The organism is Streptomyces sp. NPDC053367 (assembly GCF_044545925.1).
Classification (GTDB): domain Bacteria; phylum Actinomycetota; class Actinomycetes; order Streptomycetales; family Streptomycetaceae; genus Streptomyces.
Genome location: NZ_JBITYN010000005.1, coordinates 222886 through 267802, shown reverse-complemented (window position 1 = coordinate 267802; position 44917 = coordinate 222886). Strand labels below are relative to the sequence as shown.

At 72.6% G+C, this 44917-nt stretch carries 34 protein-coding genes and 1 tRNA gene (1 of these 35 cut by a window edge); 26 read left to right on the top strand and 9 right to left on the bottom strand.

Annotated elements, in window-relative coordinates:
* Positions 1 to 187 precede the first annotated feature (187 nt).
* The 5 genes from ACIGXJ_RS16585 to moeZ all read left to right on the top strand — a co-directional run bounded on the left by ACIGXJ_RS16585 (position 188) and on the right by moeZ (position 6722).
* Positions 188 to 1936 (top strand): DUF3492 domain-containing protein, encoded by a 1749-nt coding sequence (locus tag ACIGXJ_RS16585; RefSeq protein WP_399645320.1) that lies wholly within the window; start codon positions 188 to 190, stop codon positions 1934 to 1936.
* Between the two features lie 299 nt (positions 1937 to 2235).
* Entirely contained in the window at positions 2236 to 3441 is a 1206-nt protein-coding gene (locus tag ACIGXJ_RS16580; RefSeq protein WP_399645978.1) for a hypothetical protein, read from the top strand.
* Positions 3442 to 3783: 342 nt separating this feature from the next.
* Complete coding sequence (locus ACIGXJ_RS16575; protein ID WP_399645318.1) at positions 3784 to 4743, top strand: NAD-dependent epimerase/dehydratase family protein; 960 nt, start codon at positions 3784 to 3786, stop codon at positions 4741 to 4743.
* Positions 4731 to 5480 (top strand): spherulation-specific family 4 protein, encoded by a 750-nt coding sequence (locus tag ACIGXJ_RS16570; RefSeq protein WP_399645315.1) that lies wholly within the window; start codon positions 4731 to 4733, stop codon positions 5478 to 5480. Before ACIGXJ_RS16575 ends, ACIGXJ_RS16570 begins: the two co-directional genes overlap by 13 nt.
* A gap of 63 nt (positions 5481 to 5543) precedes the next feature.
* Complete coding sequence (moeZ, locus tag ACIGXJ_RS16565; RefSeq protein ID WP_399645313.1) at positions 5544 to 6722, top strand: adenylyltransferase/sulfurtransferase MoeZ; 1179 nt, start codon at positions 5544 to 5546, stop codon at positions 6720 to 6722.
* Positions 6723 to 6829: 107 nt separating this feature from the next.
* Here moeZ and ACIGXJ_RS16560 read toward each other — a convergent pair whose 3' ends face one another.
* From ACIGXJ_RS16560 to ACIGXJ_RS16550, 3 genes are all read right to left on the bottom strand, one after another.
* The gene (locus tag ACIGXJ_RS16560) at positions 6830 to 8371 is read right to left on the bottom strand and encodes an alpha/beta hydrolase (protein ID WP_399645311.1); all 1542 of its coding nucleotides are present in this window, start codon (positions 8369 to 8371) and stop codon (positions 6830 to 6832) included.
* 162 nt (positions 8372 to 8533) lie between these two features.
* The gene (locus ACIGXJ_RS16555) at positions 8534 to 10084 is read right to left on the bottom strand and encodes an alpha/beta hydrolase (protein WP_399645309.1); all 1551 of its coding nucleotides are present in this window, start codon (positions 10082 to 10084) and stop codon (positions 8534 to 8536) included.
* A 184-nt stretch (positions 10085 to 10268) separates the two neighbouring features.
* Positions 10269 to 13079: a YbhN family protein gene (locus ACIGXJ_RS16550; RefSeq protein WP_399645307.1), complete on the bottom strand. Its 2811-nt coding sequence runs from the start codon at positions 13077 to 13079 to the stop codon at positions 10269 to 10271.
* Between the two features lie 185 nt (positions 13080 to 13264).
* On the opposite strand from ACIGXJ_RS16550, the gene ACIGXJ_RS16545 reads away from it, so the two are divergent.
* The 5 genes from ACIGXJ_RS16545 to nudC all read left to right on the top strand — a co-directional run bounded on the left by ACIGXJ_RS16545 (position 13265) and on the right by nudC (position 23836).
* Positions 13265 to 13651: an MGMT family protein gene (locus ACIGXJ_RS16545; protein ID WP_399645305.1), complete on the top strand. Its 387-nt coding sequence runs from the start codon at positions 13265 to 13267 to the stop codon at positions 13649 to 13651.
* Positions 13652 to 13908: 257 nt separating this feature from the next.
* Positions 13909 to 17409, top strand: coding sequence for a UvrD-helicase domain-containing protein (locus ACIGXJ_RS16540; RefSeq protein ID WP_399645303.1), 3501 nt, complete (start codon positions 13909 to 13911; stop codon positions 17407 to 17409).
* Between the two features lie 267 nt (positions 17410 to 17676).
* Complete coding sequence (locus ACIGXJ_RS16535) at positions 17677 to 21246, top strand: UvrD-helicase domain-containing protein (protein ID WP_399645301.1); 3570 nt, start codon at positions 17677 to 17679, stop codon at positions 21244 to 21246.
* Positions 21247 to 21324: 78 nt separating this feature from the next.
* A complete protein-coding gene (locus ACIGXJ_RS16530) occupies positions 21325 to 22728 on the top strand; it encodes a dipeptidase (protein WP_399645299.1) in 1404 nt (467 codons plus the stop codon).
* Between the two features lie 166 nt (positions 22729 to 22894).
* A complete protein-coding gene (nudC, locus tag ACIGXJ_RS16525) occupies positions 22895 to 23836 on the top strand; it encodes an NAD(+) diphosphatase (protein ID WP_399645297.1) in 942 nt (313 codons plus the stop codon).
* 83 nt (positions 23837 to 23919) lie between these two features.
* On the opposite strand, the gene ACIGXJ_RS16520 is transcribed toward nudC, so the two are convergent.
* Positions 23920 to 24162, bottom strand: a complete 243-nt coding sequence (locus tag ACIGXJ_RS16520; RefSeq protein ID WP_399645295.1) for a mycoredoxin — start codon at positions 24160 to 24162, stop codon at positions 23920 to 23922.
* Positions 24163 to 24343: 181 nt separating this feature from the next.
* On the opposite strand from ACIGXJ_RS16520, the gene ACIGXJ_RS16515 reads away from it, so the two are divergent.
* The 5 genes from ACIGXJ_RS16515 (at position 24344) to ACIGXJ_RS16495 (ending at position 28240) form a co-directional block, all read left to right on the top strand.
* Positions 24344 to 26539 (top strand): ATP-dependent DNA helicase UvrD2, encoded by a 2196-nt coding sequence (locus ACIGXJ_RS16515; protein ID WP_399645293.1) that lies wholly within the window; start codon positions 24344 to 24346, stop codon positions 26537 to 26539.
* A gap of 165 nt (positions 26540 to 26704) precedes the next feature.
* Complete coding sequence (locus ACIGXJ_RS16510; RefSeq protein WP_399645291.1) at positions 26705 to 27031, top strand: hypothetical protein; 327 nt, start codon at positions 26705 to 26707, stop codon at positions 27029 to 27031.
* A gap of 174 nt (positions 27032 to 27205) precedes the next feature.
* Positions 27206 to 27574 carry a WhiB family transcriptional regulator gene (locus ACIGXJ_RS16505; protein ID WP_030784068.1) on the top strand — a complete coding sequence of 123 codons (369 nt, stop codon included), beginning with the start codon at positions 27206 to 27208 and terminating at the stop codon, positions 27572 to 27574.
* Positions 27571 to 27894 (top strand): hypothetical protein, encoded by a 324-nt coding sequence (locus tag ACIGXJ_RS16500; RefSeq protein ID WP_399645289.1) that lies wholly within the window; start codon positions 27571 to 27573, stop codon positions 27892 to 27894. Before ACIGXJ_RS16505 ends, ACIGXJ_RS16500 begins: the two co-directional genes overlap by 4 nt.
* Positions 27895 to 28030: 136 nt before the next feature.
* Positions 28031 to 28240, top strand: coding sequence for a hypothetical protein (locus ACIGXJ_RS16495; protein ID WP_399645287.1), 210 nt, complete (start codon positions 28031 to 28033; stop codon positions 28238 to 28240).
* A gap of 22 nt (positions 28241 to 28262) precedes the next feature.
* Here the strand turns inward: ACIGXJ_RS16495 and ACIGXJ_RS16490 are convergent, their stop codons facing one another.
* Positions 28263 to 29672: an ABC1 kinase family protein gene (locus ACIGXJ_RS16490; RefSeq protein ID WP_399645285.1), complete on the bottom strand. Its 1410-nt coding sequence runs from the start codon at positions 29670 to 29672 to the stop codon at positions 28263 to 28265.
* Positions 29665 to 30891: a TOMM precursor leader peptide-binding protein gene (locus ACIGXJ_RS16485; RefSeq protein WP_399645283.1), complete on the bottom strand. Its 1227-nt coding sequence runs from the start codon at positions 30889 to 30891 to the stop codon at positions 29665 to 29667. Before ACIGXJ_RS16485 ends, ACIGXJ_RS16490 begins: the two co-directional genes overlap by 8 nt.
* A 257-nt stretch (positions 30892 to 31148) precedes the next feature.
* Between ACIGXJ_RS16485 and ACIGXJ_RS16480 the strand changes: the two genes are divergently transcribed.
* From ACIGXJ_RS16480 to ACIGXJ_RS16465, 4 genes are all read left to right on the top strand, one after another.
* Positions 31149 to 31745, top strand: a complete 597-nt coding sequence (locus ACIGXJ_RS16480) for a M48 family metallopeptidase (RefSeq protein WP_399645281.1) — start codon at positions 31149 to 31151, stop codon at positions 31743 to 31745.
* Between the two features lie 181 nt (positions 31746 to 31926).
* On the top strand, positions 31927 to 33645 hold the full coding sequence (locus ACIGXJ_RS16475) for a TerD family protein (protein WP_399645279.1): 1719 nt from the start codon (positions 31927 to 31929) through the stop codon (positions 33643 to 33645).
* Positions 33646 to 33658: 13 nt separating this feature from the next.
* The gene (locus ACIGXJ_RS16470; protein ID WP_399645277.1) at positions 33659 to 34339 is read left to right on the top strand and encodes an AIM24 family protein; all 681 of its coding nucleotides are present in this window, start codon (positions 33659 to 33661) and stop codon (positions 34337 to 34339) included.
* A gap of 16 nt (positions 34340 to 34355) precedes the next feature.
* Positions 34356 to 35111, top strand: coding sequence for an AIM24 family protein (locus ACIGXJ_RS16465; protein WP_399645275.1), 756 nt, complete (start codon positions 34356 to 34358; stop codon positions 35109 to 35111).
* 55 nt (positions 35112 to 35166) lie between these two features.
* Here the strand turns inward: ACIGXJ_RS16465 and ACIGXJ_RS16460 are convergent, their stop codons facing one another.
* A complete protein-coding gene (locus ACIGXJ_RS16460; protein ID WP_399645273.1) occupies positions 35167 to 35688 on the bottom strand; it encodes an NUDIX hydrolase in 522 nt (173 codons plus the stop codon).
* The gene (locus ACIGXJ_RS16455) at positions 35685 to 37136 is read right to left on the bottom strand and encodes a zinc-dependent metalloprotease (protein ID WP_399645271.1); all 1452 of its coding nucleotides are present in this window, start codon (positions 37134 to 37136) and stop codon (positions 35685 to 35687) included. Before ACIGXJ_RS16455 ends, ACIGXJ_RS16460 begins: the two co-directional genes overlap by 4 nt.
* 193 nt (positions 37137 to 37329) lie before the next feature.
* On the opposite strand from ACIGXJ_RS16455, the gene ACIGXJ_RS16450 reads away from it, so the two are divergent.
* The 4 genes from ACIGXJ_RS16450 (at position 37330) to ACIGXJ_RS16435 (ending at position 40672) form a co-directional block, all read left to right on the top strand.
* Positions 37330 to 38442, top strand: coding sequence for an SDR family oxidoreductase (locus ACIGXJ_RS16450; RefSeq protein WP_399645269.1), 1113 nt, complete (start codon positions 37330 to 37332; stop codon positions 38440 to 38442).
* Positions 38443 to 38727: 285 nt separating this feature from the next.
* Positions 38728 to 39189: a molybdenum cofactor biosynthesis protein MoaE gene (locus ACIGXJ_RS16445; protein WP_399645267.1), complete on the top strand. Its 462-nt coding sequence runs from the start codon at positions 38728 to 38730 to the stop codon at positions 39187 to 39189.
* A gap of 175 nt (positions 39190 to 39364) precedes the next feature.
* Positions 39365 to 39529 carry a hypothetical protein gene (locus tag ACIGXJ_RS16440; RefSeq protein WP_399645265.1) on the top strand — a complete coding sequence of 55 codons (165 nt, stop codon included), beginning with the start codon at positions 39365 to 39367 and terminating at the stop codon, positions 39527 to 39529.
* A 48-nt stretch (positions 39530 to 39577) separates the two neighbouring features.
* Positions 39578 to 40672 (top strand): PDZ domain-containing protein, encoded by a 1095-nt coding sequence (locus tag ACIGXJ_RS16435; RefSeq protein ID WP_399645263.1) that lies wholly within the window; start codon positions 39578 to 39580, stop codon positions 40670 to 40672.
* 78 nt (positions 40673 to 40750) lie between these two features.
* Here ACIGXJ_RS16435 and ACIGXJ_RS16430 read toward each other — a convergent pair whose 3' ends face one another.
* Positions 40751 to 41296, bottom strand: coding sequence for a PPA1309 family protein (locus tag ACIGXJ_RS16430; RefSeq protein WP_399645261.1), 546 nt, complete (start codon positions 41294 to 41296; stop codon positions 40751 to 40753).
* A gap of 164 nt (positions 41297 to 41460) precedes the next feature.
* Between ACIGXJ_RS16430 and ACIGXJ_RS16425 the strand changes: the two genes are divergently transcribed.
* The 3 genes from ACIGXJ_RS16425 to ACIGXJ_RS16415 all read left to right on the top strand — a co-directional run.
* The gene (locus ACIGXJ_RS16425) at positions 41461 to 44406 is read left to right on the top strand and encodes a UPF0182 family protein (RefSeq protein WP_399645976.1); all 2946 of its coding nucleotides are present in this window, start codon (positions 41461 to 41463) and stop codon (positions 44404 to 44406) included.
* 46 nt (positions 44407 to 44452) lie between these two features.
* A tRNA-Met gene (locus ACIGXJ_RS16420) sits at positions 44453 to 44526 on the top strand.
* Positions 44527 to 44754: 228 nt separating this feature from the next.
* Positions 44755 to 44917, top strand: the beginning of a protein-coding gene (locus tag ACIGXJ_RS16415) for a tetratricopeptide repeat protein (protein WP_399645259.1). 1736 nt of this gene lie beyond the right edge of the window; 163 of the gene's 1899 nt are visible here — the first part of the coding sequence; the start codon lies at positions 44755 to 44757; its stop codon lies off the right edge, out of view.

The window sequence follows — 44917 nt, the reverse complement described above, 5'->3', positions numbered from 1 at the left end:
GTGCCCCCCCCCCCCCGCCCCCCCCCCCCCCCCCCCCCCCCCCCCCCCCCCCCCCCCCCGCGGGGCGGGGGGCCGCCCCCCCCCCCCCCCCCCCCCCCCCCCCCACCGCCTTGTCCGCTTACGTTCGTCCCGCTGCGAGCCGCCGGTTCAACGGCGGCTCCTGATACGGGAGAACGGGGGTGCACGCATGCGCATCGGACTGCTTACGGAGGGTGGCTATCCGTATGTGAGCGGTGACGCCAGGCTGTGGTGCGACCGTCTCGTGCGCGGACTCGGGCAGCACGAGTTCCACGTGTACGCGCTCAGCCGCGACCGGCGTCAGGAGAGCGAGGGCCGCACCCCGCTCCCGCCGCAGGTCAGCCGGGTGCGCACGGCGGCGCTGTGGGCCGCCGAGGAGGACGGCGTGAGCCTCGGCCGCCGGGCCCGTCGGCGCTTCACCGAGTGCTACGGCGAGCTGGCCGCCGCCCTGTGCGAGGCGGTCTCCGCGAGTGCCTCGCCCGTCTCCGCGGGTACCTCGCCCTCTTCTTCGGCCCTTGAGGCGGACCGTTTCGCCAGTGCGCTGTACGGGCTCGCCGAACTCGCCCGCGACGAGGGCGGCCTGGTGGCGGCACTGCGTTCCGAGACCGCCGTGCGCGCCCTGGAACGCGCCTGTCGTGCGCCCGGCGCCCCGCGTGCCGCCCACGAGGCCCGCGTCCCCGACCTGCTCGCCGTCGCAGCGCACCTGGAACGCGCCCTGCGTCCCCTGTCGTTGGACTGGTACGAGGACGACGGGCTCGGCGCGGTCGACCTGTGCCACGCCGCGTCCGGCGGCACCGCGGCCCTGCCCGGGCTGCTCGCCCACCACCTCTGCGGGGTGCCCCTGCTCGTCACCGAGTACGGCGTCCGGCTGCGCAGCCACTACCTCGCCTCCGGCACGGACGAGGCGCCCGTCGTACGGGCCCTGCTCGCCGCCTTCCACGGCCGGCTCGCCACCGAGACCTACCGGCGGGCCGCGTGCATCACCCACGGCAACACCCACGCCCGCCGCTGGCAGGAACGGTGCGGCGCCGACCGGGCCAAGCTGCGCACCGTCTATCCCGGCATGGACGCCGACCGGTTCGCCGAGGTCGGCGAGGCCCCCGAGAGCGCGGACCCCCACACCCTGGTCTGGGTCGGCCGCGTCGACCCCACCAAGGACCTCGTCTCCCTGCTGCACGCGTTCGCGGAGATCCGCAAGGAGGAGCCGAAGGCGCGGCTGCGGGTGATCGACACGGGCGCGGGGGGTGCTGGGGGCGGTGGGGGTGCCGAGGGTGCCGCCTACCTGGAGCACTGCCGGGTACTCGCCGCCCAGCTCTTTCCCGACGAGGCCGAGGGGCTGCACTCCGTCGGCGACAACCCCGTCTCGTTCGAGGAACTCGGCGGCCCGGAGGCCCCCGACCTCGCCGAGGCGTACGCGTCCGGCGCGGTGGTCGTTCTGTCCAGCGTCGTCGAGGGCTTCCCGCTCGGTCTCGTCCAGGCGATGTTCTGCGGCCGGGCGACCGTGTCGACCGACGTCGGCGCGGTGGTGGAGGTCATCGGCGGCACGGGCCTCGTGGTGCCGCCGCGCAATCCACGGGCGCTCGCCGAGGCGTGCGTGGCGTTGCTGCGCGACGCCGAGCGCCGTGCGCGCCTCGGTGCCGCCGCGCGTGCCCGCGCACTGGAGCTGTTCACCGTCGAGCAGAACATCACGGCGTTTCACGGCATCTACCTGGAGATCGTCGCCCAGTGCCCCGTCCGTCGCGTCGTCCTGGACGACACCGGTGAGCCGCTGCCCTTCGGCGTTCCCGCCGAGGCCCACGTCCCCGGCCGCTGGCCGGCCCCCGCCGCGGGACCGGTGCCCGGCTGGGCCGCGGGCCCCCCGGTACGAGCGACCGCGCCGACGGCCGTACAGGGTGCGGTGACGGAGGGGGTGCGATGAGCGGGACGGAGAGTCGGCCGGGCGCGCCGCTGCCGGGCGGGGCGGGGAGTCGGCCGGGTACGCCGCTGCCTGATGGGGCGGGGAGTCGGCCGGGTACGCCGCTGCCGGGCGGGGCGGGGAGTCGGCCGGATACGCCGCTGTCTGACGGGACGGGGAGTCGGCTGAGTACGCCGCCGCCGGGCACGGAGGGTCGGTTGGGGACGCCGAGCGGTGCGGGGGCGTGGGACGAGCGGTCGGAGAAGTGGCTGGAGGAGGGGCGGGCCGGCGCAGGGGCCGGGGCGGCCGCTCGGGCCGGCGAGATGGCCGTAGGGGGCGGCGCTCCTTCCGCGGGTGCCGGCGGGCGGGGCACCGAGGCTGCTTCCGGCGGAGCCGGTCCTCGGACCACCCCTCGGCGGGGGGCCGCCGACCCGGTGAAGGCCCTGATGCACCACCACCGGGACCTGTGCGAGCGGGCCGTGGACCCGCTGGAGATCGCGGCCGGACTGGAGGCGCACGGCGTCACCGACCGGACCGCCGCGCGCTTCCGGCACCGGGACGTGTTCTCGCTGGCCGAGGAGATGTTCGCGAGGGTGCCGCGCGACACGGACTCGCAGGTACGCCCCGCCGAGGGGCCCGTGTCCCGGGGGCAGTCGCCCGCGGCGCGGGGTGAGGCGGGCTGGGCCCTGTGGGCCCTGCTGCCCGGGGTGTTCTGTGCGGCGGCGGTGGCCGGGCTGCGACTGACCGACGGGCAGCCCCGTCTGCTGGTGGCCGCCGCCGGTGTGCTCGCCGTGGCGCTGGGGCTGCGCCTGGCCCTCGCGCGCGGCCCGCTGAGCCGGCACGGCGCCCCGTCGGCCGCCCGCCACTCGACCGGCGTCTGGACCGGCTGGCTCGTCGGATACGCCGCCCTCGGCGACGGACTGCTCCGGGCCGCGGCCACCGGAGGCCCCGACACCCTGCCGACCGGCGCCCCCGACGGCCCCTGGCCGCTGGCCACGGCACCCCTTCTCGCCCTGGCCCTGGCCTGCGCCCCGGCGGCCTGGACCGCTCGCCTCCTCACCGGCGGGGCCCGGCGCAGGCTCACCTCCAGCCGGGGCCTGGAGGACTTCGCCTCCGCCGTACGGCCGCTGCTGCTCGGCTCGTTCGCCCTGCACCTGGGGGCGCTGGCCGCGCTGCTCGCGCTGTGCGCCGCGGCGCTGGACGAGCCCGCCGCGTACGCCCAGACCCTCGCCCTCGGCGCGCTCCTGCTGCTCGCCCGGCTGCTGACCGCACACGGCTTCACCCACGCGCCCGCGGTCGTCCTCACGGCGTGCGCGGCGGGCGAGGTCACCGTCCTGGCGGGCGTCTTTGCCGGCCGCCTTCCCGGCTGCGGCTTCCTGTCCGTCGCCGCCGAGGAACTCCTCGACGCCTGGGGCGCCGGAAGCGTACCCGCCCTGATCTGCGCGACCGGCGCCCTCACCCTGCTGATCCACGCCGGCCGCACCTTGACCCGCGCCTCGGCCCACGCGCACCCGACGCCGTCGCCGTGACCGGACGTGACGCCTGTACCGCCCCCAGCGGCGGACAGCGCCGCCCGCCGGGCGACCCGCCGCGTAGCCGAAGGCACCGCACTGGCACCACCCCTCAGCTCGCACCACCCCTCAGCTCGCACCACCCCTCAGCTCGCACCACCCCTTTGAAGGAGAACACCAGATGACCACCTCCCGACCCGGAGCACCCGGCGCCACGGGCGCGACCGGAGCCGCTGCACGTGCCGGGGCCACCGGAGCCGCCGCACCGGCCGACGCCGCCGCGGGTGTCACGATCGGCGCTGCCCCCGCGGGTACCGAGGCGCCCCGAACCGCCGCAGCGCTCACCCCTGGGGGCACGCGATGAGGGTCCTGCTGATCGGAGCCAACGGCTACCTCGGCCGCTTCGTCGCCGACCGCCTGCTCGCCGACCCGGCCGTCCAGCTGACCGCGCTCGGCCGCGGCGACGACGCCGACGTCCGTTTCGACCTCGCCTCCGGCAGCCCGGGAGCGCTCACCCGCTTCCTGGACGCCGTGCACCCGGGCGTCGTCATCAACTGCGCGGGCGCCACTCGCGGCGGAGCCCGCGAGCTCACCCGGCACAACACCGTCGCCGTCGCCACCGTCTGCGAGGCCCTGCGCCGCAGCGGCTGCGGCGCGCGCCTCGTCCAGATCGGCTGCGCCGCCGAGTACGGCCCCAGCCAGCCCGGCTCCTCCACCGCGGAGGACGCCGTCCCCCGCCCCGGCGGCCCCTACGGCGTCAGCAAGCTCGCCGCCACCGAACTGGTCCTCGGCTCCGGCCTCGACGCGGTCGTGCTGCGCGTCTTCTCCCCGGCCGGCCCCGGTACGCCGGCCGGATCGCCGCTCGGCCGGCTCGCCGAGGCGATGCGCCGGGCCATGCAGTCCGGCGACGGTGAGCTCAAGCTCGGCGGCCTGGGCGTCCAGCGCGACTTCGTCGACGTCCGTGACGTGGCCCGTGCCGTGCACGCCGCCTCGCTGTCCGCCGCGCAGGGCGTCATCAACATCGGCTCGGGCCGTGCCGTCCGGCTGCGCGACGCGGCGGCCGTCCTCGCCCGGGTCGCCGGATACGGCGGCGCCCTGCACGAACTGGACAACCCGCCCGGCGCCCTGCGCACCTCCATCGGGCACCCGCGCGGCGACACCGACCACCCGGGACCAGTCGCCTACCCGTACCCCGACGGCTGCGGCAGCTGGCAGCAGGCCGATGTGCGCACCGCCCGCGACCGGCTCGGCTGGCGGCCCCGGATCAACCTCGAGGAGTCCCTCGCCGACATCTGGATGGAGGCGGCATGCCGTATCTGACCAGGAAGAAGGCCGGCAGCGCGAGCACCGACGTCCGCACCGGCCTCGGCGTCCCCGGCTATGCGCACCCGCTGGTGGCACCGGCCGAGTGGGCCGAACTCACCCGCCCCGGCACCCCCGTGCACTGGGCCGTCCTCGATGTCGCCGACGGGCCCGGCGTACGCCCCGACCCGCACTGCCTCCAGGCCGCGAGCCGTCTGCGCACCGCGGGTGTCCGGATCCTCGGCCGGCTCGACACCACCTACGGCGCGCGCCCGTTCGGCGATGTGATCTCCGACGCACACCGGTATCTGGACTGGTACCGGGTCGACGGCTTCCTCCTCGACCGCAGCCCCACCGAACGCGGAGCCCTCCCGGAGGTCCGCCGCACGGTCACCACCCTGCGCGCCCTGGCCGACAGCCCGCACATCGTCCTCGGTCACGGCACCCACCCGTATCCCGGGTACGCCGAGAGCGCCGACCAGCTCGTGACGTTCTCCGGGCCCTGGAGCGACTACCGCTGGTCCCAGGCGGCCGAGTGGACCGCCGCGTATCCGCCCGAGCGCTTCTGCCACTTCGTCCACGGCGTTCCCCGCGGCCATCTCGACGAGGCGCTGCGCATCGCCCGCTGGCAGGGCGCAGCCACGATCTGGTTCACCGACCGCACCGATCGAGGCGGCCAGGTGGCCCCCTGGGAGGCCCTGCCCGGCTACTGGGACGAAATCGTCTCGCGTATCGGAACAGGTGTCTCGGAATGAAAAAGGCCATGGCACTGTTACGGGGAGAACAACCGTACTTATTGACCGACCAACGGAGTCCCCGTGTCGCTGCCACCCCTGGTCGAGCCCGCCTCCGAGCTCACCGTAGACGAGGTCCGCAGGTACTCCCGCCACCTGATCATCCCCGACGTGGGGATGGACGGGCAGAAGCGGCTGAAGAACGCGAAGGTGCTCTGTGTGGGCGCCGGCGGCCTGGGCTCGCCGGCGCTGATGTACCTGGCCGCCGCGGGCGTGGGCACCCTCGGCATCGTGGAGTTCGACGAGGTCGACGAGTCCAACCTGCAGCGTCAGATCATCCACAGCCAGGCCGACATCGGCCGCTCCAAGGCGGAGTCCGCGCGTGACACCGTCAAGGGCATCAACCCGTACGTGGACGTGATCCTTCACGAGGAGCGGCTCGAGGCCGACAACGTGATGGACATCTTCAGCCAGTACGACCTGATCGTCGACGGCACGGACAACTTCGCCACCCGCTACCTGGTCAACGACGCGTGCGTGCTGCTGAACAAGCCGTACGTGTGGGGCTCGATCTACCGCTTCGACGGCCAGGCGTCCGTCTTCTGGTCCGAGCACGGCCCCTGCTACCGCTGCCTCTACCCGGAGCCCCCGCCCCCCGGCATGGTCCCCTCCTGCGCCGAGGGCGGCGTCCTGGGTGTGCTGTGCGCGTCCATCGGCTCCATCCAGGTCAACGAGGCCATCAAGCTCCTCGCGGGCATCGGCGAGCCGCTGGTCGGCCGACTGATGATCTACGACGCCCTGGAGATGCAGTACCGCCAGGTCAAGGTCCGCAAGGACCCCGACTGCGCGGTGTGCGGCGAGAACCCGACCGTCACGGAGCTCATCGACTACGAGGCCTTCTGCGGCGTCGTGTCCGAGGAGGCCCAGGCGGCGGCCGCCGACTCCACGATCACTCCCAAGCAGCTCAAGGAGTGGATCGACGACGGCGAGAACATCGAGATCATCGATGTCCGCGAGCCGAACGAGTACGAGATCGTCTCCATCCCGGGCGCCAAGCTGATCCCCAAGAACGAGTTCCTCATGGGCACCGCCCTGGAGACCCTCCCGCAGGACAAGAAGATCGTCTTGCACTGCAAGACGGGTGTCCGCAGTGCGGAAGTCCTCGCCGTCCTGAAGTCGGCCGGTTTCTCCGACGCCGTCCACGTCGGCGGCGGCGTCATCGGCTGGGTCAACCAGATCGAGCCGGCCAAGCCGGTCTACTGAGCCCGGCCCCGGCCCGCGGTTACGGCGGCCCACCGAGCTGAGGCAGCCCGTCCCGCTCTCCCGGCGGGGGTCCCGCGCACCACAGGTGCCCGGGGCCCCCGCCGGTGTCATGAGCAGACCTTGCCGTCCTTCGGGACCGAGCCGTCCAGCAGGTAGTCGTCCACCGTCGAGTCCACACAGTCGCTGCCACTGCCGTAGGCGCCATGCCCCTCGCCCTTCCAGGTGAGCAGCACACCGACGCCCTTGCCCAGCTCGTCGGCCATCCGACGGGCACCCTCGTACGGGGTCGCCGGATCGCCCGTGTTGCCGACGACGAGGACCGGCGGGGCGCCGGGAGCACTGACCTCCGGGGTGTCGAACTGGCCCGGCACCGGCCAGTCGTGGCACCAGCCGGTCGTGTCCCAGCCGAGGAAGGGGCCGAAGACCGGGGAGATCCGCTCGAACTCCGGCAGGGCCCGCTTGGTCTCCGCGAGGGTCGGCCGCCGCCGTTCGTCCAGGCACGATATGACCCGCTGGGCATGGGTCGACGTGCCGTAGTGACCCGAGGGGTCCCGCTCGTTGTAGTCGTCGGCCAGGGCCAGCAGCTCCGAGCCGTCGCCCTCGCGCGCCGACTCCAGCGCGCTGGTCAGGCTCGGCCAGCTGCTCTCGCTGTACAGCGGCAGCACGATGCCGGTGATCGCCAGGCTCTGGGTCAGCTTCCGTCCGGGCGCCGCCGGCAGCGGCTCGGCGTCGATCCGCCGCAGCAGGTCCGCGATCCTGGCCGTGCCCTGCTCGGGGTCCTCGCCGGTGGACTTCAGGTAGGCGTCGAGCGCCCGCTGGAAGCCCCTGGCCTGGTTCTCGGCGTGCCCCATGGCGTCGGCGGTCGGGTCGACGACCGCGTCCAGCACCATGCGGCCGACCCGGCCGGGGAACAGGTGGGCGTAGACGCCCCCGAGCTCGGTGCCGTAGGAGAAGCCGAGGTAGTGCAGCTTGTCGTCGCCGAGCACCTGGCGCATCAGGTCCATGTCCCGTGCGGTGTCGGTGGTCGACACATGCGCCATCAGCTCCCCGGTGGCCCGCGCGCAGTCCTTGCCGAAGTCGGCCGCGTCCGCCAGATAGGCACGCTCCTCCTCCGGTGTGTCCGGGGTGACGTCCACGGCCTCGGCGGCCTGGATCTCCTTGTCGTCGCGACAGCGCACGCCCTCGCTCGCACCCACCCCCCGCGGGTCGAAGCTCACCAGGTCGTAGCGCTCGCGCAGTGAGGCGAACGTCGAGGCGTACGACGGGATCGTCGACACACCCGAGCCGCCGGGCCCGCCGAAGTTGAACAGCAGCGAGCCGATCCGGTCGTCACCGCTCGCCTCGGCGCGGATCAGCGCGAGCTGGATCGTCTCGCCCTCGGGCTTCGCCCAGTCCAGCGGCACCTTCAGCGTCGCGCAGCTCCAGTCGTCCCCCGGCGCGGGGGAGTCGGCGGTCTCCTCGCACCTGCCCCAGTCCGGCCTCTGCGCCGTGAGGGCGGACGGCAGCTCGGAGCCGGAGGGCGGAGCCAGGCCGGTCCGCGTCGCGTCCGGGTTCTTGCCGTCCCCGTAGTCCGACGAGCCGCCCGTGCAGCCCGTGACCAGCAGTGCGCCGGCGGCGCCCGCGGCCGCCCACCGTAGGAACCGGTACATGTCGCATCCCCCTCCTGGCCGTCCGCGCTTCGGCAGGCGAACGGCGGTCAGGCCATGGTAGGACGACCGCAAGAACTCGGCGCAGACCTGTGGATAACCTTCTGACCTGCGGCTTTTCGGGCGGCTGAGAAGTGGAGTGCTGCCCGGGGCCGGCCCGTCGGGTCATGAGCAGACCGTGCCGGCCGCCGGCACCCTCCCCTGAAGCAGATAGCCGTCCACCGCGGCATGGACGCACTTGCTCTTGCTGTCGTAGGCCCCGTGCCCCTGTCCCTTGTACGTCATCTCCACCCCGACGCCCTCGCCCAGCGCCCGCGCCATCCGGCGCGCGCCCTCGTACGGGGTCGCCGGGTCACCCGTGTTGCCCACGACCAGGATCGGCGCCGACCCTGGCGCGCTCACGTCGGGGTGGTCCGCGGCGCCCGGCACCGCCCAGTCGGTGCAGCTGACCATGCCCCAGGCCAGGGAGTCGCCGAACAGCCGCGAGGCGGACCGGAACTCCGGCAGCTTGCGCTGGACGTCGTCGGCGTCGTAGCGGGCCTTGTCGTCGGCGCAGTTGATGGAGATGTTCGCCGCGGTGATGTTGCTGTACTCGCCGTTGCTGTTGCGCCCGTTCATCGAGTCCGACAGCAGCATCAGCAGCTGGCCGTCCCCGTCGTAGGCCTGCTCCAGCCCCTCGGTGAGGATCTGCCAGAGGTCCTGGGAGTACAGGGCCTGGATGATGCCGGTGGTGGCAGCGGACTGGGTCAGCTCGCGGGGGAAGGCGCCGGGGATCGGCTTGGCGTCGAGGTCCTTCAACAGCTTGGCGATACGGTCCTGCACGTCCTGGACGCTCTCGCCGGCCGGGCAGTCCTCCGCCTTGGACACACAGTCCTCGGCGAAGTTCTCCAACGCCAGCTGGAAGCCCTTGGCCTGGCCCAGCAGGCCCTCCTCGTAGTCCTCGGTGGGGTCGACCACCGCGTCGAAGACGGCCCGGCCCACCTTCTTCGGGAACAGGTGCGCGTAGACGCCGCCGAGCTCGGTGCCGTAGGAGATGCCGAAGTAGTACAGCTTGTCGTCGCCGAGCACCTGGCGCATCAGGTCCAGGTCGCGTGCGGCGTCCGTGGTGCGCACATGGGGCAGGATCCGCCGGGAGTGCTTCTCGCAGGCGTCGTTGAAGTCCTTGGTGCCCTCCACCAGCGCCCCGCGCTCGGTGGCGTCGTCCGGGGTGGCGTCCTGCTGGAACCACGCGTCGAGCTGCCGGTCGTTCAGACACGTCACGGGCGAACTGCGGCCGACCCCGCGCGGGTCGAAGCTGACCAGGTCGTAGCGGGTGCGGAGTTTCGCGTAGTCGGGGCCGAAGGCGGGCAGCGTGTAGACGCCGGAGCCACCGGGGCCGCCGAAGTTGAAGATCAGCGAGCCGATCCGGTCGCTCTCGTCGCCGCTCGACTCCGCCCGGATCAGCGCCAGCTCGATCGTGTCGCCCTTGGGGTCGTCCCAGTCGAGGGGCGCCTTCATGGTGGCGCACTGCCACTCGTCGCCGCCGGGCAGCGGAGAGGGCGCACCACCGCCGCCCTCGGCCGGGGAGGGGCTGGGGCAGTCCTCCCAGTCCAGCTCCTGTGCCGTCAGATCCCCGTCGTCGCCGTCGTCGTCGGTGCATCCGGCCAGCACGGAGGAGAGCAGCAGAACGGAGGTGGCCAGGGCAGCGACGCGCAGGCGGGAGGAGGGCTTCGGCATGATCCCATCGTGCGTCCGGGCGGGGTGACCCGCGCGGGGCACGGGCCGTACGAGGGACGCCGGCGATGGGACGCGGGCGAAGGAGCGGCGATCCAAGCGCGCGTGAGGCTTACGGCAGCCCGCGGTCCCCCCACCGCGCCGCCCCCAGCCCCGCGTCAGCCGCCCCTGTCGCCTGCCTCTGCCCCTACAGCGCGCCCTTGCGCGTGAGGTGGTTGAACGCCAGCCAGCCCGGCAGCACCGGCAGCCACAGGGTGAGCAGCCGGAACAGCAGGACGGCCGGGGCTGCGACCTCCTTGGGCAGGCCGACGGCGATCAGGCCGACCGTCAGGGTCGCCTCGACCGCGCCCACGCCGCCCGGCGTCGGGGCGGCGGAGCCGAGCGCGTTGCCCGCGAGGAAGACGACGGCGACGCTGGCGAGGCTGATGGAGGTCGACTCGTCGCCGAAGGCGCGGATGGAGGCGTCCAGGCACATCACGAAGCAGGCGGTGAGGAACAGCATGCCGCCGATGCCGGTGACCAGCTTCTGCGGCCGCTGCAGCACGTCCAGCATGCGCGGCACCACGCCGGCGAAGAGCGAGCGCACGCGCGTGACGACGAATTTCCGCAGGAACGGCACCGAGGTGACCACCAGCACCAGCACCGCCACCGTCAGCAGGCCGGCGATGACGGTCCGGGACGGCGACAGCGACGGCGTCTTCTCGGTGCCGGTCAGATAGCCGAAGGACAGCAGCATCAGGATGTGGCAGCCGAGCCCGAACAACTGCGACGCGCCGACGCTGGCGACCGCGAGCCCGGGGCGCACGCCCGCACGCTGCAGGAACCGCGTGTTCAGGGCCACACCGCCGACCGCGGCCGGTGCGACGATCTTCACGAACGACCCCGCGACCTGCGCGGCGACGGTCCTCGGGAAGGGCACCCGCTCGGGCACGAACCCCAGCAGGCTCATCGCGGCGGCGACATAGCTGAGCGCCGAGAACAGCACGGCCGCGACGACCCAGCCCCACTCGGCCTCGGCGAACAGCGTGCCGAACTCGATGTGGGTGAGCTGGGACAGCAGGAAGTAGGCGCCGAAGGCCCCGGCGATGAAACTGATCAGCGTGCGCGGCCGCACCCGCTCCAGGCGGGCCGGTTCGACGGGCGCCTGCGGCCGGATGCGCAGCACCTCGTGCCGGATCTGCGTCAGCAGATCGTCCTCGCGCGCCTCGTCCAGCGCCTCGTCGATGGCCCGCTTCTCGGCCCGCGCCTCCGCGCGCACGGCTTTCTTGTCCGCCTTGTCGAGCTGTACGGTCCGGCCGCCCTTGTCGAGCCGTACGGGCTCGGTGTCGCCCTCGGCGGTCTCCAGGCGGGCCTGCTTGGCCTGCCGGGACGCCTCCAGCACGGCCTCGCGTTCGCGTTCGGCCCGCTCGCGGTTCAGCCGGCGCAGCGTCGCGCGCGTGGAGCGGGTCAGCGCGATGGGCTGGAGCATCGGCAGGCAGTCGGCGACCGTGTCCGGCCCGAGCACCTTGACCGCGCAGGCCACGGCGCGCTCGGCGCCCACCCGCAGCGCGAGGGTGGTCATCAACTGGGCCACGTCCATGCGCAGCAGCAGATCGCCGGCCGCGATCTCACCGCCGCGCAGATCGGTGAGGATCACCTTGCCGGAACGATCCACCAGAATCGCGTCGCCCGCGAGCCTGCGGTGGGCGATACGCCGCGACTGCAGGGCCTTCACCTGGTGCCAGGTGCTGCACAGCAGTTCGTCGGTGATCTCCTCGTCCGCCAGCGAGTCCAGCGTGCGCCCGCCGGTGTGCTCGTAGACGAGCATCACGGCGTCGGGGCCGAGCTCGGAGGTGGCGATGAGCTTGGGGGCGTTGGCGCCCGCGGCGATGGCGGCGTAGGCGAGCAGCGCCTCCTGCTCCAGCGCCTGGCGCAGCGACTGCAGACTGCGGCGGGTGGCGAAGCCGCGCAGCGTGAGGTTGCGCCATACACGGTAGAAGAAGCCCTGGGCCTGCTGTTCCCGGTCGACGACGGTGACGTCGAGGGGTGGCCCGTCCTCCAGGGTGACGAAGTACCGCCGGCCGCGGTCGGTGCCGTCGGAGGCCTCCGAGACGTCCTCGCGGGCCGCGCCCACCGGGCGGAAGCCGACCGTCCGCAGGCCCGCCATGAGCGTCTGTCCGGTGGGCCGGACATTGGGTGAGCCGACGGCGTACAGCGTGCCGTAGGCCACGCTCCAGCCGATCAGCACCGTGAGGATGATCGAGAACGGTGTCGTGTAGCCGGTCACCAGCATGGAGAAGGCGTCCAGCATCAGCACGATCCACAGCACCGCGCGCCAGCGGGGTCTGCGGGACATGCCGACGGCGGTCATGTACGCGATGACCGGCGCGAGGTAGCCGTGCACCGGGTCGGTCAGGGCGTTGATGTCGCCGGGGGAGGGCTGGGTGAGCGCCTCCTGGATGGAGTCCGGGGCGGCGCGCGCGACCCAGAGGTCGGTGGCGAGGGTCACGCCGTGCGCGAGGACCGCGGCGAGCACGCCGTCCGCGATGCGCAGCCCGTCGCGTTTGATCAGCCGCTCGATCGCGAAGGCGACCGGGACGAGCAGGATCGCGATGCTGGACGCCAGCCCCGCGATCTTGATCAGCAGGTCGGGCGCCTGTCCGGTGCCCTTGTTGATGTCCTGTTCCAGGCCCGAGGTGGTGCCGTGCGCGAACGCGGCGATCGCCAGCAGTACGGCGATGGCGAGCACGCCCACCAGCAGCCGCATGAGGTCGGAGGGGCGGTGCACGCGCGCGGGGAGCAGCGGTTCGTCGCCCTCCACCTCGTCGGTGCGGACCTCGTCGCCCTTTACCCCGTCGGTGCGGACCTCGCCCTCGTCGCTCCCGCGCGGTGGGCCGTCGTCCTGCCGGCCGGTTTTCTCCTGCCCGCTGGTCTTCTCAGGCTCGCCGGCGGTGTCCGGGCGCGACGCAGCGTCAGAGATGCCCTCCGCGCCTTCGGGGTGCACACCCTGCTGCTTCATCGTCTCTTCTTGATCTCGTATCAACGGTCACCGCCCGCATGATGGTGGCATGCCGCACCGACACACGGGGGCATCAGGGTGCAAACGCGGGGGCGCACAGTCTGCCGGACGCGCCGCTCCCGGCGAGGGATACGCACGGTGGCGGGCCGCTCGCGTTGTCGGTGGGGTGGTGCAGGATGGGGCGAATGAGCGAGGAGAGCCTGCCGAGGGACGCCCGCGCGGAGTACGCGGACGAGCTGCCCGAGTACGCCGAGCGGGTTCTGGAGGTCGCGGAACTGATCCCGCCGGGGCGCGTCATGACGTACGGCGACATCGCGGAGTGGCTGCAGGAGGGCGGGCCGCGCCAGGTGGGCCGGGTGATGGCGCTGTACGGCGGTGCCGTGCCGTGGTGGCGCGTCACCCGCGCGGACGGTGTCCTGCTGCCCGGCCACGAACTGCGGGCACTCGCCCACTACCGAGCGGAGGGCACTCCGCTGAAGGACGCGGGCAGGGCGGCCGAGGGCCATCTGCCCCGCCTGGACATGAAGCGGGCGCGATGGGACGGCGGCGGACACACGCAGGGTCACACCTGACAGCTTCCGCCATCGGGCGCCGACGCGGGGGACACATGATCCGTACGGGGGAAACGGGGCACTTCCGTGACATGACGTACGTTCGTGGGGTGAGGGGCGTACGTGGCGCACGAGCCAGGAGGGAAGAAGCGGAAGGTCTGCTTCCGGCCTTCTCGTCGGCGTAGCGTCTGCTGCGCGCGTCCCTCTCACCTCCCTGCCACCCGCTTTCCCCGCAGGCGGCCCGGCAACCAGCACACCCACCAGGACCGGCGAACCACGTGAGCTCCTCTTCCTCCACCAGGCGCCTGTCGCACCACCAGGTGCGCCAGGGGAGTCGTGGCGCTTACCGACTGGTCCGCACCCCGCCGGCCCAGCCCGCTCCCCCTCGTCTGGACGCCGCACAGCGGTCCGTGGTTGACCACACCCACGGACCGCTCCTCGTCCTGGCCGGCCCCGGCACCGGCAAGACCACCACCCTCGTCGAGTCCGTCGCCGCCCGAATCGCGCGCGGCGGGGACCCCCGGCGCATCCTGGTGCTCACCTTCAGCCGCAAGGCCGCCGTCGAACTGCGCGACCGCATGGCCCTGCGCATAGGGGCCGCCCGCGCCCCCCAGGCGACCACTTTCCACTCGTACTGCTACGCCCTGGTGCGGGCCCACCAGGACAGCGACCTGTTCGTCGAACCCCTGCGGCTGCTGTCCGGCCCCGAGCAGGACGTCGCCGTACGCGAACTGCTGGCCGGGCAGACCGACCTGGAGCGGCTCGGCCTGGCTCACGTGCGCTGGCCCGACGAGCTGCGCGCCTGCCTGACCACGCGGGGCTTCGCCGACGAGGTCCGCGCGGTCCTCGCCCGCAGCCGCGAGCTGGGCCTGGACCCCGGCGCCCTGGACGCCTTCGCGCGCCGCATCGGCCGCCCCGACTGGCGCGCGGCCGCCGCCTTCCTCGCCGAGTACCTCGACGTCCTCGACCTCCAGGGCGTCCTCGACTACGCCGAACTCGTCCACCGCGCGGTGCTTCTCGCCCGCCGCCCGGACACGGCCGAGAAGCTCGCCGCGCAGTTCGACGCCGTGTACGTCGACGAGTACCAGGACACCGACCCCGCGCAGGTACGGCTGCTGCACGCGCTGGCCGGGGGCGGGCGCACCCTGGTCGCCTTCGGTGACCCCGACCAGTCGATCTACGCCTTCCGGGGCGCCGACGTGAACGGCATCCTGGACTTTCCGCGCACCTTCACTCGCGCGGACGGCAGCCCGGCCCCCGTAGAGGTCCTGCGCACCTCGCGCCGCTCCGGGGCCACGCTGCTCGCCGCGACCCGGCTGCTGACCCAGCGCATGCCGCTCAACCGCCTCCCCGCCGACAAGGCCCGCGCCCACCGCGAGCTGACTCCCGCGCGCGAGGGCGGCCGCGTCGAGGTCTTCACCTACCCGACGCCGGGCACCGAGCTGGACAACATCGCCGACGTCCTGCGCCGGGCCCACCTGGAGGACGGCGTCCCCTGGAGCGACATGGCCGTACTGGTCCGCGCCGGCTCCCGCACCATTCCGGCCGTCCGCCGCGCCCTCACCTCCGCAGGCGTCCCCCTCGACATCGACGGCGACGACCTGCCCCTGCGCCACGAGCCGGCGGTCGCACCCCTGCTGACGGCGCTGCGCGCGGTCGCCACGGCGGAGGCGGGGGGCGTGACCGCGGACGAGACAGCCGTGATGCCCGGGGCGGAGGCGGACGAGACGGCCGTGTTTTCCGCGGCCGAGGGGGACGAGACGACCACGCCTGCCCAGGCTGACGCCCAAGAGAAGACCGCGCGCGACCAGGCTGACGCGGAAGAGACGACCGCGCCCGCCCAGGCCGAGGCGAGCGAGACGCCTGCGCCCGCCCAGCCGGAGGCCGGCGAGACCGTCGAGGCCTGCTGGCTGGACACCGAGACCGCGCTCACGCTGCTCACCTCCCCCCTCGCCGGCATGGACGCCGCCGACCTGAGGCGCCTCGGGCGGGCCCTGCGCGAGGAGGAGCGGGCCGCCGGGAACCCGGTGCCGCCGCCGTCGGACGAGCTGCTCGCGCGGGCACTGGCCGAGCCGGAGCGGCTGGCCGTGCACGATCCGGCGTACGCGCGCGGGGCGCAGCGCCTCGGCGCGCTGCTGCGCAAGGCCCGCGAGCGCCTGGCCGGCGGAGGTACGGCCGAGGAGGCGCTGTGGGACCTGTGGGAGGGCACCCCGTGGCCCGCGCGACTGGAGCGGACCGCCCGGCGCGGCGGAGCGGCGGGCCGTAACGCCGACCGCGACCTGGACGCCGTCTGTGCCCTGTTCGCGACCGCCGCGCGCGCGGAGGAGCGCACCGGGGGCCGTGGCGCGCTGAACTTCCTGGAGCAGATCGACGCCGAGGACATCGCCGCCGACACGCTCACCCGGCGGGCCCTGCGGCCCGACGCCGTACGCCTGATGACCGCGCACCGCGCCAAGGGACTGGAGTGGCGGCTGGTCGTCGTCGCCGGGGTCCAGGAGGGGCTGTGGCCCGACCTGCGCCGCCGCGGCTCCCTGCTGGAGGCCGACCGCATCGGCCGCGACGGACTCGCCGAGCCGCTCACCCCGGGCGCCCTGCTCGCCGAGGAGCGGCGCCTGTTCTACGTCGCCGCCACGCGCGCGCGTGAACGGCTCGTCGTCACCGCGGTGAAGGCCCCCGCCGACGACGGCGACCAGCCCTCCCGCTTCCTGACCGAACTCGGCGTCGAACCGAAGGACGTGACCGGCCGCCCGCGGCGCCCCCTGTCGGTCCCCGCCCTCGTCGCCGAGTTGCGCGCGTCCACCGTCGACCCGCGCGTGTCCGACGCGCTCAGGGAGGCGGCCGCCCGTCGCCTCGCCCGGCTCGCCGCCCTCACCGACGACGACGGACGCCCGCTGGTGCCGTCCGCGCATCCCTACCGCTGGTGGGGCATGTTCGAGCCGACCGAGTCGAAGGTGCCGCTGCGCGACCGCGACCAGCCCGTCGTGCTCTCCGGCAGCGCCCTCGACCAGCTCGCCAACACCTGCGCGCTGCAGTGGTTCCTGGGCCGTGAGGTGAAGGCCGACGCGCCCGCGACCGCCGCGCAGGGCTTCGGCAACGTCGTGCACGTCCTCGCCGACGAGGTCGCCTCCGGGCACACGCCCGCCGACCTCGACGTCCTCATGGAACGCCTCGACTCGGTGTGGAACGCGCTCGCCTTCGACGCGCCCTGGAAGTCGGCGCAGGAGAAGGAGCACGCGCGTGTGGCGCTCGAACGCTTCCTGAAGTGGCACGTGATGGACCGCACCGGCCGCACGCCCGTCGCCAGCGAGCACGACTTCGACGTCACCCTGGAGGCGGGCGAGTACGAGGTGCGCATCCGCGGCCAGATGGACCGCGTGGAGGCCGACGGCCAGGGCCGCGCGTACGTCGTCGACTTCAAGACGGGCAAGCAGTCCCCCACCGCGCGCGAGGTCGAGCACCATCCGCAGCTCGCCGTCTACCAGCTCGCCGTCCGCGAGGGCGCCGTCGACGACGCCTTCGACGGGGTCCGCCCCGAGCCGGGCGGCGCCGAACTCGTCCACCTCCGCCAGGGCGCGGCCAAGCGGGACGGCGGCGAGACGCTGCCCAAGGTGCAGGCGCAGGAGCCCCTGGAGGGGGAGTGGGTCGGCGACCTGCTGGCCACGGCGGCCGGGAAGGTCCTCGACGAGCGGTTCACCCCGACGAGCGGCCAGCACTGCACGCACTGCGCCTTCCGCGCCTCGTGCAGCGCGCGACCGGAGGGCCGGCACGTGGTCGAGTAACCGGCGCCGCCGGTGTGCCGTCAGCGGCATGACGGACCGCACCAGCGGCGCCGACCGCCGGGACCGCACCAGCGGCGCCGACCGGCTGTCAGTGGCGTGACGGACCGCAGCACGGGCGTGGGCAGGCGGAGCGCACCGCGGGCACGGGCCCCGCCCCGCGTGTCAGCGGCGTGACGAACCGCACCACCCGTGCCGACCTGCGTGTCTTCCGCCCAGGGCGGCCGACGCGGCCTGCGCTGTCAGTGGCCGCCGCTAGCCTCTTCTCTCATGTCCGCCCGCATCACCGACCCCGAGCAGCTCAAAGAGCTCCTCGGCATCCCGTTCACCCCGGAGCAGATGGCCTGCATCGTCGCGCCGCCCGCTCCGCAGGTGATCGTGGCCGGAGCCGGGTCGGGCAAGACGACGGTGATGGCGGCGCGCGTGGTGTGGCTGGTCGGGACCGGCCAGGTCGCCCCCGAGCAGGTCCTCGGTCTGACCTTCACCAACAAGGCCGCGGGCGAGCTCGCCGAGCGCGTCCGCAAGGCGCTGGTCCGCGCGGGTGTCACCGACCCCGACGTCATCGACCCCGACAACCCGCCCGGCGAGCCGGTGATCTCGACGTACCACGCCTTCGCCGGCCGCCTGCTGACCGACCACGGCCTGCGCATCGGTCTGGAGCCCACCTCCCGCCTCCTGGCCGACGCCACCCGCTACCAGCTGGCCGCGCGGGTACTGCGCGAGGCACCGGGCCCCTACCCGGAGCTCACCCGGTCCTTCGCCGACCTCGTGGCCGACCTCCTCGCCCTGGACTCCGAGCTGTCCGAGCACCTCGTACGGCCCGAGAGCCTGCGCGCGTGGGACGCCGGGCTGCTGCTGGCGCTCGACGGCGCCAAGCTCACCAACGCCGACCTGCGCAAGGTGCCCGAGGCGGCAGCCGCGCGGCGGGACCTCGCCGAGCTGGTGCTGCGCTACCGGGACGCCAAGCGGGAGCGGGACCTGCTCGACTTCGGCGACCAGATCGCCCTGGCCGCGCACCTCGCGCAGCTGCCGGAGGCGGGGCGCATCCTGCGGGACGAGTTCCGTGTGGTGCTGCTCGACGAGTACCAGGACACGTCCGTCGCCCAGCGCGTCCTCCTCGCGGGCCTGTTCGGCGGCGGCACCGGCCACCCCGTGACCGCCGTCGGCGACCCCTGCCAGGCGATCTACGGCTGGCGCGGTGCCTCCGTCGCGAACCTCGACGACTTCCCCGAGCACTTCGCGCACGCCGACGGCCGCCCCGCCACCCGCCAGGCGCTCAGCGAGAACCGCCGCAGCGGCGGCCGTCTCCTCGACCTCGCCAACGGCCTCGCGGAGCCGCTGCGCGCCCTGCACGCGGGCGTGCAGGCGCTGCGCCCCGCGCCGGGCGCCGAGCGCGACGGCCTGGTCCGGTGCGCGCTGCTGCCGACGCACGCCGAGGAGATGGACTGGATCGCCGACTCGATCGCCCATCTGGTGCGCACCGGCACCCCGCCCGGGGAGATCGCGGTCCTGTGCCGTACGGCGACCGACTTCGCCGAGATCCAGGGCGCGCTCGTCGCCCGTGACGTGCCCGTCGAGGTCGTCGGCCTGTCGGGGCTGCTGCACCTGCCCGAGGTCGCGGACCTGGTCGCCGTCTGCGAGGTGCTCCAGGACCCCGGCGCCAACGCCTCGCTGGTGCGGCTGCTGACCGGCCCCCGCTGGCGCATCGGCCCGCGCGACCTCGCGCTGCTCGGCCGCCGCGCCCGGCTGCTGGTGTCCCACGCGCGCGTGGGCGACGAGGACGACCCCGACCGCAGGCTCGCCGCAGCCGTCGAAGGCGTGGACCCGGCCGAGGTGATATCGCTCGCGGACGCCCTCGACACGTTCCTGGAGGGCGACGGGCAGGACGACGGTCTGCCCTTCTCACCGGACGCGCGCGTGCGCTTCGCCCGTCTCGCCGCCGAGCTGCGCGAGCTGCGCCGCTCCCTGTCCGACCCGCTCATGGACGTCCTGCACCGGGTCCTCGCGGTCACCGGCCTGGAGGTCGAGCTGTCGGCGTCCCCACACGCGCTGGCCGCCCGCCGCCGCGAGACCCTGTCGAACTTCCTGGACGTCGCCGCCTCCTTCGCCGCGTCCGACGGCGAGGCCACCCTGCTGGCCTTCCTCGGTTTCCTGCGCACCGCGGCGCAGTACGAGAAGGGCCTGGACAACGCCCTGCCCGGAGGCGAGAACACCGTCAAGGTGCTCACCGCGCACAAGTCCAAGGGCCTGGAGTGGGACGTCGTCGCCGTGCCCGGCCTGGTCACCGGGAACTTCCCCAGCGGCCAGGGGCGCGAGAAGTGGACCGCCCAGGCGAAGGTGCTGCCGCACGAACTGCGCGGCGACGCGGACACGCTGCCCGACGTCGAGGCATGGGACTCGCGCGGCATGAAGGCCTTCCACGAGGCCATGAAGCAGCACCAGCACACCGAGGAACTCCGCCTCGGCTACGTCACCTTCACCCGGCCCCGCTCCCTCCTGCTCGGCTCCGGCCACTGGTGGGGCCCCAGCCAGAAGAAGCCGCGCGGTCCGTCCGACTTCCTCATGGCGCTGCACGACCACTGCGCCGCCGGCCACGGCGAGATCGAGGCCTGGGCGGACGAGCCGGAGGAGAACGCCGAGAACCCCGCCCTGCACCGGGAGGCCGCCGACCACGCGTGGCCGCTGCCCCTGGACGAGACGGCCCTGGCCCGCCGCCGCGCCGCCGCGGAGACGGTCCTGGCCCACCTGGAGACCCTCGCCACGGCCCCCTACGACCCGGACGGCCAGGAGGACCCGGACTGGCCCCCGCCGCCGGAGGACGACGAGCCGCACTTCGAGGACGAGCCGCACTTCGAGGACGAGCCGCCGTACGACGGGGAGCCGCCGTACGAGGAGCCGCCCCATGGCGAGTCGGCGAATGGCGAGACGGCGTATGACGAGTCGCCGTACGACGCGTCGCCGTACGACGGGGAACCACCCTTCGCGGACGACCCCGCCGACTGGGACTCGCTCAGCGCCGAGCGACCCTCGGTCCCGCACCAGGCGACCGCACCGGAGCAGGTGACCGGACAGGTGACCGAGCCGCCGACCGACCCCGTCGTAAGCCACGGAAGCCACCGGCACACGGCGCCCCTCACCCCCGAGGAGGCCCGCACCGTCGCCTCCTGGGACCGCGACCTCGACGCCCTCACCGGAGAGCTGCTGCGCGCCCGCCGGTCCGTCACCGAGGTGCCGCTGCCGGCCGCCCTGACCGCCTCCCAGCTGCTGCACCTGGCCGCCGACCCGGACGGCTTCGCACAGGAGCTGGCGCGCCCCATGCCGCGCCCGCCGCAGCCCGCCGCCCGCCGCGGAACCCGCTTCCACGCGTGGGTGGAGACCCGCTTCGAGGCGCTGACCCTGCCCATGCTGGAGCCGGACGAGCTGCCCGGGGCGGACGCCGAGATCGCCGACGAGCGTGACCTGGAGGAGCTCAAGGACGCCTTCGAGCGCACCCCGTACGCGCACCGCACGCCCTACCGCGTCGAGGCGCCCTTCCAGCTCGCCGTCGCCGGCAGGGTGATCCGGGGCCGTATCGACGCCGTCTACAAGGAAGGGGACGGCGAGACGGCGACGTACGAGATCGTCGACTGGAAGACCGGCCGCGAGGGCGCCGCCGACCCCCTTCAGCTCGCCCTGTACCGCCTGGCCTGGGCGCAGCAGCAGGGTGTGCCCCTGGAGTCGGTGACGGCGGCGTTCCTCTTCGTCCGCACCGGTGAGGTCGTACATCCGCGGCCGCTGCCGGACCGTGCCGCGATCGAGCGGTTGCTGCGCGAGGGCGGGCCGGCGCGGGACGGCATATGACGAACCGCCCAAGAGGGACGTCCGTATGTGACGAACCGCCCAACAACGACGTCAGTGCGGGCCGATAGGCTCGTGACCATGAGCCAGACCCCGGACAGCGCCGTCCGCCAGTACATCCAGCAGCACCGCGCCGCCTTCCTCGACGACCTCGCGGAGTGGCTGCGCATCCCGTCGGTGTCGGCCCAGCCCGACCACGCGTCCGACGTACGGCGCAGCGCCGACTGGCTCGCCGCGAAGCTCGGCGAGACCGGTTTCCCGTCGGTCGAGGTCTGGGAGACCCCGGGCGCCCCGGCCGTCTTCGCCGAGTGGCCCTCCGGTGACCCGCAGGCACCCACCGTCCTCGTCTACGGCCACCACGACGTCCAGCCCGCCACCCGCGAGGACGGCTGGGACAGCGAGCCCTTCGAGCCCGAGATCCGCGAGAACCGTCTCTACGCGCGCGGTGCCGCCGACGACAAGGGCCAGGTCTTCTTCCACACCCTGGGGGTACGCGCACACCTCGCCGCCACCGGCCGCACCGCACCCGCGGTGAACCTGAAGCTGCTGATCGAGGGCGAGGAGGAGTCCGGCTCCCCGCACTTCCGCGCCCTCGTGGAGGAGCACGCCGGCCGGCTCGCCGCCGACGCCGTGATCGTCTCCGACACCGGCATGTGGTCCGAGGACACCCCCACCGTGTGCACGGGCATGCGCGGCCTCGCCGAGTGCGAGATCCGGCTGTACGGCCCCGACCAGGACATCCACTCCGGCTCCTTCGGCGGCGCCGTGCCCAACCCGGCGACCGCCGCCGCCCGCCTGGTGGCCGCCCTGCACGACGAGCACGCGCGTGTGGCGATCCCCGGCTTCTACGACGGTGTCGTCGAACTCACCGACCGCGAGCGCCAGCTCTTCGCCGAGCTGCCCTTCGACGAGCCGCGCTGGCTGCGCACCGCCAAGTCGTACGCCGCCCACGGCGAGGCCGGGCACACCACCCTGGAGCGGATCTGGGCCCGCCCGACCGCCGAGGTCAACGGCATCGGCGGCGGCTACCAGGGGCCCGGCAGCAAGACGATCATCCCGGCGTCCGCGATGGTGAAGCTGTCCTTCCGGATGGTCGCGGGCCAGGACCCCGCCCACATCGAGAAGGTCGTCCGTGCCTGGGCGGCCGAGCAGGTGCCGGCCGGGATCCGCTGCGAGATCACCTTCGGCTCGGCCACGCGCCCGTGCCTGACGCCGCTGGACCACCCGGCCCTGCAGTCGGTGGTGCGCGCGATGAGCCGCGCCTTCGAGGGGCCCGTCCGCTTCACCCGGGAGGGCGGCTCGGGGCCGGCCGCCGACCTCCAGGAGGTCCTCGCCGCCCCCGTGCTCTTCCTGGGCATCTCCGTGCCCTCCGACGGCTGGCACGCGCCCAACGAGAAGGTCGAGCTGGATCTGCTCGTCAAGGGCGTGGAGACCAGCGCCTATCTCTGGGGTGACCTGGCGGAGAGCTGGCGCCATGGAAGCTGACCGGCCGACGCCGACCGGGGCGCCCTCGCGCGCGGGGCACACTGGAAGGGCCACCCCGCACCGCGAAGCCCCGCCGGACCCGGTCACCGCCTGCCGCACGTCCCGCTGAACCCGCTGAACCGCCGCCGAACCCAACCGCTGCACCCCGGGGGAGTTGGAAGCACCCGTGACCACCTGGACCGACCGCACCGCCGAACGACCCATCTCGCTCACCGCCCCGAGCGGCATCGATCGCGCCGCCCACCACCGGCTCGACGAAGCCTGGCTCGCGGCGGCGTGGAGCCACCCCACGACCCGCTGCTTCGTGGTCTCCGGCGGTCAGGTCCTCATCGACGAGACGTCCGACGGCAGGACCGAACTCGTCATGACGCCGTCCTTCGAGGCGCCCCTCACCGAGGCGCACCGCTACTTCCTGGGCACCGACGCCGACGGCGTCAGCTACTTCGCCCTGCAGAAGGACTCGCTGCCCGGCCGTATCGACCAGTCCGCCCGCCCGGCGGGCCTGCGCGAGGCCGGACTGCTGCTCTCCCCGCGCGACGCGGGCCTGATGGTGCACGCCGTGGGCCTGGAGAACTGGCAGCGCACCCACCGCTTCTGCTCCCGCTGCGGCGAGCGCACGGTCATCGCCGCCGCCGGCCACATCCGTCGTTGCCCGGCCTGCGGCGCCGAGCACTACCCGCGCACCGACCCGGCCGTGATCATGGCGGTCACCGACGAGGACGACCGCATCCTGCTCGGCCGCCAGGTCCACTGGCCCGAGGGCCGCTTCTCCACGCTCGCGGGGTTCGTCGAGCCGGGAGAGTCCATCGAGCAGGCCGTGCGCCGGGAGGTGTTCGAGGAGGCGGGCGTGACCGTCGGACCGGTCGAGTACGTCGCCAGCCAGCCCTGGCCGTTCCCGTCCAGCCTGATGCTGGGCTTCATGGCCCGCGCCACCAGTACGAGCATCGACGTCGACGGCGACGAGATCCACGAGGCCCGCTGGTTCTCCCGCGACGAACTGGGCGCCGCCTTCGACTCCGGCGAGGTGCTGCCGCCCTACGGCATCTCCATCGCGACCCGGCTCATCGAGCTCTGGTACGGCAAGCCGCTGCCGACGCGCAGCGTCTGACGACGGCGGCAGCAGAGCACGGATGCACAAAGGGCGGAGGCCCCCCGGCCGGGGGGCCTCCGCCCTTTACGTGCAGGTCGCGCTCAGACGCCGATCTTCTGCTTCACCTGGGCCAGCGACGGGTTGGTGAGCGTCGAGCCGTCCGCGAAGAGAACCGTCGGCACGGTCTGGTTCCCGCCGTTCGCCTTCTCCACGAAGGCGGCGGACGTCGGGTCCTGCTCGATGTTGATCTCGGTGTACGCGATGCCCTCACGGTCCAGCTGCTTCTTCAGCCGCTGGCAGTAACCGCACCACGTCGTGCTGTACATCGTCACAGTGCCCTGCATGTCTCGCGCGCTCCCTTGGTTCGGGGATCAGGTCGTCCGTTGGGGGAACATACGCGAACGGGCCACCATTCCCGCCGGGGGTACGGCCTTCGGCGTGACGCCTGTCGCATTGGTACGACTATCACTGCGCCCCTGTGGACAACCGGCTCGTGCGCCCCGGGCGACCTGGCAGCATGGCTGTGTGACAGCAGCAACGCACTCCCCTCTCTTCCCGCAGACACCGGACTCGGCCGACGCGGTGCTCGAAGGGCTCGACCCGGAGCAGCGCGAGGTCGCCACCTCCCTGCACGGTCCGGTGTGCGTACTCGCCGGCGCCGGCACCGGCAAGACCCGGGCGATCACCCACCGGATCGCCTACGGGGTGCGCGCGGGCATCCTCCAGCCCTCTAGCGTGCTCGCCGTCACCTTCACCAACCGGGCCGCGGGGGAGATGCGCGGCCGGCTGCGGCAGCTCGGCGCGACCGGCGTCCAGGCCCGCACCTTCCACTCCGCCGCGCTCCGCCAGCTCCAGTACTTCTGGCCGAAAGCGATCGGTGGCTCCATGCCCCGGCTCGTCGACCGCAAGGTCCAGCTCGTCGCCGACGCGGCCGCCGCCTGCCGGATCCGGCTCGACCGCGGGGAGCTGCGGGACGTCACCGCGGAGATCGAGTGGTCCAAGGTCACCCAGACCACCCCCGCCGACTACGCGCTCGCAGCCGCGAAGGCCGGCCGTGAGGCCCCCCGCAGCCCGGCGGAGATCGCCCAGCTGTACGCCGCCTACGAAGAGGTGAAGCGCGACCGTGCCGTCATCGACTTCGAGGACGTGCTGCTGCTGACCGTGGCCGTCCTCCAGGACCGCCATGACATCGCCGACCAGGTCCGTGCCCAGTACCAGCACTTCGTCGTGGACGAGTACCAGGACGTCAGCCCGCTGCAGCAGCGGCTGCTGGAGCTGTGGCTGGGGGAGCGGGACAGCCTCTGCGTGGTGGGGGACGCCAGCCAGACGATCTACTCGTTCACGGGCGCAACCCCCGACCATCTGCTCGACTTCCGTCTGCGCCACCCGGGCGCCACCGTCGTCAAACTCGTCCGGGACTACCGCTCCACCCCGCAGGTCGTGCGGCTGGCCAACGGCCTGCTCGCCCAGGCCCGCGGCCGCGCCGCCGACCACCGGCTGGAACTCGTCTCCCAGCGCGGCCCCGGACCCGACCCCGTCTTCACCGAGTACACCGACGAGCCCGCCGAGGCGGAGGGCGCCGCCCGCCGTATCCGCGCGCTCCTGGACGCGGGCGTGCCGGCCAGCGAGATCGCCGTGCTGTTCCGCACGAACGCCCAGTCCGAGAACTACGAGCAGGCCCTCGCCGACGCCGCCGTGCCCTACCAGCTGCGCGGCGCCGAGCGGTTCTTCGACCGGCCCGAGGTGCGCAAGGCGGGCGTCGCCCTGCGCGGCGCGGCCCGCTTCGGCGGCAACGACTCCCTGCTCGACGACGCCGTCGACCTGCCCTCCCAGGTCCGCGCGGTGCTGTCGGGCGAGGGCTGGACCCCGCAGCCGCCCGCGGGATCCGGCGCCGTCCGTGAGCGCTGGGAATCGCTCGCCGCGCTGGTGAACCTGGCCCAGGACTTCGCCGCCGTCCACCCCCGCGCCACCCTCGCCGACCTCGTCGCGGAACTCGACGAGCGGGCCGGCGCCCAGCACGCCCCCACCGTGCAGGGCGTCACGCTCGCCTCCCTGCACTCGGCGAAGGGCCTGGAGTGGGACGTGGTGTTTTTGGTCGGTGTCGCCGAGGGCATGATGCCGATCACCTACGCGCGCACCGACGAGCAGATCGAGGAGGAGCGCCGCCTGCTCTACGTCGGCGTCACCCGCGCCCGTGAGCGGCTGCATGTCTCCTGGGCGCTGTCCCGCTCGCCCGGTGGACGCCCCAGCCGCAGAGCCAGCCGCTTCCTCGACGGCCTGCGCCCCGGCACGGCCGGCGTGGCGGGCCGCACCGGCGCCGCGGCCGCGGGCGGGGTCGAGCGGGGTGTCGCGGCCGCCGCGGAGGCCGCCCCGAGACGCAGACAGCGCACCCCGGCCCGATGTCGGGTGTGCGGGCGCACCCTCACCGACGCCGGTGAGATGAAGCTGATGCGCTGTGAGGACTGCCCGTCCGACATGGACGAGGGCCTCTACGAGCGGCTGCACGAGTGGCGGGAGGTCCAGGCGAGCCGCAGCGGTCAGCCGGCGTTCTGCATCTTCACCGACAAGACACTGATGGCCATCGCCGAGGCCGCCCCGACCGAGCCCGTCGAACTTGCTCGTATCCCCGGTGTCCTCACGCGTAAGCTCAACCGCTACGGGGCCGACGTCCTGGCCATCTGCGCCGGTCAAGAGGTCGTCGCGGGGGACGATGACGACTGATACGAACTCGTCGAAAAAATAGTTTGCGCATGCCCCGGCAATCCCCATAGGTTCTTAGCCGTGGGAACGGCGGCCTTCTCGGAGGCGCCGATTCCGTGTTGTACTTGCATATCCGTCGGACTGGTTCATCCCAGTCCCCAGAGACGCCGAGAGGAGGCGAGTCCAGTGATCAGCATCAACGCCAGCTCCATCAGCACCGCCAAAATGACCGATCGCTCGGTCGTCGCTTCCCTGTGCATGCTCGGCGCCTCGAACCAGGGCACCGGTGTGTCCGGCATTCGTGCCGTCCGTCCGGCGTCCTCTCTGTCTCTCGCGGGCCTTCCCGTCCGTGAGCGCAATGAGCGACCGACCCAGGCACTGGAAGCGGCAGTAGTGGCACAGGCCCAGGCCTATGCCTTTACGGCGACCGGTGCCGGATTCCGGAAGCAGACGACGCAGCACCACCTGATGTGGGCCTTCCGTGGGCCAGAACCCTGGAGTGATCCAGCCTGATCGTCGATCAGGCCGGCGCCTTCAGGGCCGCGGAACCCCATCCGGGATCCGCGGCCCTTCTGTTTTCCCCGAACGGGGAGAGCGGAACGAAGGAGCCTCGGGACAAGAAAAGAACCCGGTACCAGCCGCCCCCGGCCCAACACGGCCGGAACGACCAGACGAGGAAGACGAACCGTGCAACTCGAAGCGCACGCCCCGTCCGTACCGCCTTCCGAAACGATCCCCCCGCCCGGCCTCACGGAGGACTCCGCCTTGACCCCCCTCACCGCGCTCACCGCGCTCGACGACGCCATCGAGAACCTCGGTGTACCCGTCCCCTGCCGTTCCTACGACCCGGAGGTCTTCTTCGCGGAGTCGCCGGCGGACGTCGAGTACGCCAAGTCCCTGTGCCGCACCTGCCCGCTGATGGAGGCCTGCCTCGCCGGCGCCAAGGAGCGGCGTGAGCCCTGGGGCGTCTGGGGTGGCGAGCTGTTCGTCCAGGGTGTCGTCGTCGCCCGGAAGCGGCCGCGTGGCCGCCCGCGCAAGAACCCGGTCACAGCATGAACACCCCAGGAACGATCGACCGCCCCCTCACGCACGACCCCAAGAAGCAGGCCCCGATGAAGCCATCCACCAGCGAGCCCACCGGCTCCGTGATCGAAGACGTCACCACCACCGGCGCGACCGACTCGCGTCAGAACAGGACCCGCGAGATGCAACTCATCCCAGAAGCCCTGGCACGTGCGCATATGCACGACCGCCTGCGTGACGCGCAAGCGGAGCGCCGCGCACTGAGCGTGGCGACCGCGCGTCGCATGCAGCGCCGGGCCGAGCGCGCGTCGCTGCGCGCCCGCCGTGCGCTGGCGCTCGCCGTCATGCAGTGACCCACACCACCTGAAGCGGTGGCCTCCAGCACCGGGAGGAGAGAGCTTCCCCGCGGGGGCCGGTCCGTCCGAACGGACCGGCCCCCGCGGTGCGTTGTGCCGGGGCATCGTCGCGCCGCGGGGATATCGTCGGTGGGTGACGAGTCTTCCCGGAGGTGGGGACGACGGCGGGTCCGCCGCGCAGCCCCAGCGCCTTGTGTGTGCTCGCTGCGGCGCCACGGAGCAGGCGCCGCAGCCGACCTGGACCTGTTCCGTGGAGAACGGCGCCCGCCGCTACTTCTGCGACCGGTGCTCGCGGGAGAACCTCCGGGCGATCGAGGGGCGGCTCGACTCGGCCTGGTGGTAGGGCCGGGCGAGCCGCCGCGCGCTCAGGCCTCGGCGGCGGCGTCCAGGTCGTCGCCGTCGTGCGCGGAGTCCTCGTCCGCAGCCTCCTCGAAGCCCTCGGTGTCCTCCGCGAACGCCGGGAGCCACTCCTCCAGCTCCTCGCGCAGCCGTACGGTCGCGCCCAACTGGCACAGCACGCCGATGGTGCTCAGGGTCACCCGATGTATCAGCAGGTACGCCGGCGGCAGGTTGAGCCGCTTGGCGAGCTGGTAGGCCGGCGAGCGGGGGTCGGCTATCCGTGCCGCCTGGCCGCGCATCCAGCCGCGGGTGAAGGTGAACTCCTCCACCTGCGCCGGCTCGATGATCGGCAGGAGGTAGTCGAGTACGGCGTCGGGGTCGAGGTCGATGGACTCCTTGACGAACCCCTCGGTGCACAGCAGCTCGTAGACCGCCTCGGCCTCGCCGTCGAGAGTCAGCCGGAGCGAGTGGCCGATCGGGGTGGGCAGCCCGCCCGGCAGCCGGTCGACGGTGCCGAAGTCGAGCACGCCCAGCCGCCAGTCGTCCTCCCCCTGCGGGCCGCCCGGCAGCAGGCGGAAGTTGCCCGGGTGCGGGTCGGCGTGCAGCAGCCCGGTGCGGGCCGGGCCGGAGAAGAGGAAGCGGGCCAGCAGCTGGCCGGCCCGGTCGCGCTGGGCCTGGGTGCCGTCGGAGATCACCTCCGACAGCGGGACGCCCTCCATCCACTCGGTGACCAGCACCTGCTCGCCCTGATGCACCACCGCCGGCACGACCACGTCCGGGTCGTCCGCGAACTCCTCGGCGTGCACCTGCTGGGCCTGTGCCTCCAGGGCGTAGTCGAGCTCTTCCGTGACCCGGTCGCGCAGCTCCGTGATCAGCGGCTTGATGTCCATGCCCGGGATGAGCGGTCCCAGCAGCCGGGCGAAGCGGCTCAGCTGGTTCAGGTCGGACAGCAGGGCGTCGCCGGCGCCCGGGTACTGCACCTTGACGGCGACCTCGCGGCCGTCGTGCCACACCGCCCGGTGCACCTGGCCGATCGAAGCGGCCGCGGACGGCTTGTCCTCGAACTCCAGGAACAGCTCCCGCCAGTCCTCGCCCAGCCGCTGTCCGAGCACGCTGTGCACGGTGGTCGTCGGCATGGGAGGCGCCGCCTCCTGGAGCTTGGTCAGTGCGGCGCGATAGGGGCCGGCGACCTCTTCGGGCAGCGCCGACTCGAAGACGGACAGCGCCTGCCCGAACTTCATCGCGCCGCCCTTGAGCTCGCCGAGCACCTTGAACAGTTGCTCAGCCGTGCGTTGTTGCAGCTCGCGGCCGACGATCTCCGCGGACTCGCCCACGATCCGCTTGCCCAGACCCCAGGTCGCCCGCCCGGCGAAGCCGAGCGGAAGCGCGGCGAGCTTGGCGGTCCGGGTGACCGCCTTCCGGGGAAGATCAGACATGCGCCCTCCAAGTGCCGGCCGGCCGTGCCGCGCCTGCCGTTCGGCCCGACTTCGCTGACGACCTTTGCACGGCCATTGTCTCGTGCGGGACCCCGGTCTCCGAGATGTGTTCCTGATTACCTTCGCGACTTCCTCGCTCGGCCGCGCCACAGGGGCAGCCCGGATGCCCCGGTACGGGGCGGGCATGCCCCTGGAGCGCCGGCAGCGAGACCTCCCAGCGTGCCCCCGCGCTCGACGGGACGCGGCCGTCGAGGAAGGCCAGCGCGTGTGCCGCGGCCAGCCCGGCGACCGTCGTGGCCAGGGCCAGATCGCAGGCGCGCACCTTGCGCGGCCGGCCGGAGTGCCACTGCGCGACCAGCCGGGGCCAGGCCGGGTCCCGGTCGGTGCGGGACTCGTGCAGACAGCCCGCGCAGCCCGTGTCCCCCGGCAGCACCAGCGGACCGACGACACCGGTCGCCTCCACCACACCGGCGTAGAGATGGGGGGTGCCGGAAGTCATCAGGGATTCCGCGGCGGACGGCAGGGGCGCGTGGACGGCCGCGTCGTCGCGCGGGGCGAGGACCACCAGGGACAGTCCCCGCTGCGGCTCCTCCAGGGGCGACCTGGGACCCCGGTGCGGCGGCCGGTCCGGTGCGGCGGCGCGCACGGCGTGCCGGGCGGCCTCCTCTCTGCGCTCCCCGACCGCGTCGGCGCACAGGCCGCCGGGGCCGACGTCCCCGGGCTCGACCCGGCCGACGTCACGCACCTCCACCTCGCCGACGCCCGCGCCGGACAGCAGGGACGCCAGCAGCACGCCCACCCGCCCGGCGCCCAGGACACGCACCCGCAGGGAGCGGCGGGCGGCCAGCAGTTCCAGCGCCTCGCCGGGCGCGGACGTGGTCACCGACAGGGTGGCGAGGTCGGGCCGCAGCCGCTCCAGGACGGGCTGTCTCTCGCGCAGCGCCCGAGCCGCCGGTCCGCCGCCCCGGGAGTCGTCGAGCAGGCCGGCCCGGGCCAGGCCCTGGACCAGGGCGTCCACCCGGCCGTCCGGCAGATCCATGCGGCGGCCCTCCTCGCGCAGCAGCGGCAGCCCGCGGGTGCCGTCGAGCAGGTCCAGGAAACTCCCCGTCGCCGTGTCCATCGGACCCAGCGTCATCGCGTGCGTCGGCGTCATGCCGAACTGCACCGTGTTGAGATCACGCCAACCGCGCCGCAGCGCGGGCTTCACCATCGGATGCATGACAGGCCCCCGTAGCCCCGGAACGTCCCTGTGCGCCGGCGGAGCGGGGGCGTGGGGGTCACCCCGCTCCGCCGAGCACTGCCAGAGTGCCGGGACCCGGCACGTCGCCGCGAAAGTTGTCCACAGGTGACAGTGAGTAGTCATCCGTGATGCTTGTCATACAAATCCGGCGTGTGGGTCAAGCGTGGGGCAGGGGATCGCCGCGGAAACGGTCCGTGGTCGGGACTTCGCCCGTGTGCAGCGGGTAACGTCGGGGCGTGTCCGCCGACCCACTGAACCGTGCCGGAACACCGCAGCGCCGCACGACCGCCCAGCCGCCCAGCGGCTCGCAGTCCGACGCGATCGAGGTCCGCAGGAGCGCCCGCCGACGAAGGACGGTCTCCGCGTACCGCGAGGGCGATCGCACCGTCGTGCTCATCCCCGCCCGCATGTCCGAGGCGGAGGAGCGGCGCTGGGTGAACGTCATGCTCGCCAAACTCGCCGCCCAGGAGAGTCGCAAGCGCCTGGGCGACGCCGAGCTCGCCGAACGTGCCGAGCGGCTCTCGGCGCAGTACCTGGAGGGACGTGCCCGCCCCGCCTCGGTGCGCTGGGTGACCAACCAGAACACCCGCTGGGGCTCGTGCACGCCCGCCGAGGGCAGCATCCGGCTGTCGCACCGGCTGCAGGGCATGCCCGAGTACGTCGTCGACTACGTCCTGCTCCACGAACTCGCGCATCTGCTCGTGCCGGGCCACGGCCCCCGCTTCTGGCGGCTGCTGGAGGCCTATCCGCGCACCGAGCGCGCCCGCGGCTACCTCGAAGGGGTGGTGGCGGCCGACCGGCTGCCGCATCTGCCCGGCGCGCGGGGGGAATGAACGGCGCGATTCGGCCCGGCGCACGCGGGGATGGAACGGGGGATTCCGCCCGCCCGTGGTGCCCGGTGGTACGGCTGAGCTGTGGTTGTGTACCGGCTCTGTACCGACATCGTCCGTTGTCGGAGTTTGCCGTTAGCCTGGCGCGACGCACTCACTTCGGGATGGGGGACGGTCGTAACGCATGGCCAGGGAATTCCAACGCGGCCACAAGGCCAGGATCAGTGACCTCACCGCGGGCACGGATCTGTACGTAGGCGTGCAGATCTCCGGCCCCGGGCTGACCTTCGACATCAGCTGCTTCGGGCTCGACGCCGACGAACGGCTCTCGGACGACCGGTACTTCGTCTTCTTCAACCAGCCGAAGTCCCCCGAGGAGTCCATTCAGCTCCTGGGCGCCCAGGCGGGTGACACGGAGTCCTTCCGCATCACGCTCGACCGGATCCCGGCGCACATCCAGAAGCTGTCCTTCACGGCGACGATCGACGGCGCCGGACAGATGTCGCAGATCGCTCCCGGCTACCTGCGTATCGTCGCCGGCGGCGAGGAAGTGGCCCGCTACTCCTTCAACGGCTCGGAGTTCTCCACCGAGCGGGCCGTGATGCTGGGCGACTTCTACCTGAAGGACGTGTGGCGGTTCGCGGCCGTCGGACAGGGCTTCGACGGCGGTCTCGAGGCGCTGCTGAAGAACTTCGGCGGCGAGGTCGCCGAGGAGGAGGCCCCCGCACCGCAGGCGCCGCAGGCACCGCAGGTCGGGGCCACGCCCGGTTTCGCACCCCCCGCCCAGGCCACCGCGCCCCCCGCCTTCTCCGCCCCGCCGCAGGCCCCGGCCCCCGCGCCCGCTCCGGCACCCGCCCCGGCGCCCCAGCCCGCCCCGCAGGGCTTCGCGCCGCCGCCGGGAGCCACGCCGCCCCCGGCACCGGCCCCCCAGGTGCACACCGCGCCGACCATCGTCGCGCCCCTGCACACCCCGCCCGGCGGCACCGTCCCGCCCCCGCCGCAGGCGCCGTACGGCCAGCCGACCCAGCCGCAGCAGCCCTACGGCCAGCCGCCCGCCTACGGCCAGACCCCGCCGCCGCCCCCCGGCTACGCCCAGCCGCAGGCACCGCACGCACCCGCCCCGCCGCCCGGCTACGGCCAGACCCCGCCGCCCCCGGGCTACGGCCAGCAGCCCGCGTTCGGCCAGGTCCCCGGCCAGCAGGCCGCCCCCTACGGCGCTCCGCAGGGCGGCGCCCCGCAGACCCCGGGCGTGGCCGGTGCGCTGCAGCAGTTCAAGGAGACGCCCACCGGGCAGCGCTGGACGCAGCAGAACAAGAAGCTCGTCCGCGTCGACCTCGGCATCGGCGGCCAGCCGGTCCTCGCCCGCCAGGGCAGCATGGTGCTCTACCAGGGCAAGGTCGACTTCAGCTACAAGGGCGCCGGTTTCGCCGGCCGGATCGTCGGCAACGCCACCGGCCAGGAGATGCAGCTGATGCGCTGCACCGGCCAGGGCCAGGTGTTCCTCGCCGAGGACTCCACGATGCTGCACCCCATCGAGCTCCAGGGCGACGGCATCTGCGTCTCCGCCGAGAACGTCCTCGCCTTCGACGAGAGCCTGCAGTACGAGGTCCGCCGCATCGAGGGACACGGCATCCCCGGCGGCGCGCTGTTCACGATGCAGTTCACCGGCACCGGCACGGTCGTCGTCAAGACGCACGGCACGCCCGTCGTGCTGCCGGTGACGCCCACGACCTTCGCCGACTGCAACGCGGTCGTCGCCTGGTCGTCGGCGGCCCAGGTGGTCGTCTCCAGCCAGGTCCGCATGCGCCGCAACGCCTACCCCGGCGACACCGGCGAGAGCGTGAACCTGCAGTTCCGGGGAGCGCCCGGCAACTTCATCGTGGTCCAGCCGTACGAGGTCTGAGGGAGAGCCCGACATGAACCAGCCGCTCGCGGGCTTCGCTCCCGCACCCGTCACCGCCCGCATGGAGAACCACGGCAACCACATGCTGAAGGTCGCCATGCAGACCGGGCACGACCTCCTCGCGCGCGTGGGGTCGATGGTCGCCTACGAGGGCTTCGTCCAGTACGAGCCCAATCCGCCGGCCGTCCGCCAGATCGCCAAGGACTGGATGACCGGCGAGGGCGCCCCCCTGATGAAGTGCTCCGGCGACGGCCTGCTCTACCTGGCCGACTACGGCGCCAACGTCGTCGTGATCAACCTCAACGGCGACGGCATCTCCGTCAACGCCACCAACCTGCTCGCCTTCGACGCGCACCTGACCTGGGGCGTGGAGCGGGTCAAGGGGCTGGCGAAGTTCGCCGGTCAGGGCCTGTGGAACACCAAGATCTCCGGACAGGGGTGGGTCGCGCTCACCTCCCGGGGCAAGCCGATCGTCGTCGACTGCGGCGGCGGCGAGGACGAGACCTACGTCGACCCGGACGCGCTCGTGGCCTGGTCCCCGAACCTGAAGGTGAAGGGCAAGCGCAGCTTCAAGGCGCAGTCGCTGATCGGCCGGGGCAGCGGCGAGGCCTACCAGATGGCCTTCTCCGGCCAGGGCATCGTCGTCGTCCAGCCCAGCGAGGACAGCACCGACCGTCTCCGGCTCCGGGGCTGAGGGGGAGCACCACACCATGCAGAGTCCGCTTTTCGCCTACAACGACCAGCAGACCCAGGAGCGCTGGGCGCTGCAGAACAAGCAGATGCTCCGCGTCGCCCTGGAGGGCCACGACGACATCCTCGCCCGCAAGGGCACGATGGTCGCCTACCAGGGCCTCGTCGAGTTCGACGCCGAGTACCAGACCAACAGCTCCTCACGCGCGCGTGCGCGCACCGGTGAGGGCCTGGACCTGATGCGCTGCCACGGGCAGGGCACCGTCTACCTCGCCAACCTCAAGCAGCACGTCCACCTGATGGACGTCGACCAGGACGGGCTCACCGTCGACAGCAGCTATGTGCTGGCGATGGACTCCTCCCTGCACCACGAGGTCATCGCCGTCGACAGCCTCTACGGCATCTCCGGCTCCGGGAAGTACCAGCTCAACATCACCGGCCGCGGCAAGGTCGCCCTGATGACCTCCGGCATGCCGCTGCTGATGCAGGTCACCCCGGACAAGTACGTCAACTGCGACGCCGACGCGATCGTCGCCTGGTCCACCTCGCTGCGCGTGCAGATGCAGGCCCAGACGCACTCCTCCGGCGTGTGGCGCAGGCGCGGCAACACCGGTGAGGGCTGGGAGCTCAGCTTCATGGGCTCCGGGTACGCGCTGGTGCAGCCCAGCGAGCTGCTGCCGCCGCAGAACGCCCAGATCGGCTCGGGCCTCGCCGCGCAGTACGGCATGGGCCAGCAGGGCGTCAGGGCGCAGAACCAGGGCAACGTCTGGAGCTGACCGTCCGGAAAGCAGACGTAAGGGGCGGTCGCCTTGGTGACCGCCCCTTACCTGTTCAGAGTCTGGCGCGGGTCGCCGCGAGCAGTCGTACGACGGACTCGTCCGCCACGTCCGCCACCTCGTCGTAGGCGAACCAGCGCAGGTCCAGGGACTCGTCGCTGATGGCCTCGGCGGCTCCGGCGGGCGCCAGCGCCGCGTACTGGACGTCGAGGTGCCAGTGGCAGGGCGCCGGGATGGGATGGCGGTCCAGGGTCACCGGTCCGCCCGGCAGCAGGGTCAGGCCGGGGATGCCCGACTCCTCCGTGGCCTCGCGCAGGGCGGCCGCCTCCAGGGAGGTGTCCTGCGGCTCGCAGTGGCCGCCCATCTGCAGCCACATGCGCAGCTTCTTGTGCAGGGTGAGCAGCACCTGCCCGCGCGAGGGGTCGATCACCAGGGCGCTGGCGGTGAGATGGCCCGCGTGGCAGGCCTTCCACATGCCGTCCGGGTGGGCCGCGAGATGGTCCAGGTAGGTCTGGCGCAGCTCGGGCTGGTCCTCGTAGCCCTTCAGCACGAGGACCGCGTCGTCGTACAGGCTCACTCGGTGCCGTCGCCCTTGCCGTCGTCGCTCTTGCCGTCGTCCTTCTTGTGCAGGTCGGGCTTGTCCGCGGGGCCGTCCGCGGCCTCGCCGAGCATCTTGTCCCAATCGGAGAAGTCCAGGTGCTCGCGGTGCACGAAGCCGTCCGGGTCGTCCAGGTCGGTCGCGGTGGGCAGCATGTCGGGGTGCGCCCACAGCGCGTCGCGGCCGTCCACCCCGCGCGCGTCCGTGAGGGACGCCCACAGGCGGGAGGCGTCGCGCAGCCTGCGCGGGCGCAGTTCCAGGCCGATCAGCGTGGCGAAGGTCTGCTCCGCCGGGCCGCCGGTGGCACGGCGCCGGCGCAGGGTCTCCCGCAGCGCGTCCGCGGACGCCAGGCGCGGCTTGGCGGCCGCGTGGACCACCGCGTCCACCCAGCCCTCCACAAGCGCCAGAGCGGTCTCCAGACGGGCCAGGGCGGCCTTCTGCTCCGGGGTGTCCTCCGGCTGGAACATGCCCTGCTGGAGGGCCTGCTGCAGCTCCTCGGGGTTCTGCGGGTCGAACTGGCCGACCACGTCCTCCAGCTTGGCGGTGTCGACCTTGATCCCGCGCGCGTAGCCCTCGACGGCGCCGAACAGGTGCGAGCGCAGCCACGGCACGTGCGCGAACAGGCGCTGGTGGGCGGCCTCGCGCAGGGCGAGATACAGCCGCACCTCCTCCTTGGCGATGCCCAGGTCCTTGCCGAACGCCTCGATGTTCACCGGCAGCAGCGCGGCCTTGCCGGCCGGGCCCAGCGGCAGGCCGACGTCGGTGGAGCCGACGACCTCGCCCGCCAGCACGCCCACGGCCTGCCCGATCTGCGTGCCGAACATCGCGCCGCCCATCGAGCGCATCATGCCGATCAGCGGGCCGGCCATGGCCTGCATCTCCTCCGGCAGGATGTCGCCCATGGCGCCGCCGACGCGCTCGGCGACCGGGTCGACGAGCTCCTTCCAGGCGGGCAGGGTGGCCTCGACCCACTCGGCACGGCTCCACGCCACGGCGGTGCCCGCGCCGGACGGCAGCGAGGTGGCGTCGTCCAGCCACAGGTCGGCCAGGCGGACGGCCTCCTCGACCGCGGTCCGCTCGGCCGTACCGACGCTCGCGTCCTTGACGCCGTCCGCCGTCCCCTGGGAGACCGTCTGGCGGGCGATCTGCTTGGCCATGTCCCAGTTCACCGGGCCGCCCTCGTAGGAGAGCATCTGGCCCAGCTGCTGGAACGCGGCCCCCAGGTCGGTGGGGTTCAGAGAACCGAACATGGCCGCGAGCGGATTGTCCGCTCCGCCGCCCAGGCCTCCGGCGCCGGGCAGCGACCCGAAACCGAACGGGTTGGCCGGTCCCTGACCACCGCCGCTCTGCTGGTCCTTCTTCTTGCCCTCGTCGCCGTTCTCCGGCTCCTCCGGCGGAAGGCCGAATCCGAATGGGGTGTCACTCACGGGATTCCTCGGCTGGTAAGGCCGCCGGTTCTTTCCCGACGGCACGACTGCCCGACAACACCACCCAGCGTAGACACCGCGGGCGGTTGGGGCCTCGGTGCTTCGCCGACAGAGGGCCTGCGGCAGGATGGATGCCACCTGGTACGTACGCGTCACTCGCGCTCGTACTGAAGACAACCGCTGGAGACGCCCGGTGAGTTCCCCAGACCCGCAGGTTCGCGCAGCGCGAAACCCGTCAACCTCTCCCGCCGTGCGCGGGCCCGTCGTCGCGGTCACCGGCGCCGCGTCCGGCGTGGGCGCCCTGCTCACCGAGCGGCTCGCCGCGTCGGAGGAGATCAGGCAGGTCATCGCCATCGACGAGCGACGCGGCCCGTGCGCGGACGCGCAGTGGCACATCCTCGACGTGCGCGACCCCGCGATCGCCGAGAAGCTGCGGGGCGCCGACGTCGTGGTCCACCTGGCCCTCGACCTGGATCTGGAGACGGACCCCGCCGCCCGGACGGCGTACAACGTGCGGGGGACGCAGACCGTGCTGACCGCGGCCGCGGCGGCCGGGGTGCACCGCGTGGTGCTCTGCACGTCCTCCATGGTCTACGGCGCCCTGCCGGACAACGAGCTGCCGCTGTCCGAGGACGCCGAGCTGCGGGCCACGGCCGAGGCGACCGGCGTCGGGGACCTGCTGGAGATCGAGCGGCTCGCACGGCGCGCGCCGCGGGCGCACCCCGGGCTGAACGTCACCGTCGTACGGCCCGCCGTGCTGGTCGGGGGCACCGACACCGCGCTGACCCGGTACTTCGAGTCGCCTCGGCTGCTGGTCGTCGCCGGGTCGCGGCCCGCGTGGCAGTTCTGCCACGTGGAGGACCTGTGCAGCGCTCTGGAGTACGCCGTCCTGGAGAAGGTCGACGGTGAGCTGGCCGTCGGCTGCGACGGGTGGCTGGAGCAGGAGGAGGTCGAGGAGCTCAGCGGGATCCGCCGGATGGAGCTGCCCTCCGCGGTCGCGCTGGGCGCGGCGGCCCGGCTGCACCGCATCGGGCTGACGCCCTCGCCCGCCGGGGACCTCGCCTACACGATGTACCCCTGGGTGGTGAGCGTCAGCCGGCTGCACGACGCCGGGTGGCGGCCGCAGTGGACCAACGAGGAGGTCCTCGCCGAGCTGCTGGAGGAGGTGTCCGGGCGGCACACGGTCGCCGGACGGCGGCTGGGCCGCAAGGACGCGACGGCCGCGGGTGCGGCCGGCGCGACGGTGGCTCTGCTGGGCGCGGCGGCCGTCGTACGGCGGGCCCGGAAGGCGCGGCGGCGCATCTGAGGCGGGTCCGGCCGGGCGTTCCTCGCGAGGTGCGGTGGCGCGGGAGCCGGGGCGGGGCGTTCGCGCGGCTCGGCGCTGCGAGGGGCCTCCCCCGAGGGGGACCCCCGGCCCGCGTGCCCCCGGGACCCCCGGCCCGCGTGCCCCCGGGACCCCCGGCCCGCGTGCCCCCGACGAGGGCCCGCGGCCGGGCTCGGAGCGGTACGTACGTAGCTCCAAAGCCGCACACGCGTGTGCCGGGCGATGACGCTATTCCCCCTGTTCGCGCGCGTGGGGCACGATGGGGGTATGGCACTCACGAACGATCACCCCGGCGAGCAGGCCGCGCAGGATCCGATCAAGCTGATCGGGATCAGGGAGACGCCGCTCTCCCTGGACGAGGTCTTCGCGGCCGTGGGGGACGACGCCGCCGGTGGGACGGCGCTCTTCGTGGGGACGGTGCGCAACCACGACGGGGGTGCCGACGTCGACGAGCTCGGCTACTCCTGTCACCCCTCCGCGGAGGCGGAGATGCGGCGGATCGCCGAGAAGGTCGTCGCCGAGTATCCGGTGCGGGCGCTGGCGGCCGTGCACCGTGTGGGGGATCTCCGGGTCGGTGATCTCGCCGTCGTCGTCGGCGTGTCGTGCCCGCACCGCGGTGAGGCGTTCGAGGCGTGCCGGAAGCTGATCGACACCCTCAAGCACGAGGTGCCGATCTGGAAGCACCAGAAGTTCTCGGACGGCACCGAGGAATGGGTCGGCGCCTGCTGAACCGGCGCCTGCCCGAACCGGCCCCTGCTGAACATCCGCGTGTGAACACCGGCACCACTGGTTGTCACCGGCCTCTCCGGTTGCGTAACCGCACCCCTGCCGTGAGCGTTGTCAGTGCGGATGTTTAATCTGCTGATCAGTCAGTTGCGGACGCTCAAGGGGTTGGGAGGTCGGCATGGCGGCGCTCGCCTGGTTGCTGATTCCGCTGTTGGCTGCGATCGGCGCCGGTCTGTGGGGCGGTTGGGCCAACCGGACGCGCAGGACACGCAGCGACGGTCCGGAGCTCGACGGGTACGCCCGTTTCCGCGCGGCCATGGAGAAGTCCCGCACCGGCGGCTGATCGCGGCCCTGACGGTGTTCCGACAGACTCGTCCCGTACTGTCGTGGCATGCCACGCCGCACCACGACGATGCTCGCGTCGACCCTGATGCTGATCGTGCTCCTGTGCGCGGGAGTGCTCATCAAAGTGCCCTACTCGGAGATGTCCCCGGGCCCCACGGTGAACACCCTGGGGCAGCACGACGGCGAGCCGGTGCTGCAGATCGCCGGCCGCAGGACCTATCCGACGACCGGCAACCTCAACATGACCACCGTCCGGGTCACCAGCGCCGACTACCGGATGAACCTGGTCGAGGCGGTCTACGGCTGGCTCGCGCACGACAACAAGATCGTGCCGCACGACACGCTGTACCCGGACGGCAAGACCGAGGAGGAGTCCACCCAGGAGAACGCGGAGGAGTTCAGCCAGTCCCAGGAGAGCGCCAAGGTCGCCGCCCTGAAGGAGCTGGACATCCCCGTGCAGTCCTGGGTGGTCGTCTCCACGGTCGTGAAGGACTCGCCGGCCGAGGGCTCCCTGCACGCCGGTGACGTGATCAAGGCCGTCGACGGCACGCCGGTCAAGCAGCCGGGGGACGTCGCCGAGCTGGTGACGAAGCACAAGCCGGGCGAGGACGTCGTGTTCACGATCGTGCCCGCGAAGGAGCAGGCCGCCGCGGAGAAGGAGCACCGCGCAGCGACCGGCGCCGAGGACATCACGATCACCACGGCGGCCTCCGACGACGACGGCGAGAAGCGCGCCATCGTCGGCATCTCGGCCGGCACCGACCACACCTTCCCGTTCACCATCGACATCAAGCTCGCCGACGTCGGCGGCCCCAGTGCCGGCCTGATGTTCGCGCTCGGCATCTACGACAAGCTCACCCCGGGCAGCCTGACGGGCGGCCAGTTCGTGGCCGGCACCGGCACCATCGACGACGACGGCAAGGTCGGCCCGATCGGCGGCATCGAGATGAAGACGGTCGGCGCCCGCGACAAGGGCGCGCGGTACTTCCTGACGCCCGCCGACAACTGCGCGGCCGCCGCCGGGGACACCCCGGACGGGCTGCGGCTGGTCAAGGTGGACACCATCGGCGACGCGCTCGACGCCCTGCGGGACATCCGCTCAGGGAAGGTCGACGACCTGCCGAAGTGCACCACCGGCTGAGCCGGACCCCGCTGTTCGAACGGCCGGGGGCGCCCCTGAAGCAGGGGCGCCCCCGGTGCCGTACGAACGTCCCGCCGCTCAGTCCTCGAAGGTCGCCGCCAGCGCGTCCGCCAGGCCCGGCACCAGGTCGGGGCCGGTCAGCACCTCGGTCGGCGAGTCCTTCTCGCGCAGCCGCAGCGCCGACTCGCGGGCCCCGTCGCGCAGCACAGCGACCGTCATGCGGACCTCCTGGCGCTCGGGGTGCTCGGCCACCCACTTCGCCAGCTGGGCCTCGCCGAGACCCTGCGGAACCTGAGCCTCCGCGGACGGCGGCAGCATCAGCCGCTCCACGGTCAGGGCGCAGCCGGCCACCGCGTCGGGCCAGGCGATGGTGCCGAGGAACTCGTCGAGCGCCTTGTCCGTCGGAATCTCGTCCTGCTCGATCGGGGTGAGACCGGTGGGGGTCTCCGGCTCGTCCCCGAGGCCGAGCTGCGCCGCGAGAGCGGGCTCCTGGGCCCGCAGCCGAGCGGTGTCTACGAGGGCGAAGAGGCGGGCGGGCTGGTCCCAGCCGAGGCCGGAGGCGTACTCGTCGATCTCGAGCACGGCCCGGGTGAGCGGGCTCGCCGCCATGGGAGTGTTGGACATGGTCACAATCCTGCCTGGTTCCTGCCCCGAATCGGGAACCGAGTAAAGCGTGAGTAAGTTGCATAGGTGTGGGCCTACGATCACGGGGCCCGACCGAGGGCCCGCGAACCCGGGGGCCTGACGGACCAACAGCGAACTTCGAGGTGCGCACCTTGGCTTTCCAGATGCCGGACCGCGGCGGAGGCCCGACGGGGCCACGGATCAGAGTGGGCCGCCCGTCCCGGCGTGTCCGGACCCTGCTCATGACACTGGGTGTGCTTGCCGTACTCGGCATGGCGTTCACCATGTTCGCGGGCTTCTGGACGGACTGGCTCTGGTACCGGTCGGTGAACTACTCGTCCGTCTTCACCACCACGCTGTCCACGAAGATCGGGCTGTTCTTCGTCTTCGGCCTGCTCATGGCACTCGCGGTCGGCTTCAACATCTGGCTGGCCCACCGGCTGCGGCCGCCGCTGAGCGCGATGTCGATGGAACAGCAGAGCCTCGACCGCTACCGGATGGGCATCGCCCCCTACAAGAAGTGGCTGCTGCTCGCGATCACCGCCCTGGTGGGCCTGATCGCCGGCGCGTCCGCCTCCGGCCAGTGGCGGACCTGGCTGATGTGGGTCAACGGCGTGTCCTTCGGCCAGAAGGACCCCCAGTTCCACCTGGACGTCTCCTTCTACGCCTTCGACCTGCCCTGGTACCGCTTCCTGCTGGGCTTCGGCTTCGCCGCCGCGATCCTGTCGCTGATCGCGGCCACGCTCACGCACTACCTGTACGGCGGGCTGCGCGTGACCAGCCCCGGCGCGCGCGCCACCGCCGCGGCCACCGGGCATCTGTCCGTGCTGCTCGGCATCTTCGTCGCGCTGAAGGCGGTCGCGTACTGGCTCGACCGGTACGGCCTGGCCGTGAAGTCCAGCGACTTCAAGGCCACCGACAACTGGACCGGCCTGCGGTACGTCGACGCCAACGCCTATCTGCCGGCCAAGACGATCCTGTTCTGCATCGCCGTCATCTGCGCCCTGCTGTTCTTCGCCACCCTGTGGCGGCGGACCTGGCAGCTGCCGGTGATCGGCTTCGGCCTGATGGTGCTCTCCGCGATCCTCATCGGCGGCCTGTACCCGGCGATCGTCCAGAAGTTCCAGGTCCAGCCCAACGAGCAGGCCAAGGAAGCCCCGTACGTCGAGAAGAACCTCAAGGCGACGCGCGAGGCCTACGGCATCGACGGCGCCCAGGTCACCGACTACACGGGCAAGAGCCGGACCGAGGACAAGACGAAGCTGCGCGACGACGTCGACGCCACGGCCAGCATCCGCATCCTGGACCCGAACATCGTCTCGCCGACGTTCCAGCAGCTCCAGCAGATGCGGAAGTACTACGCCTTCCCCAACAACCTGGACGTGGACCGCTACAACGACAAGGGCACCGACCAGGACACCGTCATCGGTCTGCGTGAGCTGAACCTCGGCGGCGTGGACAAGCAGAACTGGATCAACAACCACTTCCGCTACACCCACGGCTACGGCGTGGTCGCCGCCAAGGGCACCACCGCCGACGCCGAGGGCCGCCCGGTCTTCACCGAGTCCGACCTGCCGTCCCAGGGCGACCTGCCCCGGTACCAGCAGCGCATCTACTACGGCGAGAAGACCGACACGTACTCCATCGTCGGCGGTCCCCAGAAGGAGATCGACTACTCCGACGACAGCGGCGAGAAGACGTACAGCTACGAGGGCAAGAGCGGCGTCAACCTCTCCAACCCGCTCAACCGCGCGGCGTACGCGGTGGCGTTCAGCGAGCCGCAGATCCTGTACTCGGGTGCCATCGGCGAGGGTTCGCGGATCCTGTACAACCGCACGCCGAAGGACCGGGTCGAGGCGGTCGCCCCGTGGCTGACCATCGACGGCGACGCCTACCCGGCGGTCGTGGGGGGCCGGATCCAGTGGATCGTCGACGCCTACACCACCACCAACGGCTACCCGTACGCCTCCCGTACGACCCTCGGTGACACCACGGCCGACTCGCTGACCGCGACGAACAACTCCCGCGCGGTGGTGGCCCAGCAGAACCAGGTCAACTACATCCGCAACTCGGTGAAGGCGACCGTCGACGCGTACACCGGCGAGGTCAAGCTCTACCAGTGGGACACCGAGGACCCGGTCCTGAGGACCTGGATGAAGGCGTTCCCCGACACGGTCGAGCCCAAGAGCGCCATCTCGCAGGACCTGATGGCCCATCTGCGGTACCCGCAGGACCTGTTCAAGGTCCAGCGCGAGCTGCTCGCCCGCTATCACGTGGACGACGCCGACACCTTCCTCAGCGGCAGCGAGGTGTGGCAGGTGCCGGACGACCCGACCAACAAGGCGGGCGACGCGGTGCCTCCGTACTACCTCAGCATGAAGATGCCCGACCAGAAGGAACAGGCGTTCTCGCTGACGACGACGTTCACGCCCAACGGACGTGACAACCTCGCCGCGTTCATGGCGGTCGACGCCGAGGCCGGCACCAGCGGCTACGGCAAGATCAGAATCCTGAAGCTGCCGACGAGCACCACCGTCGACGGGCCCAAGCAGGTGCAGAGCCAGTTCAACTCCGAACAGGACATCGCCGAGTCGATCAGGCTCCTCAGAGGCGGCGACTCCGAGGTCGAGTACGGCAACCTGCTGACGGTCCCGCTGGACGGCGGACTGCTCTACGTCGAGCCGGTCTACGTCCGCGGTGGCGGGCTGAAGTACCCGCTGCTGCGCAAGGTGCTGGTGACCTACGGCGGTCAGACGGCGTTCGAGGACACCCTCGACGAGGCGCTCAACAAGGTGTTTGGTGCGGAGAGTTCGACGCCTCGGCCGCCGGACGAGGGCGACGGCGACACGACCAAGCCGCCGACCTCCAGGAATCCCACGGTCCAGCAGGCGCTGGACGACGCACAGAAGGCCTTCGACGCGGGCCAGGAGGCCCTGAAGAAGGGTGACTGGGAGGCGTACGGCCGGGCGCAGAAGGACCTCGAGGACGCGCTCCAGCGTGCGGAGGAGGCGCAGTCCAAGGCGGGCTCGGGCAGTGGCGCCGGGAGCAGCCCGAGTCCCAGCGGCAGTCCCCGTCCGAGTGAGAGCCCGCGGGGGTCGGCCGACGGCTGACCGGCTGGGACCCACCTCGCGCCGTGATACGGTTGCAGAACAACGGCGCGGGGTGGAGCAGCTCGGTAGCTCGCTGGGCTCATAACCCAGAGGTCGCAGGTTCAAATCCTGTCCCCGCTACTGAAGTCGACGGTTCGCCGTACGACAGCGAAGGCCCGGATCCTCAACAGGATCCGGGCCTTCGTGGTGTGCGAACGCATGTGCCGGTGCGCCGGGATCGTCGTGCCGCGGTGGGGAGTTGGGCGAACTGTGTTTGACTTGTCTCTCTGTGGGCATGTCGACAAAACGCTGAAGTGACCTCACGGACTGCGGTATACCGGGTGTACCCAGGTTGCAGGTGGTGCGACGATGGACGTTATGGGGGACAAGGCAACTCTGTGGGAGACAGGGCGTTTTGTGCAGCCTTCCGGCCGTGAGGAACCCAGCCCCGCACGGGACGAAACGGGCGAGGCGGTCGAGGAGGCCCAGCACCGGATCGCCGCCGAGGCCGGCGACGTCGAGGCCATGAGCG

Excerpts from the sequence above, each read along its gene's own strand:
- ACIGXJ_RS16585 (WP_399645320.1), top strand. The coding sequence starts at position 188 with ATGCGCATCGGACTGCTTACGGAGGGTGGCTATCCGTATGTGAGCGGT.
- ACIGXJ_RS16580 (WP_399645978.1), top strand. The coding sequence starts at position 2,236 with ATGGCCGTAGGGGGCGGCGCTCCTTCCGCGGGTGCCGGCGGGCGGGGC.
- ACIGXJ_RS16575 (WP_399645318.1), top strand. The coding sequence starts at position 3,784 with ATGAGGGTCCTGCTGATCGGAGCCAACGGCTACCTCGGCCGCTTCGTC.
- ACIGXJ_RS16570 (WP_399645315.1), top strand. The coding sequence starts at position 4,731 with ATGCCGTATCTGACCAGGAAGAAGGCCGGCAGCGCGAGCACCGACGTC.
- ACIGXJ_RS16560 (WP_399645311.1), bottom strand. The coding sequence starts at position 8,371 with ATGTACCGGTTCCTACGGTGGGCGGCCGCGGGCGCCGCCGGCGCACTG.
- ACIGXJ_RS16555 (WP_399645309.1), bottom strand. The coding sequence starts at position 10,084 with ATGCCGAAGCCCTCCTCCCGCCTGCGCGTCGCTGCCCTGGCCACCTCC.
- ACIGXJ_RS16550 (WP_399645307.1), bottom strand. The coding sequence starts at position 13,079 with ATGAAGCAGCAGGGTGTGCACCCCGAAGGCGCGGAGGGCATCTCTGAC.
- ACIGXJ_RS16545 (WP_399645305.1), top strand. The coding sequence starts at position 13,265 with ATGAGCGAGGAGAGCCTGCCGAGGGACGCCCGCGCGGAGTACGCGGAC.
- ACIGXJ_RS16535 (WP_399645301.1), top strand. The coding sequence starts at position 17,677 with ATGTCCGCCCGCATCACCGACCCCGAGCAGCTCAAAGAGCTCCTCGGC.
- ACIGXJ_RS16530 (WP_399645299.1), top strand. The coding sequence starts at position 21,325 with ATGAGCCAGACCCCGGACAGCGCCGTCCGCCAGTACATCCAGCAGCAC.
- ACIGXJ_RS16520 (WP_399645295.1), bottom strand. The coding sequence starts at position 24,162 with ATGCAGGGCACTGTGACGATGTACAGCACGACGTGGTGCGGTTACTGC.
- ACIGXJ_RS16500 (WP_399645289.1), top strand. The coding sequence starts at position 27,571 with ATGAACACCCCAGGAACGATCGACCGCCCCCTCACGCACGACCCCAAG.
- ACIGXJ_RS16490 (WP_399645285.1), bottom strand. The coding sequence starts at position 29,672 with ATGTCTGATCTTCCCCGGAAGGCGGTCACCCGGACCGCCAAGCTCGCC.
- ACIGXJ_RS16485 (WP_399645283.1), bottom strand. The coding sequence starts at position 30,891 with ATGCATCCGATGGTGAAGCCCGCGCTGCGGCGCGGTTGGCGTGATCTC.
- ACIGXJ_RS16475 (WP_399645279.1), top strand. The coding sequence starts at position 31,927 with ATGGCCAGGGAATTCCAACGCGGCCACAAGGCCAGGATCAGTGACCTC.
- ACIGXJ_RS16470 (WP_399645277.1), top strand. The coding sequence starts at position 33,659 with ATGAACCAGCCGCTCGCGGGCTTCGCTCCCGCACCCGTCACCGCCCGC.
- ACIGXJ_RS16465 (WP_399645275.1), top strand. The coding sequence starts at position 34,356 with ATGCAGAGTCCGCTTTTCGCCTACAACGACCAGCAGACCCAGGAGCGC.
- ACIGXJ_RS16445 (WP_399645267.1), top strand. The coding sequence starts at position 38,728 with ATGGCACTCACGAACGATCACCCCGGCGAGCAGGCCGCGCAGGATCCG.
- ACIGXJ_RS16440 (WP_399645265.1), top strand. The coding sequence starts at position 39,365 with ATGGCGGCGCTCGCCTGGTTGCTGATTCCGCTGTTGGCTGCGATCGGC.
- ACIGXJ_RS16435 (WP_399645263.1), top strand. The coding sequence starts at position 39,578 with ATGCCACGCCGCACCACGACGATGCTCGCGTCGACCCTGATGCTGATC.
- ACIGXJ_RS16430 (WP_399645261.1), bottom strand. The coding sequence starts at position 41,296 with ATGTCCAACACTCCCATGGCGGCGAGCCCGCTCACCCGGGCCGTGCTC.
- ACIGXJ_RS16425 (WP_399645976.1), top strand. The coding sequence starts at position 41,461 with ATGCCGGACCGCGGCGGAGGCCCGACGGGGCCACGGATCAGAGTGGGC.